Below are 57,671 nucleotides of genomic sequence, written 5' to 3' on the forward strand. Positions count from 1 at the left end.
ATGAGAGCATACTCTACAGATTGGGCGTCAGGTTGATTATCACCGGTCATAGCGCATAATTGCACTGCTAATTTCCAATTACGCTCATCAATAGCAGCTCTAAGGGCTTTGCTGACTGAGTTTTGGTCTGGCATATTGTCAGTTTGCAAGCTGCAAAGATATTCTACCATTGTCCACTCTTTTCCTTGAGCAGCTTTTTGTAATGCTTTATTCACAGAGTCTTTTGTGGGCCTGTTATCTGTTTTCATCATACATAAAGCTGCCACGGAATCTTTTTGGTTATAAAAGGCCATTTGGATGAGAGCATGCTCTACAGATTGGGCGTCAGGTTTATTATCACTGGTCATAGTGCATAATTGAACTGCTAATTTCCAATAAGACCTCTCAACAGCTTTTTTTAGGGACTTGTTTATTGCGGCCTGATTGGGTTTATTATCAGTTTGTAATTTACAAAGATATTCTATTGTACTCCACTCATCACGCCATAAATTATCCACTGCCTTTTCAAGTGCTGAGCTTACTGTAGTAGTATCTGGTCGATTGACAGTTGTTGCACATAGAACTTCTATAAATCCTACTGGTGCCCACGAAATTTGGTCGATTAATATTTTGGATAGGACTTCTTTACTTGGAGCTGTAGCGTTTACTTCTGGAATACATAAGCGCTGCGCTTCTTGCCATTTTTTTTGGGTAACGTGTTCCTGTAATAATTTATTTACCATATCTTCATTGGATAATGACATTCTAAGAAATTCCAAGGTAATGAGAACATAAATTATACACTGTGATCCGTATTTCCTCAATATAAAGTATTCCATTTAATGGATTATCTCGAATTGGTATGACCGAAATAGAACATTTTGAGCATGAACTTATATTTGTATTATCAGCAAAAGGCATCAAAGAGTTTATTGGGCAAACAAAAAAGACCTTGAAATTTGAATTTCTAAACATATTTCTTTTGATTAGTCATTGTTTTAATTAAATTTTGAAGCGTAGCGAAATGCGGAAATGTTTTTTTATTTGTCTAGTTACACTAAAATAAGGCATAATTGGCCTAAATCAATTAGGGATAAACCTGTGGTTTATATCAAACGTGACAATAAAGGCAAAATTTGTGCTCTTTATGAAGCAGGTTCAGCTGAAATGGAAGAAGTTGATATTCAGCATCCGGAGGTGCTTGAGTTTTTGGTTCGTTGCGACAGCAAAAAACAACTGGAGTGGCTGCAATCAGATCTACAACTAATTAGGGTATTAGAAGACCTCATTGATGTTCTGATAAGCAAAAATGTAATTAAGATTACAGATTTCCCTCAACCCGTAATTAATAAATTATTATCGCGCCAGAGTATTCGCGAGCGTTTGTCTGGGGCAATCGGTATGGAGTTTGATAATGAAATGTAGATGGCTAACTTTATTAGTTTCTTTGGCTAGTATGATGGCACTTCCCGCTTACAGTGCTACCTTAGACGAGTTATTACCAAATGAAAGAAATACAATTGAAATCTTTCAGAAATTCTCACCTAAAGTCGTATATGTACATCGCCTGGCAACAGTTGTTAATCATTCTTATGAGCGTATGCAAGTACCTGCTGGAGCAGGTTCGGGTATTATTTGGGATGCACAAGGACATATCGTTACCAATTTTCATGTTATCAATGGTGCAGATAATTTGTCAGTAAGTATTGGTAAGTTAACGGTGCCTGCAAAAGTGATTGGAGCTGAGCCTCGTAAGGATATCGCCGTTCTTGCTATTCGCTCTCCCAAGGCTTTGGAATTACTAAAATCATACACACCTTTTGAGTTAGCTCGTACAAATGAGCTATTAGTTGGTCAAAAAACTATTGCTATTGGCAATCCATTTGGTTTGGATCACAGTTTGACTGTTGGGGTCATTTCAGCATTGGGTCGTCAGGTACCTGGTGCAGGTGGGGTAACAATTCGCGATATGATTCAAACGGATACCTCAATTAATCCAGGTAACTCTGGTGGTCCTTTATTAGATAGCAAAGGGCGTTTAATTGGTTTAAATACCGCGATTTATTCAAACTCAGGCTCTTCCGCGGGAGTTGGCTTTGCAGTGCCTGCTGATGATATTGCACGTATCGTTCCGCAAATAATTAAAAATGGTCGAGTCGTATTATCAGGTATCGGTATTCAAGTGGTTGAGCCTCATATTGCTCAACGTCTTGGTATAAACAAGGGCCTATTAGTTGCTGAGGTTTTACCTCATACGCCTGCTGCTCAAGCAAAATTACGTGGTACTGTACGAGATAGTTGGGGCCGTGTGCACGTTGGGGATGTGATTACTGCCATCAACGGACATCCGGTAAAAAATTATGATAATTTTTATAATATTCTCGTTGATATAAAAGTTGGTGAACCAATAACATTAAGTATTTTTAGACAAGGTAAGACTCTTAATTATAAATTAAGAACAATCGATATTGCGGCCTATTAACAGAGCATGCCGGAAACAAAAGAAAAAATCATGGGTCTTGCAGCTGTTGCGAGATTCATGATGCGTGATAGTTCTCAAACAAATTCAAATTAATTATTCCCTACTATTAACCCTTCTAAAAAAGTTAAAAGATCACGCCTATTTTAAAGGTTAGTGTAATTTTATTAACCATCTCGATGAGTAATCACCACTTCGTGTCTTGGATAAATAATTTCTGTTAGAGCCACAAATTACTAACTAGAGTCAAGCCTGTTATAAAATGAGCATGTTCTTTTTTGCGAAAATAACGAAGGTAATAATATTTTATTAGCTCTATTAAAAAAGGATGATTTAAATTTAGTAGCTTCTGTTATAAGTATTAAGAATTATTCTCCAGAACTCTGGATGTCTCCTAGTAAATCTGATGAACATGCATTAGACATTGTAATGAATTCTATATCACCCTATAGAGCGAACGCGATAATCAGAACAATTATCCAAGAAAGGCTGAGCCCAATAAATCGATGTTACAATTTATTAAGCAACATCCAAATACTCAATTTTTAGATGAGGATTTAAAGCGTGCAATAGACTTACAGCTTGGGCAAATGGAAAAAAAACAAATTAAAAAAAATATCACTGAAAAATCTCAAGATCCTGTTGATAATCTTGGTAATCAGATAGTCCCGACTGTTTTTAGACGGAAGCAGTCACCCTAGATAATTTTTATTATTAATTTAAAAGAAATGCGCAAGCTATGATTCCTTAAAGATAACTCTGTTACGAGTTATAACCGTACTCACGTTGATAAGCTATTAGATGTTCAACTTTATCCAGTTGACCATCGAGCCGCAGGTAATCAATTAGGTCAAAAAGTGTAATAATAGAAAAAACGCGAATGCCCTGAGCTTCAATTTCAGCCAGTGTTGAGTCATTACCCTGCCCGCGCTCGCAGCGATCAAGCGCAATGACAACTCCTGCTAGTTGCCCCCCATGACTTGTAATCAGAGCTTGAGCTTCACGAAAAGCAGTGCCCGCAGTGATTACATCATCAACAATGACTGTTTTTCCATGTAAAGGTGCACCAATAAGTTGTCCACCTTCGCCATGGTCTTTGATTTCCTTGCGGTTAAAAGTAACTGTGACATCCATGCCTGCTTCGGCTAAGGCAATTGCTGTTGCAGTCGCTAAGGGAAGACCTTTGTAAGCTGGTCCAAAAAGATGTTGAAAATCTATTTGCTTCTCGAGAAGTGTTTGGGCATAAAATTGTCCTAATTGTCGTAAAGCATCTCCTTGATAAAATAATCCGGCATTAAAAAAATAAGGACTTTGCCGACCCGATTTCAAAGTGAAATTACCAAATTTTAATACCTGACAATCTAGAGCTAACCGAATAAATGATGCTTTAAATTGATTCATTAGAAACCTCCTATCAATGACAGTAGGGCTTATTCTACAAAAATTTTCTCATGTGTAGATCCTATTAAATGAAGAGATTAAAGGTTTTTTTAAAAAAATCGTTAACAATCAATAAAAAACTGTTATTCTAATCATATGTTGGTTCATGCTGACATGCAGGCATTCATTCGGAATGTGAAAGGATGCTATAAAATTGTTTTAATCTACTACGAAGTAGACGAGTTATAGACGAAAGGGGATAGTGAATGTCGCAAAGAGAATCAGGCCATGTTAAATGGTTCAATGAAAAAAAAGGATTTGGATTTATCGTCAATCAAGAAGGTGATGACATATTTGTGCATTACAAAGATATTCAAGGCGTCGGCTTTAAAACATTACATGAAAATGATCCGGTTACTTTTGTGCTTGATAAAGGCCCCAAAGGATATAAAGCTCAAGACGTAGTAGTTAGCGCTCAAGAAGAATAATCATATGTCTGAATAAGATAAGAGTTATGAATAATTCATGACTCTTATCTATTTGAGATGTATCTAAATATTTAACATAAGAACTAGCATATTCTTGACCAATGACTAGAAGAATCGTTATCATCCATAGCAGTGCTGATTTGTTTAAAATCAACCCAGGTCAAGTATCATTAGTCTTTCTTAAACTTATTTAGCTTATGGCGAGAAACAATAATCAAAACTCACACATCACTTCAGGGAGAGATTGGAATGGAATCTAATCAAAAAGTGGCAGTGATCACAGGAGCTGCGAGTGGAATAGGGCTTGCTTTAGCTCAGGCTTGCGTACAACGTCGAATTCATGTGGTTATGGCTGACAATGCGGTTACTACTTTATGTGATAAAGTTGAACAACTAAGTAATCAGGCACAGGTTGAAGTGTTAGGGGTGGTTTGTGATGTTACTAAACCTGAAAGCCTTCGGCATTTAGCAAAACAAACCTATGAACATTTTAATCGTGTTGATTGGTTATTCAACAATGCTGGAATTAGCGGTCACCTAGCGCCTATATGGGAGCTGACTCATGAACATATTCGCAAGGTCATAGATGTTAATTTATATGGTGTTATACATGGTGTGCAGGCCTTTTTACCATTTATGTTTAAACAAACTCATCGGTCTCACATCATTAACATGGCCAGTTTATATGGTTTATGCAGTGGTTCACAGATGTCTGCTTATGCGATGTCTAAACATGCAATCGTAGCCCTTTCTGAATCGTTATATTTTGATCTCAATCGATTAGAAAAGCCTGTAGATGTATCAGTTGTTTGTCCTTCATTTGCCAATACACAATTGCTTAGAAACTCTACTCCTCTGCACTCAGACAAATTACATCATATGGTGGCTGACCTGGTAGAGCGAAGCAGGCCTGCAGAAGATGTTGCGGCGCACATTATTCAAGAAATTGAAAAAAAGACTTTCTATATTTTACCTGATAAAGAAGTGAAAGATTATTGTGAGCAAAGAGCAAGAGCGATTATTGAGCAAACAGAGCCCTACCCACATAGTCTCGAAAAAATTATTGCTTCATTAAGCAAAAGAGCTATGGCAAGCTAGCATAGCGATATGCCAAATGAGCTAGTGAAAGGGCAGCTTTTTTTCTCCTTTGTCACAACAGAAAACTGGATAGATTAATAGAGATTTTATAGGGAGACAGGATGAGGATTTTCCTTGCTATATTGACAATGCTCTACGCAACATTTGGTTGGTCAGTCGATTTCAAAGTTTTTTGGCGATGCAGTGATACTCATTTAGAAGCAATCGATGTTTATCAAAGCAATGATAAGCAAGCTAATTTATTCCTAAATTATATTGATCAGGCAAAAAGAGCGTTGTTTTCCTCACCTATTAACGTCAAAAGCTTGGCTGAGTTGCCTTCTAATTTTGATGAGCAAACTTTCCTAATGCTGGGTAATGAAGATCATATATTTGTAAATTGTGTAGGGCAGGTGAATTTAAATCCGCATGATCTCCAAGGCAAAGTTGTTTTTGATGTTCATAGAAATGCATTCAATTGTCCTTTAATCCCTAAGGGTTGCAGTGAGTAATTGAAGATTCGCAGCAATACTGGAGTTTCGGAGCATCAGATGGGACTTTCTGCCGCCAGTTTAATGAAGGAAAGACGGTTTTTACCCCTTTTCTTAACGCAGTTTTTTGGTGCTTTTAATGACAATGCTTTTAAGTTGGCTATGCTTACCTTAATTAGCTACCACGTCAGTACCTCATTAGTGCAATCAGAAAAATACCAAGCAATAGCGGGTGCTTTATTTACTATCCCTTTTTTCCTTTTTTCAGCTACCGCGGGCCAACTTGCAGATAAATTTGATAAAGCGCGGATGTCTGTGGCGGTAAAAATATTTGAAGTTTGCCTTATGTGTATCGGGGGTTTTTCGCTTTATCTTGAAAGTATTTTATTGATGATGATAACGCTAACGGGAATGGGTATCCATTCTACTTTTTTTGGCCCCATAAAATACGCTATTCTTCCTGATCATTTGCAGCGCGATGAGTTACTCAAGGCAACCTCACTGATAGAAGCCTCCACTTTCCTGGCAATTCTTTTAGGAACAACATTGGGAGCCTTAAGCATCGGCACTTCTACGCCTCATGTAGGTTATGCAGTAATTTTAACCAATGTGGTGGCTTTATTAGGGTTAATATCAAGTCTATTTATTCCCGAGGCTCCTGCAAAAGCAGTAGAGTTGCAAGTAGATTGGCATATCTGGCGTGCTACTATGCATATGATGAAAGGCTCAATGAAAAATTATAAAGTTTTGCCAGCTATTTTTACCATTTCCTGGTTTTGGTTAATTGGTGCTGTGATGCTCACGAAATTGCCTGATTATACACATTATATCCTGCAAGCTGATGCGTCAGTTTTTGCCTTTTTTCTTGCATTATTTTCAATTGGGATTGCGTCAGGATCCATAGCGATTGGTCATTTTTTAAAGGGGAATATAACGTTGCGCTTTGTCCCGCTCAGCATGTTATTTTTATCTTTATTTGCGGCTGATTTATATATCGTTTCGCCAAATACCACATCAATCGAGCCCTTACAGGCTTTAGGTGTATTTCTTTTTAAACTGAATAACTTACGCATTACTTTAGATTTTTTTCTTTTTTCTTTTTGTGCCGGTTTGTTTATTGTTCCTTTATATACTTATATTCAGGTAGCAAGTGATGAGAGTCTGCGAGCACGCACTATTGCAACTAATAATATATTCAATGCATTATTTATGGTGATAGGCTCCGGGCTTGTTATGTTTTTACTTTACTTAAATATGAGTATTCCCATGGTCTTTCTCATTTTAGCCATATTAAATGCTTTAGCTGCGATGGGATTGTGGCTAGCTTTGCTTAAAGTAGGTGATTTGCAAGTTAGTTAAGGAGCAATTTTGACTGATATCGCCATTGTATTGAATAAAAAAGCAAAAAATGCTGAACAAATTAAGAACTACCTTGATGCTTTAAAAAAAGATCATATTGATCATTATTGTTTTCAGGTTGAGCCAAAAGATTTGGAGGCTCATATTAAAGATTGTATGAGCCAATGTTCTCTCTTATTGATAGGTGGCGGTGATGGCACGATACGTTCAGCTGCGCAATGGTGCGCAAATAGTGCTGTTACGCTTGGTGTTTTACCGCTTGGCACAATGAATCATTTTGCGAAAGAATTAGATTTACCTTTAACTCCCCATGACTTAATTGCTGCTATTAAAGAATCAAAGAGGATTAAAATTGATCTTGCGGAGGTGAATGGTTCTATATTTATTAATAATTCTTCTATTGGTTTTTATCCTAAACTTGCTAAAAAGCGAGATTATTATTCAAAATATTATCCCAAATGGCTTAGTTATATCCCAAGCTTTTTGGAAACTCTTCAATATCATGAGACTTTTCCAATTGTTATACAAAGTGAAGATTTAAATTTGGCTATTCGTACCTCTTTTTTTATGATTTCTAACAATTTATATTCCTACCAGTTTCCAGCAACAATAAAACGGGATAACTTTAATCAGAAACTCCTGGGCATTTATTATTTGAAATATGGCAAGATAAGTGTCGCAAAAGTTTTTAGCCATTTTTTTAGCAAAGCCAATCATTTTGAAGTGATGAAATCAGAAGTTACAATTCAGGTTGATGTTAAAAATATGGATAAAGTTAATATTTCATTAGATGGAGACACAATGACAATGGCGACTCCTTTAATTTATCGTTCTCTACCTAATGCTCTTCAGATATTAGCTGCCCGATGAAAATTGCTCATATTTCTGATTTACATTTTGGTATGCATTTGCCAGCTGTCTTAGATGCTTTTATAGAAAGTATACATAAGATAGAGCCTGAAATAGTGATTATTTCAGGGGATGTGACGCAGCGTGCAAAAAACTATCAATTCGAACTCTTATGCTCTTTTCTGGGACAAGTGCCAGGAACTATTTTAGTCGTACCGGGTAATCATGATGTGCCATTTTATAATTTTTGGGCTCGATTAATACATCCATTTAAAACTTACAATAATTACATAGGGAAGCACTTTAAAACAGAATTTTGTAATGATGAAATCGCAATTTTAGGGGTTAATAGTGTCAATCCTTTAAAAGGTATAAAGGGTAAATTAACCAATTCAGTACTTGATAAAATCAATAGTTTTTTTGTTGAGAAAAAGAAAAATTCAAATATTTTATTTTTTCATCATAATTTTGATCATATTGAAGGGCTTCATAAGCCTTTGGAAAATGAAAGTCAATTTTTAAGTTATTTGCGACAGAGCAATATAGATGTAGTTTGTACAGGTCATCTCCATTATGCCAATGTTGGTTTGATCAGAAAAAATACTAATAGGGTTTGCTTAGTGTTGCATGCAGGCAGTTTGCTATGCAGTAGAAAAAAAGACAATATGAATAGCTATTTTTCTATCGATATCAATGCTGAGCAATGTTCTGTAGATTGGCATGTCTTTAGGAATAATCAATTTGAAATCCACAAAAATTATACGGTTAATTTTGCTGATAAAGAGTTCAAACTTAAATTTGAAGATGAGGATAGTGGAGCTCTTTAATTGAGCTTGCGAAGCCAATTGCTACGCGGAGTATCATTATTAGATCACCAGCTGATATGGGCCAGTGATCTGAGCTGGATGTTTTAATCATTTAACCAATCTTGAGCTGGTAAAAAATCGGTATAAAGTTTTGCTTCGGCACTATCTTTTTCGGGTTGCCAATTATATTTCCAATGCACCTCTGGGGGTAATGACATTAAAATAGATTCTGTTCTACCGCCTGATTGTAGGCCGAATAAGGTGCCGCGATCATAAACTAAATTAAACTCTACATAACGTCCTCGTCTGTACAGCTGAAAGGCTTTTTCTTGCGGTCCATACGGTAACTCTTTTCGCTTTCTGACGATGGGCTCATAAGCTTTTATAAAATGATCACCAATACTCCTCATTAAAGCAAAACTATTCTCAAATCCTCCCTGATTAAAATCATCAAAGAACAGTCCGCCGATTCCTCTAGCTTCTTGGCGGTGTTTGAGATAGAAATACTGATCACACCAAGCTTTAAATTTAGGGTAAATATCCGTACCAAAGGGTTGACATGCAGTAAAGGCCGTTTCATGCCAATGCTTGCAGTCTTCGCGAAATCCATAATAAGGTGTGAGATCAAAACCACCGCCAAACCACCAAACTGGATGGCTGTTTTCCTTTTCTGCTAAGAAAAAGCGAACATTGGCATGGGAAGTAGGGACATAGGGATTATCCGGATGGATAACTAATGATACCCCTAAAGCATGAAACCGACGGCCTGCTAATTCAGTTCTATGAGCCGTCGCTGATGGTGGCAGCTCTTCCCCTGAGACATGAGAAAAATTGACGCCAGCTTTCGCAAACACTTTTCCTTCATTCAAAACGCGCGTAATTCCTCCACCACCTTGAGGTCTCACCCAACTATCCACTATAAATTGATTTTTACCATCCAGCGTTTCCAATGTGTTACAAATATTGTTTTGAAGCTGCAACAAATAAGATTTGATTAAATCGATAGCATTAGAGGGTAATTCATTAATTTGGTTCATCGTTTGCTCCTAATACACGTTTAGGACATCAGCAACATTAGAGAGAGTTTGCTATTAGGCGATTGCAAACCTTGCTCATTCTACCTTGTTAATCAATCCAAAGCCAACGCATTAGACTTTTTTCGAAATCAAATAAGGTAGTAAGTTAATTATTGGCATGCCATTTGCTTCACTGCTACTAATAGCTTAAAGGGAGTTTAATCAATGGTCTTGGATTTAGACAATTATTTGGGAATTCATGCAAAGGCGTTGATGGTTCGCGATCAACGTGCTTCACAGCTTGCTATGAACTTGGCAAACGTGAATACACCTAACTACAAAGCGAAGGATATCGATTTTAAAAATGTATTGAATCAAGCAATGACAGCATCCTCTTCGCAAGAAATGGCAGTAGATAAGCCTAATCATATTGTTGGCCAAAGCGACTTTGAAGGTCAATTTAAATATCGCACACCCAGTCATATCACTTTAGATGGGAATACTGTGGATAAAAATTTGGAAGCAACAGAATTTGCGCGAAATGCAATGGCTTACCAGGCTAGTCTAACATTTCTTGATGGTAAAATTAAATCCATGCTCACTGCGTTGAAAGGGGAATAAGAATGTCTTCCTTAAATAATATATTTGATATAGCAGGTTCAGCTCTTGTTGCCGAAACTGCCCGGTTAACAACAAGCACTAGTAACATGAGTAATGCTAACGTTGTTACTAGCAATCCTGATGATACCTACAAGGCTCAGTATCCTGTTTTTAAAACGATTCAGGATGAAGCACAAATGTGGATGGATAATCAGGTTAAGACCGGCGTTGAGGTAAGTGCTATTTATGAAAGTGAAGCTGAAGCTCTTAAGCAGTATGAGCCAAATAATCCTCTGGCTGATGCTGATGGATTTGTTTATGCACCAAATATTAATTATGTTGCCGAAATAGCGAATATAATCTCAGCATCGAAAGCCTACCAAATGAATTTAGAGGTACTTAATACCTCTAAACAACTTATTCAAAGAACTTTACAACTTGGACAGTAAGGGGGAATTAAGTAATGACAATGAATTCAGTCAATGGAGCAACTAACCCTCTAATGGGACAAGGAGCGCCAGTTTCTCCAAAGAGTTTGGGCCAAAGTGATTTTTTAAGACTTATGGTCGCTCAAGTGCAGCACCAGGATCCTTTAGAACCACAAACAAATGGGGATTTCCTTTCTCAATTAGCGCAATTTAGCACGAATGATGGAATTACTAAAATGCAAGAATCAATTCAAAATCTGGCTTCATCCTTGCAATCTAATCAAGCTCTTCAAGCCTCTGCATTAGTGGGACGCAAGGTTTTAGTAAACAGCAATGTAATGAATTTAGGACAAGAAGGTGAAGCAAAAGCTGCAGTTGATGTCCCTGCAGGAGTTGATAATCTAAATGCTGAAATTTACTCCGAGTCAGGCGAGCTAATACGAAAGATTCCTTTAGGTCAACAAAGTGCAGGGCTTTGTGAATTTAGCTGGGATGGGTTTAATCAAAAAGGTGAAAGAGTACCTGCGGGAAAATACACAGTTAAAGTAAATGGCATATACTCAGGACAAGAGGTCGCTTTAAAAACCATGACTGCCGCTAATGTTGATAGTGTAAGTCTTGGCCAAAATGGTGAGGGCGTAAAGCTTAACGTAGCGGGAGTTGGATCGGTATCATTGAATGATGTTAAACAAATCACAGGATAAGATTAATTAATACCAAAATTTATTAATCTGTCCATTATCTCAGGCAAAAGGTTTTAGTTAGGCTTGAGTATCATTTTCTGCAGGAGGCAATTATGGTATTTGGAACAGCACTTAGTGGAATTCAAGCAGCCAGCAAAGATTTGGATGTCATTGGCAATAACATCGCTAACTCACCTACTATAGGATTTAAGAGCTCGCGTGCAGAATTTGCTGATGTTTATGCTGTAGGCTCTTATGGAGGGGGGAGCAATTCAGTAGGAAGTGGTGTTCGTTTATCCCGAGTACAGCAAAATTTTGGTCAGGGGAATTTTACTTTTACTAACAATAGTCTTGATCTCGCTGTCAGTGGCTCAGGATTTTTCATTTTAAATGATCAGGGTTCAAAGGTTTATACTAGAGCAGGGGCTTTCGGTTTAGATAATCAAGGGTTTATTGTTAATAGTACCAATCAAAATCTGACCGGGTTGCTTGCTGATGCTGATGGTAATGTCACTAGTGTATCGGGAAATCTTCAAGTTAATACGTCAAATATAAATCCAAATGCTACGACCTCTGTAACGAGTGGAGTAAATTTATACGCTAAAGCGACAGCTCCGACAGTTGACTGGACTGGTGGAGCCACTCCGGCACAAGATACTTATAATAATGCAACATCAACAACTATTTATGATAGTTTGGGTAATTCGCATGTTCTATCGATGTATTTTATTCATGCTGATTCCGCTGCTGTCTTAGGTGACCCAAACGCCTCTTCCCCTCCTGGGACGCAGAATCAATGGTATGTTGCTTTTCAACTCGATAATCAAAATTTACCTGCAAACGTCGGACCTAATAATACAGATAACTTATATCGAGTGAATTTTAATAGCGATGGCTCTTTTAACAGTGCCCTAGATACTACGAATACAGCATTAACAAACAATCTAATTCCACTGTCAATGACGCTGTCGAATGGTGCAGACCCATTAAACTTTAATGTGGATTTTTCCGATAGCACGCAATTTGGTAGCCCGTTTGCTGTCCAGTCAAATACCCAGAATGGTTATACGACGGGGCGGTTGGATGGTTTGGATATTGATGAGCAAGGAATTCTATTTGGCCGTTATACGAATGGACAATCCCGAGTGATGGGGCAAATACAATTAGCAAATTTTGCAAACCCAGACGGTTTGCAATCATTAGGAAATACCAGTTGGGCTGAAACATCTGCTTCTGGACAGGGATTAATCAGCAATCCTGGCACAGCTAGTCTTGGCTTGATCCAATCAGGAGCCTTGGAGGAGTCCAATGTTGATCTAACGGGTGAATTAGTTAATTTGATTGGAGCTCAACGCGATTTTCAAGCCAATGCTCAAACCATTCGGACAGCAGATGCGGTAACGCAAACTATTATTAATATTCGCTAATAAAAAACCGTGGTGAGCCACGGTTTTTTGAATCATAAGAGGTGATTATGGAACCGGTGCTTTATAATGCAATGAGTGGGTCAAAAACTGATTTTCATAAACAAAATATTAACACGAATAATTTAGCCAATATTAATACTCCTGGATTTAAAGCAGATATCTTCCAGGCTCAATCTATGTATGTAACTGGGGCTGCAGAAACATCGGAAGCTTTTGTTGTTCAAACGGAGAATGCAACGGATTTTACGGATGGTTCATTGATAACAACTGGACGAGATTTGGATGTAGCAGTACAAGGAGATGGCTGGTTTGCAGTTCAAGATTCTCAAGGCAAGGAAGCTTACACTCGAGGAGGAGACTTTCATCTGACGGAAAATGGTATGTTAGTGACCGCCTCAAATAGGCCAGTTTTAGGTGATGGTGGGCCTATCTCAATTCCTCCAGCTCAACGCATCGAAATTGGAAATGATGGTACCATATCTGTCGTTCCTTTGGATGGGGATCCAGATACGCTCGCAGTAATTGATAGATTAAAGCTTGTTAAATTAGATCCTAAAAATATAACGAAAAATGTCGATGGGCTAATGACATTAAAACAGGGTGGAACCGCACCCAGCGATGCTTCCATCACCATAGTGAAAGGCGCTTTGGAGAATAGTAACGTTAATGCTGTTGGAGAAATGGTTGATTTAATAGCCACCGGACGAGAGTATGATTCGCAAATGAAGGTAATGCAAATTGCTGATGAAGACTCACAGAAATTGGCACAACTTTTGCAGATATGATTTTGAAAAGCCTAATAAAAATAATAACAAGGAATGGCTATGGAACCAGCATTATGGGTTAGTAAAACGGGACTTGATGCGCAAGATAAAAACATTGCTAATATTGCGAATAACCTGGCTAACGTCAATACCACCGGTTTTAAAAAGGGAAGGGCAGTATTCGAAGATTTAATTTATCAAAACTTACGCCAGGCTGGAGCACAATCAACGCAAAGCACAGAAATACCCACCGGTATTAATATGGGTACTGGTGTCCATATGGTTTCTACTCAAAAAATATTTAACCAGGGCAGTATACAAAATACTCAAAATCCTTTGGATGTTGCTATTCAGGGACGTGGTTTTTTAAAAGTATTATTACCTGATGGGACAGAAGCTTATACACGCGATGGCACATTGCAGGGTGATTCTCAAGGGCAATTAGTTACAGCGAACGGGTATGTGGTACAACCACCGATTACCATTCCTGAACAAACACTGAGTGTGACAATTGGTACTGATGGTACGGTCACAGCATTGGTTGCGGGTAATAATGTCCCAACACAAATTGGTACATTAGAGTTAACCGATTTTATCAACCCAGCAGGTTTGCAACCTATGGGGCAGAACTTGTTTCTAGAGACGGTAGCAAGCGGACCTGCACAGACTGATAATCCAGGAAATGCTGGATTAGGAACCTTGCTACAAGGATCTTTAGAGTCTTCTAACGTCAATGTTGTGGAAGAATTGGTCAATATGATTCAAGCGCAACGTAGCTACGAAATTACCGCTAAAGGTATTCAGACAGTAGATAACATGTTGCAATACTTGACTCAAACGGTGTAACAGGAAGTTAGTGATGACTATTCGGTTTTTGCTTGGGTTGGTAATGCTTTATTTATTGGCGGGCTGTGAGGCATTAAATCCTCCCTATCCCGGGACGCAGCCTGATTTTGCACCTACCTATCCAACAGGACCGGATCCAAAGCAAACTCGTCATGTTAATGGTGCTATTTATAATGCAGAGACGGCTTTGCCCTTATTTGAAACGCCAAGAGCAAGACATCCTGGCGATATTGTCACAGTGATGTTGATAGAAAAGACAGATGCTCAGAAGCGGGCAATTACCCGTCAACGTAAAAATGACAAAACTCAGATATTTAATGCTACTTTCCTTGGAAGGCCTATTGCATTAGGCGGTGGTTACAGCATGGACTTTGATTTGGACGCCAAGCGTAAATTTGAGGGTGAGGGACAATCTGTTCAAAATAATAAATTGGCAGGAAGTATTTCTGTGACAGTAGCTAAAGTTTTGGCCAATGGAAGTATGGTTGTGCAAGGCGAAAAATGGATTCACATTAACCAAGGTAGTGAATTTGTAAGATTGTCAGGAATTATTAGACCACAAGATATTCGACCTGATAATACAATTACCTCAGATAGAATTGCTAACGCAAGAATTGCTTATGGTGGCACAGGTCAAATTAATAATACCAATGCACAGGGTTGGTTTTCGCGGTTTATTTGGGGGCCTCTCTTTCCTGTATGATGTTGTTAGTGTACTGCTATCATCCTTTATTGTGAGGGGGGAATAAACGCTATAAGTTAGACCTTGAGTTTGACTCTAGGCTTATAAAGCTATGAGATTATTGATTTTAAGATAACAGGACGAATCAATGCGTAAATGGCATATTGCATTCTTATTAATTTTTTTGAATATATTAGGCTCTTATGTCTATGCTGAGCGCATTAAAGATATTGCTACTTTAGCGGGTGTTCGTACTAACCAATTGGTTGGTTATGGTCTTGTTGTAGGTCTTGATGGGACTGGCGATCGTGCAGGTACTCGATTTACCGAGCAAAGTTTTGCAAATATGCTGATACAGCTAGGTATTAATATCCCTCCCGGAACAAAACTTAATTCAAAAAATATTGCGGCAGTGATGATTACAGCCAATCTCAGTACCTTTATGAAGAAAGGGCAGACATTGGATGTGAATGTCTCTTCCATTGGTGATTCCAAAAGTTTACGTGGAGGTACCTTGCTAATGACTCCGCTTAAAGGAGCGGATGGTCGTGTGTATGCAATGGCACAAGGTAATATAACTGTTGTCGCATTAGCTGTAAGTGGTGATGATGGCTCCAGTGTCACAGTCAACGTGCCCAGCGGAGGACGAATTGCAAATGGTGCTACTGTAGAAGTTGATATTCCAAATCCTTTCTATTTTTCAAGAACACTCACTTACAATTTACATCGTCCCGACTTTACCTCGGCAAAGCGGATGAGTGATGCAATCAATCAACTCATGGGGCCTGGTACAGCTCACCCGATTGACGCAGCCTCAGTGGAGGTCACTGCACCAAGGTCAGCTGCTCATCGCGTCGATTATGTTTCTGTATTGGAAAATATTGAATTTATACCGGGCGAAGCCGAAGCGAAAATAATTATTAATCCACGAACAGGTACTGTGGTTATCGGTCAAGGAGTACTTGTGAAGCCGTCTGCAGTTTCACATGGCAATTTGATCGTAACGGTTAGTGAAAATCCCATTGTCAGCCAACCTAATCCCTTCGCCACAGGTCGTACGGTGGTGGTTCCTGATACGCAAATTAATGTAGAGCAAAAAAATAGCCGTACCTTCTTATTTGCTCCAGGAGCATCTTTAAAAGATATTGTCAAAGCAATTAATGCGGTTGGCGCAACCCCTGCGGATTTGGTGGCTATTCTTGAAGCATTGCAACAGGTTGGTGCGTTAAATGCAACAATAATCATTATTTAACTTGGATGGTTAATTATGGCAATTGATGGAATCGCTGTAAGTGATTTTAAAAATTTGCAAAATTTAAAACAGCAAGCTCAAACTGATGGACAAAAGGCTTTACCAGAGGTTTCAAAACAATTTGAAGCTATTTTTTTACAATCAATGCTAAAAAGTATGCGCATGGGAGGACAGTATTTTCTTGATGAATCAAGTCCTTTTAAAAGCGACACTGCTTCAACATTCCAAGATATGCTAGATGGGCAATATGCAAATAATATAGCTCATGGTCAGGGTATTGGTTTGGCTACTGTTTTAGCAAAGCAACTAGGACAATCTACAGAAAATAATACTAATAATAATCCGTTGCTGAACCAATCGTTATTACCATCCCGTATGGCTCCATTGCAGCCCTCAGTTCCAAAGGAAAATAGTCATGTTGAAGCTACAACAATTGATGAATTTGTAAAATCAATTTGGCCCTATGCTCGCCAAGCCGCTAATCTTTTAGGACTTGACCCTAAAATATTAATGGCACAAGCGGCTCTAGAAACAGGGTGGGGGCAGCATGTTACTAAAGGTGAGGACGGTAATAGTAGTAATAATTTATTTAATATTAAAGCAGCCCCTCAGGCACAGGATTCGGTCAAAATTAAAACAACGGAATATATTGCCGATACTCCTATTAAGGTCAATGCGTCTTTTCGCAAATATCCTTCAATAGAGCATAGTTTTAATGATTATGTAGCGTTAATTAAAGGGAGTGGTCGTTATGAAGCGGCTTTGGCAAATACTAAAGACCCTGAACGTTATGTTGGTGAATTACATCGAGCTGGCTATGCGACTGATCCTTGTTATGCTTCCAAGATATTGGCTATTTATCATGGAGATGAATTACAGCAGGCCTTGGAGCGAAATGGTTTTTCGTTGGAGTAGTAATTGACCTAGGGACAAAGAATTTACAGGAGTAATAGCATGTCAGGTATTCTAAATATTGCAGCATCAAGTCTTAATGCATTTCAACGAGCCCTTGAAGTCGTGGGTAATAATATAGCCAACGCCCATAATTCTGGTTACTCAAGACAAACAACGCAATTTACTCCCATGCCTTCCCATCGATATGCCGGCTCATTTATTGGTACCGGCGTTACTGTATCGGATATCAAGCGCAACAATGATCGTTTTGCCACGCAACAGGTGCGTGAAACTTTAACAAGTAAAACAGAATTTGATACGTTTTATCAACAGGCACTCCAGATTGATAAGCTACTTTCCCAAGAAGGGACAAGTGTTTCAGCAAGCTTACAAAAATTTTTTAATGCCTTATCTCAGCTAAACGAGGCTCCTGATAGCCTTGCTTCACGAGGGGTAGCTTTAAAGCAAACTGAATTATTAGTGGACCAGTTTAATTCAATGCAGCTTCGGTTGGATGAATATCAGCAAAATAATACCCTGCAAATTAAAGAAGCCATTGACCATATTAATCAAATTGCCACAAGCATTGCTGAAGTGAACCAACAATTAAGTGGAATGCGTAATGCTCCTGAGTTGCTTGACAAGCGTGATGAGTTGTTGCGTGAGCTTTCTCAATATGCGGAGGTTACGGTTATTGAGCAAGGTGATACTGGAGTAAGTGTTGCAATCGGTAGTGGTGAAATGTTGGTGATGGGGTCTGAACATCGTGATTTAGAAATTCAACCTAATACAGCAGGACAATATGGCACAAGAATTACCATTGATAATGGCGCGGGACAAACTGAGGTAACTAATAATTTACGTTCTGGCATGTTAGGGGGCTTGTTGAGTTTTGAAGAGGAGATTATTGGACACGCTAGTCAATTATTAGGGCAAATGGCAATGGGGCTTGCGACAACATTTAATGCCCAGCACCGTTTAGGTATCGATATGAACAGCCAAATCGGGAAAGATTTTTTTACTGACTTTAATACCATGGCTCTGCAATTGGCGCGTTCAGTCCCCTCGACTAATAATACAGGCTCTGGGGTTTTGTCAGTCGAAATTTCTGATATCGGTCAAACTAAACTAAGCGATTATGAGCTTATAGTTACTGATACGGGCACTAATGAAATAAGATTAATTCGTAAATCCGATGGTCAAGCGACCATATTAAACTGGACAAACAGTCCCCCAACGCCTCCTGCAGGGCAAATTGTAATAGATGGCATGACAATTACTGTGGATGACGTTTCCAACTTAAATAATGATGATCGCTTTACTCTAAGTCCAACACGAGGAGCCGCCAGAGATTTAAAATTGGCTTTAACTGATGCTCGAGAAATAGCATTTGCCTCACCAGTTCGTACACAAGCGTCACTGGCCAATACTGGCAATGGTCATATTGCTCTTGGTGATATATTTAATACTACTAATGTGAATAAAGAGTTTCGTATCGATTTTATTTCAGATACTCAATATAACTTGGTTAATGTGACAGATAGTATAACAACAGGACCGCTGACCTTTACCCCTAATACGGACAATACAGTATTGATCCCTGACTCTGTAACGCCTTCTTATTCCATCGTACTTTCAGGGATCCCCAAAACAGGGGACAGTTTCACTGCTTCATTCAATAGTGGTGGTATTGGGGATAACCGTAATGGTCTAAAACTTAATGGATTACAACAAAATAAAGTATTTGAGGGGGGATCTGAAAGTTTATTCGATAGATATTCCAATTTAATTGCCCAGGTGGGAGGCAAAACTTATCAAGCTAAACTTCGCAGTGATGCTGCCGATATATTACATGGGCAGGCAGTGGAGTTTCGTGACAGTAAAAGTGGTGTCAATCTGGATGAAGAGGGAATCAATTTAGTGCGTTTTGAGCAAGCTTATCAAGCAGCAAGCAAGGTGATGGCAGTTTCTGGTCAAATAATGGATATATTATTCGCTGCAATGAGGTGATTATGCGAATTTCTACCAATCAAATTTTTATGCGAGGGCTCCATAATATGTTAGCCCAGCAAGTTGAGACGTTAAAACTACAGCAACAGTTATCGTCCCAAAAAAAATTACAATCCCCCTCTGATGACCCTATTTCTGCTGCAAAAATAGACCTAATGAAACAACGTATTAATGGAACCGATCGCCTACAACAGAATCGCGAAGCAGCTTTAGGAGCTTTAAGCTTTGAGGAAAGCACTTTAAGTAACATTATTAATGTGATTCAACGGGTTCGTGAGATACAAGTTCAGGCTGGAAATAGTTCTCTTTCTGAGGCTGATAGAAAAGCTTTGGGTGAAGAGGCGAAAAGTTTACTAGGTCAATTGCAAGGATTGGCAAACACTCAAGATAGCAATGGATATTATTTGTTTAGTGGAGGCAAAACTGCTACTCAGGCTATAACCAGAGATATCAATGGACAGTTTATCTACAATGGTGATGAAACACAAAGATTCCAAGCAATCAGTAGTGGATTAGATGTTGCAGTCAATGACAATGGTTCTGACTTGTTTATGCGTATTTTAAATGGAAATGGCTATTTTACTGTGGGTCCTACTGCGATCCCTAATACAGGGAGTGCTGCTGTCAACTCAGGTTCAGTTGTTGATGTTGCGGCCTATGTTCCCGATGACTATACCATGCAATTCGTTTTAAACTCTCAAAATGAGTTGGTTGTCATGGTAACTGGATTAAGTAGTGGCTCTGTACTTCCTACGACAGGGAATCCTGATGATGCTCCCTTGTATCAAGAAGGAACGACAGTGACCTTTAATGGAATTCAAGTGACTGTAACTGGTATGCCTGCAGTGGGGGATGCGTTTACCATTAAGCCATCAGAAAATGAATCTATTTTTTCAACAGTTGACCGCATGGTTACTAATTTGAATAGATCTTTTTTAACTACAACTGATAAGGCAGTGGTGGAAACTGAAAATAACCAGTTACTTGATCAATTAGATGCGGCTCTTGATAACATTCTTGCTTATCAGGCGCAAGTTGGGGCCCGTTTAAATCAATTAGATGTAGCTGACCAAGTCAACGGGGATCTTATTCAAACAAGCCAAGAAACCTTATCTTCACTAGAGGATGTTAACCTTCCAGAGGTCGCTGTAAAACTGGAATTGCAACGAATTTATCTGGAAGCCGCACAACAAAGTTTTGCAAGAATCCAAGGCTTAACTATATTTAATTACCTTAATTAAAAGCGTTCTCAAATCAGCTTATTTTCTTGAGTTGAGTTGTCTATTTTTGCGTTTGTAGCAGTTTCCTCTTTAGGTACAGCTGGCTTATTAAAAAGCCCATTCCCAAATGTCTTTAATTGAATTTGGTCCGAGAGTGTTTCTATTTGCCTTAATAGAGCAGCTGGCCTTGGTAATTTTGATAGATCAGGCTCCTGTACTAAAAGTAGGTCAAAAATCGGTTTGATTGTCGAGTCTTGCTTTAACGGATAGCAACGCTCCTGGCTGAATTTGTCTAAGTTCACAAATGCTTGGTGCAAAAATGCAATCTTCTCTTTAGCCATTGGCTCATCTGGTTTAATTTCTTCTAAGTTTTTAGCGATACGGAGCATGGTTGTATAGACTTGCTTCGACACGGATAGTTTGTAGCAGTCTTCAATCCCTGTAACTTTAAGAGTACGATTGTTGCTCATTTGAAACATAAACTCTTTGGTGTTCTTAATGTGAGCATCAACTTTACGTATATACTCTAGAGACCCTTGAGGATTAAGTTCGATTTCTGATTTACCGTAGGCTAGAACACCTTGATTTGCATCTTTTGTTTGCAAAAAATCGCGAATGTAAAAATCAAGAATAGTTCTAGGTTTAATGGCCACCGAATTGTAGGCAATATTGAGGTGAATAGCATGAGCGACATTTGCAAGTTGCGAGAGATAGATTTTTTGTCCATCTATATTTACATAATTCTCAGGATCTTCTTCTTTATCCATCATTAATGTTTGATTCAAAAGATCCTCAAAAACTGTGCTAGGATCAATTTGAAATCTTTGCTTAACAAAAAGTCTAATTTTATTTTTAACTTCTGTCGAGACTTCGTAATTAGTAGGGTCACACAAGCCTGCTAATTGCCTTAATAATAAGGTTCGGTAAATCAAGAATGGAGGCGAAATAACTAGGGGTTGTTCTAAAGGATTAATCGCTGAGCCAGGCTTAATTCTAGCGTTGAGAGTAAAAAGAAATTCATAGGAATTATTTAAATAATCATCGATGTTTTCAAGGGTCAGACTTGATGATTTTAGATCTTCTTGATGACCAGGAATACCCAGCATTTCGCGAAGTTCTCCATCCCCTTTAAACCATTTTTTACCTGAAAAAAGAGGTTCTTTATCTTTAAAAATACTTTTAGCAGCATGGCATAAGTTAGAATAGGCTTTCTCTTTTTCTTCTTTGGGGGCAAGAAGGGGGGCAACATTATTTACAGCAGTCAGATCAGATTCAAAACCACCGAGACCTCCCTCACTGATGGGAAGTTTATAAAAATCAATAAGCGCAGCAGGAACAACTGCGACCGAAGCCGCAATATGAATAACTTGCTCTTTAATTTTGGGAATCAGTTGGAATTCTTCTATTGTTTTTTGGTTTTCATCCTTTTTTAAATATTCTTCCGTATCTTTAATAAATTTGTTTAAATTTCCATCTTTACCTTGATTAATATCTGTTATTAATTCTTGTGTTTGCTTTTCACTTTCGTTGATTAATTCGATATATTGGTCACCTAAATCAATCTCAATGGCTTTACTATGACGATAACGAGCAGCATAGTCTCGTAACCAGCCCTCCATAGTGCCGCGAGCGACCATTTTGTCTTTAAGGCCCAAAATGCTGTGATTAACTCTATCAAAATCTTTGGCTTCTTTGAGATTGAGTCCAGAGGTTTCTTTACGTTCAATAATTTCTTTATTTAAGCGCAGAAACTCATCATCAACCTGGTCAGCAGTATATTGTATTTCCTCGCGGTTTGCTGAAGAACGCTTATAGTGAAGTGGGTCAAGATGAGTTACGCTTAAGTGGATTGTTAAGACTGCAACTGCAAATGCAACTAAAGCTATGGCTGCAATCCCCCATGTAACTGGACCACCAAGTGCTAATGCGAGAGTGCCTAACACTAAAGAGCCAACTAAAAGTCCGCCGATTGTTGCCGTAATTTTGGGATATTTAGCAAAAAAAGTAGGCTCATTTTTCTCACTAATTAGATAATCACGACAAAGCTCCATAAATTGGAGTTGAATTTGTTGAGTAGAACTTTGTCTAACCTCAGTTGAGTCAAAGAACTGATGAAACCATTTTTTAAAAACGGAATCTTTTTCTACATTAATTTCTTGTGCATGAGTCTCATAAAGTTCTTTGAAGCTTGTATTAAATATTTTATTTAACTCACGTAAAAAATAGGCTTCAATGGCTGTATTGATAGCAGTTTCACTTTTATTCTGAAGATTTGCTCTTTTTATAAATTCTTCACGAGCATTAATTTCACGGACATTATCGCTAATTTTACCTAATAAAAGCATTTCACGAAAATGGAAGAGTTTGACCATTTCTGCAGAAAGCCTTTCTGATTTATCACGAATAATTTTTGAAAAGCCGTCTTGCTTACTAAACTCCTCTTTGAATTTTTCAATAGCATCTGATTTATCACCCTTATAGTGACTAATAAACGTATCGTAGAGAATTTTGGTCGTTAAGGCGCTTAAAGCTACAGAAAAAACACCGCTAGCGGTTTGTTCGACAAGTGAACGAGAGTCGCCACTCCCCAAACCAAACAGAGCTTTAATCCATCCTAATGGTCCAGTATTTAATGCTTTTAATCCCAAAAATACAGCAGAGCCTAAACCGCCGCCAGCTAAGGCAGCCAAGGCGCCACTGCCAATTTTTTCAGTGATGTTAGGAGAGTCAACCACATGTGATAAGTAATTTTCTTCGAGGAGCCTCACCTGAGCGATTACATCTAACCATCCGGCAATTTCTAAAGGGTCGACACCTGTGTCAACTTTAGTTCCTAGGTGAGTGACCATTCTTATTTGCAGTAATTTTTTGTGATTATTTTGAATCGCTTCAATAATTTTTTTTTGTTTGCGAGAGAGTTCAGTCATAACAATTCAAAGAAAGCAGATGATGTTATAATTTTACATGTTGATTATTAACTAAACATTAGGCAAATAAAAGAACAATTTTGTGGGTAGTTTAAATGTTTACAAATAGGTCTAGTTTAATTGAATCAAACTCGCGAAATAAGGCAATACAAGTTATTTCTAAACCATTGTGCTAGAAAATATTCCTAATTTTTCCTTAAGTATAAAGAAATATAATTAGGTTATTTAAATGAGGCAAATATTATGCGTTCAAAATCAGAAATTGGTGAAGATAATGAAATTAGCCAGGAAGAGCTCTTTCGGTTGACGAAAACAGGTTTAGGTTCAATACCAAGTCCCTACGATGTTCCGTGGAGCTTCCTTATTCATTCTAATTACCGTGCAGATATAAACAGAGATAATGTCGTAGCTAAATTACAAGAAGATAAAGCGTTGCAAGGAATAGTTTTTCGACCAAGCTCTTCGCGCGGCTGTACAACAATTAGTATTCTAACTACTACAAATGGGGCCACTAACTTGGTAATGTCTAATTGCGAGCTTAACAAATTAGAGAATAGTTACCACTATTACGGGTTAAATTTACCAAGTTCTATTTTGGAAATTATCAAGGCATGCCCTTCAAACTCCATAAAAAATATTAGCGGTGAATTTATAGCGAGTGAGTTACAAAAGAAATTAGAAGTCGCGAAATACGAATTTGAGCGCCCTCAGCGAGAATTAGCTGAACGTTTTAAAATGGATAGCTACTAATGTGATGGCGTCCTGCAAATTTTGCTATTTTTTAGTGGCATCAACCCTGAAGCGCAGTTTCATTTAATTTTGTAATTGGGACTGCCTAGCTACTTAAAAATTTACTTTTCCTGAATTTCCCCAAACAAAGGTTCTAAGTGTGGGGGATTATTATCTTGCAGAATCCTGGCAGGATTTCCAGCAACAACGTGTGCAGGCTTTATATCACGGATTATATTACTGCCTATACCTACACAGGCTTGGTTACCAATTTTAATGAGTTCCTTCAAACTGGAATTTGGACCTAACCAAACCTGGTCTCCTATATTGACAAATCCACTGATAACAACATGAGCGCATACTATACAATTTTTCCCAATGGTAACTTCTGGGATATGTGGCAATGCGCGATTTAGTGCCTCTCCCTATAACAGTATCACCAGTAAATCATCGGCTGATATTAGTGCCTGCTTGTATTCTGTACCTAAAGTACAATTTTCATGAATAATTACATTTTTTCCAATAATGACATGGTTGGGAATGCTAACACTGGGATGAATAAAGCTTTTTTCAGATCGATATCCATTAATTCTATTTTGAGCAAATATAATTTTTTCTGCTCGAGATTTTAAATTTTTCATAATGGCGAGTTTCTCCTTCAAAAAGTGAAATACCATCATCACTTAGATGATCATAAAATGTTTGAAGAGCTACATATGAAGCCCCAAACTTTTTAAGAAGCCGAGACTATTTCTTATGGATTTGAATCAATCTTATACGATAAACCGTGAAGGGACTAGGAGAATTGATTTGTAACCGATAAATGCAACCCTTCATTTTTATCTTCATCAGGTTGATTTGCTTCTGAGGGTAGGGTTGTTTCAGAATGCGGTAGGAGGGATACAGGATTGGATGTTGTAAGTTCCTCGTTAAAAAACCTATCCAGGAAATTATCTATTTCATTTTTTTCATCTTGACTCAATGCCACCGGAGGAGTCATAGACATAGCTTTCTTGAATATATATGACTGAACATTTTCTGGAAGTCTAATCCAAATATGATTTGAGATAGTTATGCCGTTATTTAATAAGAAAGACTGTACACTTTCTGGAATCTTATTCCAAAAATAACTTGATGATTTGTTAACAAAAGCCAGCATTTACTCTCCTTAAAAATTGAATTTTTGTATTGTATTTTTTCAATGTTAATAACTTTAAAGCATTTAAGTCAAGAAATAACTTTAATAGGCAGATATTGTTGAGAAATAAAAGAACGTTTTCGCTTTATTTGAATTATTACAGCCTCTCAACGCATCAAGTCCCAAGCTGGTCATTCCTTAAAAGATTCCTCTAAATCCAGCGATTGATTCTTAAAAATAATCCTAAATATTCCCCGTATTAAGATGAGAAATAATTGGAAGTTTTCCATGTATTAAATTTGCTCAATTGTACATTGGATGCAACTTGATCTTTCATTCTTTATCTTTGATAATCATTGGCATTATTTCTTGACTGATGAGAGGGGCTATCTTGGAATCAACATTAGACAAATGGATTTCAGTAGAAGGTGTTGCTGAATACCTGGATGTTTCATCGGTAACCATCTATCGCTGGCTGGAAAAGGGAAAAATTCCAGCGCATAGAGTAGGTAAACAATGGCGCTTTAAATCCAGTGAAATTGATGCATGGGTCATTTCTGGAAATGCAGCAGAACAATCTACCGAAACAGAATAGAGATTTTTATGTTAGAAGATATCAAAAAAAAGCTATGGTCTACTGCTGACAAGCTGCGTGCCAATATGGATGCAGCCGAATATAAGCATATAGTGCTTGGGTTAATCTTTTTAAAGTACATCTCTGATGCGTTTGAAATGCGCCGTCAAGAGTTAAACAAGCGCTTCATGGACTCAAGCGATGAGTATTTTCTTCCTGATGCTGATGCAGAAATGCTTGCTGAAGAATTAGAAGACCGTGACTATTACAAAGTGGTCAATGCCTTCTGGGTTCCAGCAGCCGCTCGTTGGGAAAGTATTCGTGCACGGGCTAAACAGGCCGATATTGGCAAGTTAATTGATGATGCGCTGTCATTGATAGAGGCAGATAATCCCAAGCTTAAAGGAATACTGGATAAACGCTATGCCCGTGCGCAATTACCCGATGGCAAGTTAGGGGAATTAGTTGATGTCATCTCTTCCATCGGCTTTGGCGCAGCCAACCAAAATGCAAAGGATTTACTGGGGCAAGTGTACGAATATTTCCTTGGCCAATTTGCTAGTGCGGAAGGTAAAAAAGGTGGGCAATTCTACACTCCTGCAAGCATAGTACGTACACTGGTTGCTGTCTTAGCACCCCACGAAGGCAAAGTATATGACCCATGCTGTGGTTCGGGTGGTATGTTTGTTCAGTCTGAAAAATTCATTGAAGCTCACGGTGGCAAAATAGGCGATGTCTCTATTTATGGGCAAGAATCAAACCCAACTACTTGGCGTCTAGCTGCAATGAACCTTGCCATTCGCGGCATCGATTTTAACTTTGGCAAAGAGCCTGGTGATTCCTTTACTAAAAACCAACACCCAGATTTACGTGCGGACTTTGTCTTAGCTAACCCACCATTTAATATTTCCGATTGGTGGCATGGTAGTTTAGAGAGTGACCCGCGCTGGGTATATGGTACACCCCCACAAGGTAACGCAAACTATGCTTGGCTACAACATATGCTATATCACCTGAAACCTAATGGTCGAGCCGGTATCGTATTAGCAAATGGTTCCATGAGCTCAAGCCAGAACAGCGAAGGTGATATTCGCCGCAAAATGGTAGAAGCAGACGTGGTGGAATGCATGATTGCTTTACCAGGCCAGCTATTCTTTAACACCCAAATTCCTGCCTGTTTATGGTTTCTTACCAAACAGAAATCAATCCGTAAAGGCGAGGTATTATTTATCGATGCTCGTAAACTGGGAACGATGATTAGTCGCTCACAACTTGAACTCACTGATACTGACATCCAGAAAATTGCAGATGTTGTGCATGCCTGGCGAGCGGATGGCGAAACCACAGCTGTGTATGCTGATGTTCCAGGTTTTTGCCGAAGTGTTACATTGGCTGAAATTGCAGAACATGGGCATGTATTAACACCTGGCCGTTATGTAGGGGCTGAAGCGGTTGAAGATGATGACGAAAGCTTCACGGAAAAAATGCAGCATCTAACAGAAAAATTAGGCGAGCAAATGGCAAAGGGAGCCGAATTAGACGTTATTATTCGTAACAATTTAGCCATGCTTGGATTTGAGATTTAAATCATGAATGCACAGAAGAATATAGCTCATAATGTTGAGTACAAAAAATGGGTCATTGATTTAAGAGCTAAGCTCAAGCAAGCGCAGCTTAAAGCCGCTGTTACTGTTAATCAGCAGCTATTAATGTTCTATTGGGAACTTGGAACAGATATCATCGAAAAACAGAAAATTACGGCTTGGGGTGAAGGGCTTCTTAAGCAATTAAGCCAAGATTTGATGAGCGAATTCCCCGATATGAAAGGATTTTCAGAGCGAAATCTTAGACTTATTCGTCAATGGGTGCAGTTCTGGATTGAGAGTTCTACAAATTGGCAACAAGCTGTTGCCGAATTAACCCAAATCCCTTGGGGCCATAATCAAGTCATTATTAATAAATGCAAAAACTCTGAGGAAGGGCTTTATTACATTAGAAACACAATTGAGTATGGCTGGAGCCGAAGTGTTCTAACGCATCAAATTGAAAGCAATCTTTGGCAACGTGAAGGCAAGGCACTATCTAACTTCACTAAAGCGCTCCCATCCCCTCAGTCTGATTTAGCGCATCAAACCTTGAAAGACCCTTACGTCTTTGATTTCTTACGTCTAACCAAAGACTATGATGAAAGAGATTTAGAGCAAGGATTGATTGAGCACATTACCCAATTTCTTTTAGAGCTCGGTGCAGGCTTCGCCTACATTGGCCGACAAGTACCTCTCCAGGTTGGTGAACGTGAGTTTTTTATTGATTTATTGTTCTATCACACCCGGCTTCACTGTTATCTAGTCGTCGAATTAAAAAATGTAGACTTTGAGCCTGAGCATGTGGGCAAGTTGAATTTTTATATCAAAGCGGTAGATGCCCAATTACGGCGCCAAGGTGATGAGCCCACGATTGGCCTTCTGCTCTGTAAAAGTCATGATAAATTGGTCGTAGAATATGCCCTCAGTGATGTTAATAAGCCTATAGGAGTATCTGAGTACCAGATTACTCAATCGTTGCCTGAAGAGCTTAAATCTAGCTTGCCTACAGTGGAAGAGATTGAGGCTGAATTTGGTGGGGATGTCAATGATCTTTAGAATCATAAGTGGCGGTAGATGATGAATTTTGAATGGAAACCTTTTACAGAGTTATTATTAACAATTGTTGATAATAGAGGAAAAACATGTCCTATTAGTGATAATGGATTGCCCCTTATAGCCACTAACTGTATCAATGGGGTTGATTTATATCCTTCATATGACACTAATCGATATGTTTGTGAAGAAACGTATAAAAATTGGTTTCGTGGGCATCCAGAACCTGGTGATATATTGTTTGTTTGTAAAGGAAGCGCAGGTAGAACAAACTGGGTCCCAGATCCCGTTGATTTTTGCATTGCACAAGATATGGTGGCGGTGCGCCCTGATGCAACAAAAATTTACCCTAGATATCTTTTTGCTGTGCTTAGATCTTCAATTGTGCAATCTCAGATTAATAATATGCATGTTGGGACTATGATTCCTCACTTCAAAAAAGGGGATTTTGATAAGCTAAAAATTCCAATCCTACCAAAATCCGATCAAATTTATATAGGAGATTGTTATTTTACACTTTCTTAGCGTATTGCTTTACTTCGTGAGACTAACGTAACCCTAGAATCCATCGCCCAAGCCCTTTTCAAATCATGGTTTATCGATTTCGACCCCGTACACGCAAAAGCAGAAGGCCGTGAACCTGAAAGAATGGATGCAGAAACAGCAGCACTTTTTCCTGATGGTTTTGAGGCGTCGAGTTTAGGATTGATACCCAAGGGCTGGCATGTAACAAATTTAGATAATGCTTATCAGATCAATCCAATTAGAAAATTAAAAAAAGGTGAATTAGCGCCCTATTTAGATATGGCAAATGTACCGATAAGGGGGCATCATGCAGACAAGATTACCATGCGTGAAATGGGGTCTGGTACAAAGTTTATTAATGGAGATACTCTTCTCGCGCGTATTACACCTTGTTTAGAAAATGGTAAAACTGCTTTTGTTGATTTTTTAGATGATAATCAGGTTGGCTGGGGTTCAACTGAGTTTGTAGTGTTGCGACCTAAGGAGCCTATTCCGCTATATCATGGATATTTACTGGCTCGTCATAGTGCATTTCGAGAATTTGCAATTCAAAACATGTCGGGTACTAGTGGACGACAACGAATACAAAATAATGTTCTTGGCCGTTATTCAATAGTAGTTCCAGATTATCGTGTTTTAGAACTTTTTGGATCTATTGTGTCTTCAATCCAGCAAAAAATCTCATCAAATTCTAGGCAGGCAAAGTTTCTTGCCTCTCAGCGTAATATATTATTGCCTCAGTTAATTTCGGGACAAGTATCCTTAGCTAAAGAAGAAATGAAGGTGTATGAAGCATGAGCAAAACTAGGGATCGTAAAGTTAGCTCAATTAAATCAGAGCTTGTAAAAAAATCGAGAGAGGCTGTACTAGCAGCTGTACAGATATTCAACAACCCTAATATTAGTTTTAAATCTGAATCGTATATCATTTTAATGATTATAGGTTGGACATATCTTTTGCATGCATATTATAGAGGTAAAGGCATTGAATATCGCTATCATAAAGAGTCAGGTAAAAGACGACAGTTTGAAAAAACAAAGCATGGTGCTGATAAATATTGGGAACTCGAATGTTGTCTTAATGAAAAATATTCTCCTGTAGATAAAGATACCACTAATAACCTTAAATTTCTGATCGGTCTTCGCCATGAAATAGAGCATCGCATGACATCGCGCATAGACGACTTGCTTAGTGCCAGGCTTCAAGCTTGTTGTCTTAATTATAATAAGTATCTGAAACAATTCTTTGGAGATAAATTAGGAATAGAGCATCATCTTTCATTTAGTCTTCAATTCTCCTCTATTGGTCAAGAACATATAGATTTGCTTAAAGAGCAAAGAAGCTTACCAAAACATATTCTTTCTTATATTGCTAACTTTGATGAGTTGCTTTCATTGGAAGAATTTTCTAGTCAACAATACGCATACAGGATTATCTTTGTTACTAAGCTGGTCAATAGAAAGGGACAGGCCGATCGTTTAATAGAGTTTGTCAAAAGTGATTCCTCTTTGGCTAAAAACGTTAATAAAGAATATGCAGCCATCAAAGAAACCGAAAAAACAAAGTACTTACCGGCTCAAATTGTAGCATTAATGAAAAATGAAGGTTACTCGAAATTCAAAATTAATAATCATACTGATTTGTGGAAGAAATTTGATGCTAAGAACCCAGCAAAAGGATTTGGGACAATGGTGGCAAATAAGCAATGGCACTATTACGATGCATGGGTCGATATAGTTAGGAAGCATTGCAAAGATCTGGGGAGTAAATACAAGTGATGACTGAAGACAAGCTCGAACAAGAGATGCTAACCTGGCTAACTGAAATCGGCTATAATTATGTTTATGGCCCTACCATTGCTTGTGATGGCGAGGCACCAGAACGCAGCAACTATCAAGATATATTGCTAATAGAGCGCTTGCGAAGGGCTATCAACCAACTCAATCCTGAAATTCCCTCGTCAGCTCGAGAAGATGCCTTACAACAAGTGCGTGATTTAAACACGCCCATTCTATTATCAGCCAATCGTCGCTTCCATCATTTTTTAGTAAATGGTGTTCCAGTACAGTATCAGAAGGACGGTGAAACTCGAGGGGATTTTGTTCGTTTAATTGATTTTGAAACACCATCAAATAACGAGTGGTTAGCTGTTAATCAATTCTCTATCAAAGGTGAAAAACACACTCGGCGTCCAGATATCCTTTTGTTCATTAATGGGTTGCCGTTAGTGTTAGTCGAATTAAAAAATTCGGCTGATTTAAACGCGGACATAGGAAAGGCGTTTAATCAAATCCAAACCTACAAAGAACAAATTCCAGACATCTTTCAATACAATGAGATTTTAATTATTTCAGATGGCAGTGAAGCACGTATGGGCTCACTCTCTGCCAATATGGAGCGTTTTATGTCATGGCGCACTATTGACGGAGTGACCCTTGACCCGCTAGGCCAATTTGGTGAGCTTGAAACGTTAACAAGAGGTATACTTGCTCCAGCTTATTTTTTAGATTACTTGCGATTCTTCATTCTGTTTGAAGATGATGGTGAGCTTGTCAAAAAAATTGCAGGATACCATCAATTCCATGCGGTACGTGCTGCTATCCAACAAGTGATTACTGCCTCTCGACCAGATGGCAATAAAAAAGGTGGGGTTGTTTGGCATACTCAAGGAAGTGGTAAAAGTATTACCATGACTTGCTTCGCAGCACGAGTGATGCGCGAAGTGGCGATGGAAAATCCTACTATTGTTGTTATTACTGATCGCAATGATTTAGATGGTCAGTTATTCGGCGTATTTTCTCTTGGTCAAGACTTGCTGCGTGAACAGCCTGTTCAAGCTGAATCACGGCAGGATTTGAGAGCAAAATTAAGCAATCGCCCATCGGGTGGAATTGTGTTTGCCACTATTCAAAAATTCATGCTGGGTGAAGATGAAGATGTTTTTCCTGTCTTATCGGATAGACGTAATATTGTTGTCATCGCTGATGAGGCACATCGGACTCAATATGGTTTTACAGCAGAGCTTAAAGGTAAATCTGGTCAAGAGAAGTATAATGTGGGATACGCCCAGCATTTACGCGATGCTTTGCCCAATGCCACCTTTGTTGCTTTTACCGGAACCCCTGTTTCAAGCGAAGATCGCGATACTCGAGCGGTGTTTGGTGATTACATCCATATCTATGACATGCAGCAAGCTAAAGAGGATGGGGCAACAGTTGCTATTTATTATGAATCACGGCTTGCCAAGCTATCTTTAAATTCAGATCAAATCCCAAGACTCGATGATGATATTGATGAGTTAGCAGAGGATGAAGAGGATAGCGAGCAAGCCAAACTGAAATCACGTTGGGCTGCTCTAGAAAAGGTGGTCGGTGCTGAGCCTCGGATTAAACAAGTAGCTGCTGATTTAATTAATCACTTCGAAGAGCGGAACAAAGCACAAAATGGCAAAGCCATGATTGTGGGTATGAGCAGAGATATTTGTGTTCACCTTTATAATGAGATTATTGCGCTACGCCCAGAATGGCATAGCGACGATCCAGCTAAAGGAGTAGTAAAAGTCGTTATGACAGGTACTCCTAGCGATAAAGCTTTATTGCGTCCTCATGTTTATTCTAAACAAGTACGCAAAGACCTGGAGAAACGCTTTAAGAAGCCAGATGATGAGCTACGCTTGGTCATTGTCCGCGATATGTGGCTAACTGGTTTTGATGTGCCTTGCGCCCATACCTTATACATTGATAAACCAATGAAAGGCCACAACCTTATGCAAGCCATTGCCCGGGTGAATCGTGTGTTTGGAGACAAGCAAGGCGGTTTGGTAGTTGATTATATCGGCATCGCAAATGATCTGAAAAAAGCCCTGAAAGATTATACAGCGAGCAATGGTCACGGCAGACCAACTGTTGACGCTTATGAAGCCTATGCCTTATTAGAGGAAAAATTGGATGTACTGCGTTCAATACTACACGGATTTAATTACAGTAGTTTTCTAACCAGTGGTCATAGCCTCCTTGCAAAAGCTGCTAACCATGTGTTGGGTGTGGATGATGGTAAAAAACGCTTTGCCGATACAGCACTGGCTATGTCGAAAGCCTTTAGCCTCTGCTGCACCTTGGATGAAGCGCGAGCTGTTCGTGAAGAAGTAGCCTTTATGCAGGCTGTAAAAGTAATTCTGACTAAACGTGATTTTACAGCTAAAAAACGTACCAATGAAGAACGAGAACTAGCTATCCGGCAAATAATAAGTTCTGCTGTGGTCTCTGATGAGGTGGTCGATATCTTTGATGCTGTGGGTTTGGATAAGCCGAATATAGGTATTCTTGATGAAGAGTTTCTTGCTGAAGTGCGAGAATTGCCCGAGAGAAACTTGGCAGTTGAGCTGCTGGAGCGATTGCTTGAAGGTGAAATTAGAACACGTTTTGCAACGAACGTTATACAGGAGAAAAAATTCTCAGACTTATTGGTTAATACCATAAAACGCTATCAAAACCGTGCTATTGAAACAGCTCAGGTGATGGAAGAACTATGTGATATGGCCAAAAAATTCAAAGAGGCAGTTAATCGTGGTGAAGAATTAGGTCTTAATGAGGACGAGTTGGCTTTTTACGATGCCTTGGCTAATAATGAAACATCAGTAAAAGAGCTAGGCGATGAAACACTTAAGAAAATAGCGCATGAACTCACAGAAAATCTGCGTCGGAATGTGAGTGTGGACTGGTCTGTACGGGAGAGCGTGAGAGCTAAATTGCGTTTGATGGTTAAACGTATTTTGCGTAAGTATAAATATCCCCCTGATAAACAGGAAGAAGCCGTTGAATTGGTTTTAAGGCAGGCTGAATCATTGAGTATGGCATGGAGCTAATAGATGGCAATGATGGATACAATAATTCAGTTTATACCAGGTATGTTTGGGGGCGTTGACAAGCTATTTGCTATCCATCCTAGCGATCAAGAGAGAGCAATTCACTGCTTAAATTTAGCGTTCTACAACTCTGTTACCTTAGAGCAATTCACTAAGCTATGCACCGATTATCTTTGTAATTCAGGATGCAATAAAGCTCATATCGACCAGCAAGTGGATAGGCTAAAAAAAGCAAACTTTAATCCCTACAATAAAACTTCATGCCATACTTGCTGGCTTATTTCTTATGAAAAATGCGTTGACATATCAGTTTTCAGTGGAGAAAGAAGTCTGAATTTGAAAGAAGTGATTAACATCGTCGATGGTAGAAAAGGCACGAATGCAATTAAAGATCACATAAATTTCTACGTTTCAGCAGTATATTTTGATGTGAATCAACAGATCTCTTTTCAACAAAGAAATAGTGAGTTTACAAGGGATAATTTTGCCAAACCATATAAAAAACCATACGCTGATTTAATTGTGTTTGAATTGAATGAGTTTTATATTGTTGCTAGAAAGGTTCGGCATTTAAAGTACGTTGATTCAAAAAAGGTTGAGTTTCATGAAGTGGCATATGACTCAATAAATCGAATTAATAAATTGCATGGGATATGTATCTAATGCAACAAGTTGAAAAAGGTAAATTGCTATTTTCCCCTTCAGATCTAATCACGTTTTTAGGCTGCCACCATGCAACATACCTTGATTTGAAATGGCTGAGTGGCGAGATTAAACCAGCAGAAGACAGTGCCTCAAATAAGCTACTACAAGACAAGGGATATGAGCACGAAAAGAATTACCTTCAATCGCTGAAAGATAATGCTAAAGTCATCTTTGAAATCTCTAAAGATCAGCCTTCAGAAGTCCGCACACGCAAAACTACTGATGCATTACAATCGGGGCCTGAGATTATTTATCAAGCAAGGCTTACTGATGCCCCATGGTATGGTGATGCTGATTTTTTAATTAAGACTAATACACCATCTAAATTAGGCGCGTTTAGCTATGAAGTACTGGACACAAAATTAAGCAGGTCGCCCGAGCCAAAACACATCATGCAGTTATGTGTCTACAGTGACCTTCTTGAAAAAGTACAAGGATTACGCCCTAAACTAATGCATTTGGTTCTTGGCGATGGTTCGCATGTTGAATTCAAAGTGGATGATTTTTTTCATTATTACAAGAAGGCAAAGCAACGATTCGAAGCTTATGCAAATAATCCACCTGCCAGCTCTTATCCAGAGTCTTGCGCTCATTGCCTTTTATGTCATTGGCGTGATCGTTGCACGAAGCTTTGGCAAAATGATGATCATTTAAATTTGATTGCAAATATTCAGCGGTCTCAAATTGATAAGCTATTAAAAGCCAGTATTAACACTGTAGCTGATTTAGCAGTCTTGCCAGTAGACAGTAAGATTGAAGAATTAAATCAAGACGTTTTCTTGAGGCTTCGCTCTCAGGCTATATTGCAGACCTATAAGCGCAATATGAATCAAAACAAGTTAGAAATCCTTGGGTCTCTGCCTGGTAAAGGATTTAAACGTTTACCGCTTCCAGACACGGGCGATCTATTTTTTGATATGGAAGGCGATCCTCTTTATCAAGGTGGGCTTGAATACCTGTTTGGAATATATTACCTCAAGGATGGAAAAGAAACCTTTCTTCCATTTTGGGCGCATAACCATCAAGAGGAACAACTGGCTTTTGAGCTATTCATGGCATTTCTTACGCAACATTTAAGTCATTATCCAGATGCTCACATTTACCATTACAATCATTATGAAACCACTGCTTTAAAGCGCTTGGCTTGCCAATATGGGGTTTGTACTGAGCAGGTAGACAACTTACTGCGTCAGAAGAAGTTTGTCGATTTATACAAGGTTGTGCGCGAAAGTATCCGTACCTCTGAGCCTGGTTACTCCATCAAAAACCTTGAAACTTTTTATATGGAGAAAAGAGACAATGCCGTTGCCACTGCTATGGATAGTATTGTGGTTTATAACCAATGGCGTGAGTCCGGTGATGATGCGCTTCTTCAAGAAATAGCTGATTATAATGAGGTAGATTGTATCTCAACTGCACGTTTACGAGATTGGCTTATCACATTAAGACCAGAAGGGCTTGAATGGTTTAAAAATCAAACTCAAGAAGATACGGCAGTACCATCAGCACGTAAAGATTGGGAAATTGAATATGAAAAATATCATGCTCTTTTGAATGTGGACACAGATGATGGTAATACCCCTTTACGACAGCGGATATTGGATTTATTAGAGTTTCATAATCGTGAAGCTAAACCGCAATATTGGGCAATGTTTGAACGTCAGGATAAATTTGAAGATGAGTTAATTGATGACACAGATTGTATTGGCGGATTGATTCGATTTGGAGAACCTGAGGAAGAAAAAAGTTCATTTGTTTACAGTTATCATTTTCCTGCTCAAGAATACAAAGTAAAAGTAGGAGATGGGGTAATTGACACCTCAACCTTGGATTCGGTTGGAACTGTCTTTGCTATTGATGAAGATGAAGGAGTCGTTAAGCTTAAGAGAGGTAAAAAACAAGCACCACCGCCAGATCGTTTTTCAATTGGTCCTGGAAGACCTATTGATGCTAAAACCATGCGAGCTGCCATTTACAATGTCGCTGATAATATTATTGAAGGAAACACTCATTGCTATCAGGCAATTAAAGATATATTAAATAAATCATTACCTCGTATTCGTGGAAAAATTGCTGGTTCACCTTTAATCACCTCAACTGATCTCCAGAACGAAACGCTGGATATAATAAATAATTTGGATAATAGTTATCTGTTCATCCAAGGCCCACCTGGAGCTGGAAAAACGTATACCAGTAGCCATATTATCGTTGAGCTTATGCGACGTGGTAAAAAGATAGGTGTTGCAGCCAATGCCCACAAAGCCATTCATAATTTATTGGATAAAATTGAAGCTGTTGCTTCAGCGCAGGGATTTCAATTTGAAGGAGCAAAAAAGGCAAGCAAAGGAAGTGTGGAATCTTACTATGAAGGACGATGTATAAAAAGCATCGAGAAAACAGAAGCACTCACTCTTAATGAAAATCTTGTTGCTGGTACAGCATGGTTTTTATCAAATGACTATTTGAAAGGGCAACTTGATTACTTGTTTATCGATGAAGCAGGTCAGGTTGCCGTAGCTAATGTGGTTGCGATGGGAATAGCTGCCAAGAATATTATATTAATCGGCGATCAAATGCAGCTTGGGCAACCTATACAAGGAACTCATCCTGGTGAAGCAGGTCTTTCGATTCTTGATTTTCTTCTAGGCGATCATGCGACTATTCCACCAGAGCAAGGTGTATTTTTAGATAATACTCGAAGAATGCGTCCAAGCGTTTGCCAGTTCATTTCAGACGCTTTCTATGAAGGTAGACTTCACGCGCATGAATCAACATCTAATCGAGCTTTACTATTTAATGGGATTGCTTTACCTGAAGAAGGAATCCATGTGATTGATGCTAACCATGAAGGATGCTCTCAAAAAAGTATTGAAGAAGGGATAATCATTAAACATCTTTATCAGGAGCTACTTAAACAGGAGTTTAAAGAAGATGGTAAAGAGCCACGTACAATAACCTACAAAGATATCCTCGTTGTGACTCCCTATAACGTGCAGGTCAATTATTTACGCTCTATTTTGCCAGAAGGTGCACAAGTAGGTACGGTGGATAAGTTTCAAGGGCAAGAAGCACCTATTGTCTTGGTTTCCATGGTTACTTCAAGTGCTGAGGATTTACCGCGCAATATTGAGTTTCTCTATAGTAAAAATCGGTTGAATGTAGCCATCTCGCGCGCTCAGTGCCTATCAGTGGTTGTGGTAAATCCAAACTTAATGGAAGTACCCTGTAAAACAGTGCAGCAAATGAAGTTGGTGAATACCTTTTGTTGGCTTACCGGAATGAGTAGCAATTGATTTGGCTATACCTGTGGCTATACCCGACGTGAAAAATCAAACTAAAAATTCAAATTTAAAATCGTAACCTATTGATTTTATTGGCGTCCCGGAGAGGATTTGAACCTCCGACCTGCCCCTTAGGAGGGGGCTGCGCTATCCAGCTGTGCCACCGGGACTTCTCGTAGGCAAGTCTAGCGTTATCATCAAGAAATGACAATAAACATTTTGGATGACAACTCATGGTCACCTATTCAGCCCTAGAGCAAAGAATGTGCGCTTCTTATTCAGTGAAAATTAATTAGGTAAATAAATTTTTCTAATCAACAAGTTATTACTAGCTGAAATTTAATTTTGCGGATAATCTATTGCGGTTAATTAATTTTAATTTCTACTCTTAATTACTCAAGGTTCAAGGATGCCGATGATAAAGCGATATATTGGATTGGTTGCAGTAAGTTTTGCCTGTTACAGTATGGGGGGAACGACGGCTTACTCTCATGCATTGCAAACTAGTCTGTATGGGGGGATTAGTCGTACTCATATAGACCCAGGCCCTCTACACATCTCGGAAAGCGAAACTGATATTTTGCATTCTGATAATGACAGCGAAGGTACGATTGGCATTGGTTTGGGTTGGCAGTTTAATTTACTTAATCAAAATAATACCCATGGCCTGTTAGGTGGTTTTATTGCAGGGCTAAATTATTTTCATTTTAGTGCTGAGCCTGGCGGTGAGGTTTGGCTTTATGGAATGCCGCAGTTTGTCAATTATGACTATCAATTCTCTTTGGATACGGATCGTTTATTGGTCAATGGCCAAATGGAGCTGTTTCCTGCTCTGCAAGTCATCCAACCCTATGTAGAAGCAGGGGTAGGGTATGCTCATATTCGCAGTCAATATTGTGAATTGCCAACGTTGGGGTCTGGAGCTACTGATGGCAATTTAATCTTTCCACGCCGTAGTGACAATCAGTGGGTGTATACTTTGGGCGCTGGGGTTAAAACACAACTTTCACCTCAATGGACGTTATCACTTGCTTACAATTTTACTGATTTCGGCACTATCCATGCGGGACCGTATGATAGTGACGTAGTCATTCAGCAACCCCTGGATATTGCAATGAAATTACATACAGCATTGCTTGGTATTACTTATCAATGGGCTTAATAGGAATTAAAAGCATGAAATTCTTTGTCACCCTTATTAGCGTGGTTGTTAGTCTTTTCTCTTCAAATACTTGGGCACAACCTGGGCCCTCTTTGTTTATTGCGACTTATCCACAAAAGTTGACGGTTAGCTATGGGGCTAATCATCAACCTGTGCAGTTACAATATACTATCGTTAGTAATCTTCCTGGCAAATCCCAAACCCTTAGTAAATTCGAATTTGCCTCCAGGACACCAAATAGTCGTATTATTGTCAGTAGCATCACCAATACTTGTCAAAGTGTTTTACAACCGCAAGGCCCAAAGGGGGTGTGTACTGTGAATGTTAATGTACAGGTATCCGGGATCCAATATCCGAGCCATAGTGCGCTACCTATAGCACCGTATCACTTGCAATTTACTTATGGCAGTGGTCGCGGTACAACTATGGTTAGTAAACCCATTAATTTTCAGTTTGCTACAGGCGCAAGTATTCCTACTGCGGCAAGGACATTTACCTTTAAAAATTATTGCAACTATGCTGTGTGGTTGGGTATTTCAGGGGGAGCTACAAATAGCATTAAGCCGGTTATTGCCAAGGATTTGCAAAGTTGCAAGGATACTGTTCGTTCTTCAGATTGCTACCCAGGCTCGACTTGTGTCCCAGTTGGTAGTGGAGTAAATCATTGTTTTTGGAAAAATCCAGTTCCTACGGGCGGTAATTACCAATTGGCTAAAAATGGCAGTGCTACGGTGAGTTTCCCTGTCTATGATAATGGGATTGACGCTCAATGGAGCGGGGGGGTTGCAGGTCGTACCAATTGCACCAGTACTGGGTGTGATACTGGAGATTGTAATGGTGGTGCAGCTAGTGGGCATAATGGGGCTTGCAAAGTAGCCACGGGTTTTAATGCTCCTGTTTCGACAGCAGAATTTACATTATTGGGTGCATTACCACTTGTTTACAGTAATACAGCTCAAGGTAATACTGATGTGGATACTTATGATGTCACTGTGATTAATGGGGTGACAACGCCAATTAGTATGAAGCCTGCAAATGGTGTATGGGGAGGGAGAGCAAAACCGTATCGTTGCGGAGTACCAGGTGCCTCAACGAATACACAATCATCTGCCGCTTGTGAGTGGAGTAGTTTTAATCCTCCCAACAGTAAAGCCTATCTTTGGGTCAAATTTCAAAGCAGTGCAATCGAAAATGAATGCCTTAATACCAATTGCACACAAGGCAAAAGCTGTGGTGCTTCTTTTAATCCCGGAAGCGGGGGCAAAGTGGTAAAAAACGTTTGTGGCCAAGCATTAGGATTTTGGACTGCTGATGCTTTTTGTGCAAAGGATGCTACGTTTCAGGATAGCCGCATTGGTGTTAACTGTAGCGCACGTTTAGCGTCCCCAGATAGTCAATACACCCAGGCACAGTTATATGGTTGTTCAACAGGGATTTTCAAAAATTCTTGTTACACGACGGGTGCGGTTTCAGGTTCATGTTGCGGATGTGTTGATTGGAATACCTTGGGCATTAATGTACCAGCGCCTCCCATTACACAATCTTGTAATGGGATCAAAACCGAGAATTGGGTTACTGTCTCTCAGCCTAAGCTTGAGTGGCTAAAAGATGCTTGCTCAAATGCTTATGTCTATCCTTATGATGATGCAAGCAGCACTTTTACTTGTCAGAAATTAAATAGTCAGGATATTAATCAAGTTAATTATGTGATTAGTTTTTGTCCTCAAACCTAGCACTTGAGAACTCGCGACAGACTGCTCTGGTTCTCGTGTTTCATACTGACACGAGTTCCATGAGGATATAATAGTACAAACTTTCTGCGAGTAAAAAACCATATTTACCGTCTAGGCTCCGTGACATAGAGGATTAAAATACTCACTAATAAAGGAATATTTTTAACAATTGGTCCAAAAGGATCTAGCCAAAAATAAGGAAGCTTAAAAGAAATAATTAGGGTATAGAGGAGGATTAAAATTATCTGAATAATACAATTTATTTTAGTTTTGTAATTTATCAATAAGCTTAGGCCGATTGCCCCATCTAGGATAGAGGCACCGTAAAGAAATACAGGTTGCAACAATGCGGGAATGCCAACTGTATTCAGTAAGAAATAAGAGGCTTTGTGAGGATAAAGCGCAAGACTGGTAAGCCCCGTAAATAGCCACATCAATGCCAGAGTAATTCTAAGCAAGGGTCTAAGAAAAAATAATCTGGCATGCCAATAATCTTGTATGCTGCAAGGGGAGCTTTGCATGCCTTCTCTGAAATTTTTAGGTACCAAATTCACTTTTTCTTGGAATTGTTTCGTGTTGTCTGAAGTGGCTACATTTCCTTGCTCAAGCATATTAATTGCAGGGGTATTGATAGTACGGTAAAAAAATAAACTTCCTAATCGACCAAGAATTCGTATTAGGCGCATAGGAATATAAACAAAAGAGGGGGGTTTAAGACCTAGCCATTGGCGTATGGTTGCAAACATGTTTTTTAAACTAATGGTCTCAGAAGAAACTGCCGCTAAAATCATTGAGTCAGAAAAATCTTCCTCAATGATATGTTTGATAGCGTTTGCTAAGTCTGTTGTGTGGATTGGTTGAAATAGTTGTTCTCCATGGCCTGGTAAAGGGATGAGGGGTAAGGCTGAGAGGCTTTTCATTAGCGCCATGCTTCCCCGAGCGTTAGCTCCATAAATTAGCGAGGGCCTCAATATAATATGCTGAATTTTTAAGGATGTTAAAAATTTTTCAGCGGCCATTTTGCTTTTAGCATATTCTGTATTGTAATGTTCAATCCCTAAGGCGGAGAGCTGAATAATTTTTTTTACCTTAGATTTTTTAGCGGCTTCAAATAAAACCTTAGGTGTTTCATAATGAACCTGCCAGATAACATTTTTGTTGCGGTGATAAAAAATGCCGACACAGTTAATGACTACATCAATTCCCTTGAGGCGAGGAAGCCAAATATCAATAGAAGTATCTTCCAGGAAATTGCAATAAATAACTTTAACTTGTGGCAAACGCTGTGTTAAGGTCTTGGTATCTCTAGCACCACAATAAATATCATGGTTATTACCATTTCCAAGTATTGTGGCAACTTGGGAACCTACCAATCCCGAGGCACCTAGAATTAGAATTTTTTGAGTATCACCCATAATTTAACCGTTATTGTAGGGCATACAGAGGGCCGTCGATGTTCTAAAAAATAGGATATCAAACTCTCTATATCTTTAGGAGTTTGATATTCTATTTTGCGAGATAGTTTTTGGCTATAAACCACCTCTTGTTAAAAGTAGAATAATTAAAATTAGCAAAATCAAACCAACAGCCCCACTAGGATAGTAGCCCCAACCCCTGCTATAAGGCCATCTTGGTAGAAGAGCGAGTAGAATGATAATTAATAAAAGTAATCCAAGTAAGCTCATGATAATTCCCTTAAAATAATAAAAATTCCATTTATAGGACGAGTGATTTTTTTATTTATATTATTAGTAGTAGTATGGCATAAATAATTAAAGTATTTTTTTAGGTATCTTTAAATAATCATAATTAGACGAAATTTAAGAAATTTTATCTGAGTTAGATTGGTTATTAGCTATACTTTTATAATAAGAGTATTTTTATAAATATTCAGATCGAAACGGCAAAGTTATGAGGACAATAAGTGAAAGGAGTGAGAAATGAGTATTTATACCTTTATAAAGAAAGACCACAGAAATGTGGAAGAGCTTTTAGCAAAAATAGAAAAATTAGAATACGATCAAATCGAGTTACGTAATGATCTTTTTAATAAGTTACAAGCTAAAATTCTTGTTCATAGCAAAGCTGAAGAAAAAATATTTTATTCTCCATTGCAGCGTTTCTCTTTAACGGAAGAAGAAATTAAACACGCTAAAGAAGAGCATGCAAAAGTTGAACATATGCTTGAAAGACTCTCTGACAGTAGCCTTAATGGGGCTGGATGGTTTCATCTTTTTACAACTATGGCTGCTACCATAAGGCATCATATAAGAGAAGAGGAGAGCCAAATTTTTGAGGATGCTGAAGTTGAGTTATCATCAGAAAAAGCGCAAGAAATGGAAATTGCTATGAAAAATGAGGAACGAAAAATTGAGCATAATATACATCCACATATGCGATAATTTTTTGATAATTTGCTAAGTCTCTATTTTTTTCTGACTTGGCCTTTTTGGACATCTAATAATACAAAGGCTAAATCAATAAAATAAGCAATAATGTTCATATTTTTTGATTTAATTATTTTGCTTCGTGATAGTTTATTTAAAATAATTTGCAAAATTTTTATTCTTAGATAGTTAAAAAGTAACCTGTAAATCATCACCGTTCCTTTCTTTAAAAATACATAAGCAGTATAGAACATTTCTATGGATATTTTTTAGAGTTATCTGATAAAAAATTTGGAAAATGAAATAAAACTTCGATAGCGAAAAAAATAATGAATTACAGTTGGTGGATAAACTTCAGAAGGGAGTATTCACTCCCCTCTGCAAGTAATATGCTTAGGAATGGGTAAGTTCTTTTTGTACAGCTTGAGCTTGTGCAAGATGTTCCTGAACATGAACGCGAGTTATTATTAATTGCTTTTTCACCATGGGATTTGTAGCTTGAGGTATTAACTTCTGATTTAATAATGCTAATGCTGCAGCGTGGTCTTTAATCATAGCAGCGATATAAGCCTTCTCAAAAGCCAAACCTTGCAGTCTATTTAAGGTGGCCATCTCTTGCTTCCCTTTGCTTTGCAGCATCATAGCAACACTGCCATTTTCTGGCATTACACCAATTCTTCTGCTTATATTTTGGGTCTCTTGCAAGTTTTGGCTATGCGTCTTATTCATCAACGCAGCATAATTTTTTACAGCTGGATTCGTTGCTTTTCTTTGAGCTTCAGTTGCTGCAGCAATTTCATTCCTATTGAGAACAACTAACCCACCTAAAATTTTAGCATCAACCTTTGCTTGAGCCGGAGTAACAACTACATTAGCTGGAAGATCGTTGTAAGCATCATTGGAGTTTGTTGAGCATCCAGAAGCTAAAAGGATGGCGCTTAATGTTAATGGAAAAAGAAATTGTGATTTCATAAATGTCCTTATTTAGAGTTGAGAGCCTTAAGAAGCATTAGAGTACAACATAAGTAAGTAAAAAAATATAGAAAAAATAAAAACATTTTAAGTCTTCTTCTATCATTATCCTCAAAACAAACAGTATTTTTGGTAACGATTAAAATTTGAATTTTCTGCTCTAATAATAAATTTTTTGCAAAAATCATGAAGAAAAAAATTTTTTAATTCATAAAGTTAAATAGAATCTTAATTTTTCAGGGTTGATGTACTTGTGATTTTGTCCTATTCCTTTGAAAGAAGACTTAATTAAGGAGGAAATATGCCACAAGGAGATAAGTCAAAATATACTGATAAACAAAAGCGTCAAGCCCATCATATCGAAGAAAAATATCGTAAAGAAGGTATTTCTAAAAGTGAGGCAGAGGAGCGTGCTTGGCGAACCGTTAATAAACAAGATAAAGTAGGGAAAAAATAATTCTTCAGAAAATGAGGGAGCTGCTAGAAGAATACTAATACAGCTCCATACTCTTAGTTTTGAATTTATTCACATTCCAACATAATTAGGTCCACCGCCTCCTTCAGGGGCTTGCCAGATAATATTTTGACGAGGATCTTTAATATCACAGGTTTTGCAATGGATGCAGTTCTGAGCATTGATCTGTAGTTTCGGTTTACCCTCTACCTCGACTATTTCATAAACTGCAGCAGGGCAGTAACGTGTCTCAGGGGATGCATATTGCTCATAATTAACCTCTATTGCAAGTTTAGCATTGCGAAGTTTTAGGTGGCTGGGTTGATTTTCTTCGTGATAGGTATTTGATAAATAAACGGAAGATAATCTATCAAAAGTTAACACGCCATCTGGCTTAGGGTAGTCAATTTTCTTAGCCTTCGCAGCAGGGGTAAGGGTGGTATGGTCGGCATGATGCTTCATTGTCCAGGGTGATTTGCCGCGAGTAATATAAGTTTCAAAAGCGGCATTCGCCAAACCTATCCAAAGACCATGTTTGAAGCCGGGACGAATATTTCTTACTTTATATAGTTCCTCTGTCAACCAGGATTGCTTCATTTTTTCAGGATAAGTCTTTAACTCGACTTGTGATTCACTTTCTTCGCGATTGAAAGTCTCAAAACAAGCTTCTGCTGCAAGCATTCCGGACTTCATGGCAGCATGAATACCTTTGATTTTAGGGACATTGAGAAAACCAGCTGCATCACCAATAAGAACGCCGCCTGGGAAAGTTAGCTTTGGAATGGATTGCCACCCACCTTCATTAAGAGCTCGAGCCCCATAACTTAGACGCTCTCCTTGCATTAACAATTCACTTACCATTGGGTGAGTTTTAAAGCGTTGTAACTCAGCAAAAGGGTTTAGCCAGGGATTTTTGTAATCCAACCCGATCACGAAACCAAGAGCCACGCGATTTTTTGATAGATGATAAATAAATGAGCCTCCATAAGTGGCGTTGTCTAGTGGCCAGCCAACGGTATGTATGACTCTACCGAGTTGATGTTTTTCGGGGGTAACTTGCCAAACTTCTTTAATTCCAATCCCATATGTTTGAGGCTGCACATTATCACGTAAGTGAAAGCGTCGCATCAAATTTTGACTGAGCTGACCTCGACAGCCTTCGGCAAAAAGCGTTTGTTTGGCATGCAAATGCATTCCAGGTTGATAATGTGCTGTTTTCTCGCCAGTTTTATCAATACCTACATCACCTGTGCCAACGCCAATGACTTGGCCATGAGTATTATAAAGAATCTCTGTTGCCGCAAATCCTGGGTATATTTCACAACCCAAATTTTCAGCCTGAGTTGCTAGAAACTGGCAAAGCTCTCCTAGGCTAATAATGTAATTACCGTGATTTTGCATTGGTTTTGGAGTAGGGAGGCGAAAAGCACGTTTATTAGTTAAGAAATAAAAATCATCTTGTGTTACTGGAGTATCGAGTGGTGCTTCTTGCCAATTTTCGGGTAATAGTTCTTGTAGACTTCTTGGTTCAAGTACAGCCCCAGATAAGATGTGAGCACCTATTTGAGCGCCTTTTTCAAGGATGCAAACACTTAATTCTTTATTGTCTTTTGCAGCTAATTGTTTGAGCTTTATAGCAGCAGATAATCCTGCAGGTCCTCCGCCGACAATGACTACATCATATTCCATTGTTTCGTGTTGCACACCAACTCCTTTACAATCAAAAAGGAAAATGATCGCTTTTCTTGGGCTTAAGATCAAGGTTTGTCCGCTGACACAAAGAGAGATTGTAAGGAAGATGATATTTATCTTTCTTCTTGTATAATGTTAATTCGAGTTGCTTTCTGATTATCTTAAAATGTATTTGCGAAAAATTCTTACAGCAGTTTTTTATCGTAAGCCCAATGGCATTGAACCAGTTAGGGCCTGGCTAAAACTATTAAGTAAGTCTGATAAAAAAATTATTGGAGAGGACATACGCGAAGTTGAATATCATTGGCCTATTGGCATGCCTAAAGTGAAATATTTAGACAAAAAATTATGGGAAGTTCGCTCTGATGTCACTGAAAATAAAACAGCAAGAATTTTTTTTACAACTGATAAAAATAATATGATTTTATTACACGGTTTATTTAAGAAGAGTCGTAAGACCCCGCCGAAGGATTTGGAGATAGCACATGAGCGTAAAGATAATGCTTTAAAAAGCGGGGGAGGATAATATGAATGATTATATTGGCAGTTCGTTCGATGAGTTTCTAGAGGAAGAAAATTTATGGGTAGAAATGGAAGTGCTAGCCATAAAACGACCTCTTATTAAACAAATTGCGGAATATCTTAAAGAAAATAAGTTATCAAAAACAGACTTTGCCAAACAAATGAAGATAAATGTTTCACAGCTTAACAGGTTTCTAGATTCAAAAAATGCAAACTTAAACTTAAAAAATCTTGTTGCGCTTGCAAAGGCCTTAGGAAAGCAAGTTGAAGTTAACTTTGTTGATTGATATAGGATAAATTCATAAGATATAGGTAGTTGATATTTATCCTTCAACCCATAAGTTATGCTGTTTATGCCATTCTTCAATTGACAGCGGCGGATATTGTTTATAATGAATCTCTTGTTTTCCTTGAGGGATCTCACACCAATTAGCTGCATAAGCTAACATCATGTGAATTGTTTCCGGAGGTTTGGGTAAAGGGGTATCAATGGCCGAGGCAAATGGATGAATAAGCTCAGGCCAATGCGGATCAAATAACCATAAAAAACTGCCACAATGTTTGCAAAAATGCCGTTGTCCTGAGCTGACTTCTGAATTGCTTTTCTTACTTGGAGTAAGACGCGCTTGATAAATAGAGATAAACTCTTCCCCCTCAATTTTCAAACTGTCTGCTACGGCCATTATATTAATTGCATACCCACCACCTCCCGCAGTTTTACGACAAATCGAACAATAGCAACGCATGTAAGGGTAGGGGGAGTGTGTTTTGCAGTTAAAACGAACTGATTGACAATGACAAGAGCCTTGTAGTTCCATAGGATTGCTTCTTTGATGATAAAGTCTATGTCAACGATGCTGACATAGACTGATTTAAAATACTAGCGGCCACTACCTCCCACGCCACCTGTTCCTGCATAGCCTCCAACACCGCCGCCTCCGTAATCTTCTTCTGATGCTGGTTTGTTTTGGGTTTCAGAACAAGCACTGAGGAAAGTTGAAAGACCAAGCAGGGTTAACAAAATAATTACTACAGCTATCCTTGTCTTTCTCATATCAACTCCAATAGGGTGAGGATTCTTATATTATTTGATGATTAATTTTTTAGTCTACGCTACTTGGTTATAGAAATCATTATCTAATTTGTTTTTATATAACATTTCAAAAATTATCCGGTAGATGAGTAGTGGTAACTCGCCTTATAGTCTGGATTTAACAAAATTTCTGTCCTAAGTTAATAAAAGATAAATAATATTTAAGGACAAGGCTATGGGAACTACAGTTCGCTGTGTTGTTACTGCAAAAGGGGTAGATGGCAAATCCTTTATTGCAAAGGATCAACAGATTGCAATGGGGCCGTTAGGAATTTTTGATTTTTGGGCAACTGATCAAATGCCTGCCTCAATCGAAGGCCATAACATCCTTGATGGCAAGCCTACTCGTTTAGAACCGTCAACTAATGGAACTCTATTTCGTTTTTTTGAAATTCCCCCAGTACAAACCAATCTATCTACTGAAGAGGCCAATCAAAAAGCAGCAGACGCTTTTGCTGCGGCAGGAGCGACACACTGTCGAGTAGATACAAACCGTAATCCTATGATGCATACCACTAAAAGCATTGATTATGTGGTTGTTCTTAAAGGAGAGGTAACACTTTTATTAGATAAAGACGAAGTCAATCTAAAGCCTTTCGATGCCATTGTGCAACGCGGAACGAACCATTATTGGATAAATAAAGGTAAAGAGCCTGCATTGCTGATGGGGGTCTTAGTCGATGCAAAAGAAATCTAAAATCACAAGGAGTAGCCCATAAACTCAAAATATGGTTGTAAGTAAGTCACAATCGTTTATGGTGCAGTTAGGTACCTTTTTAGCAGTTGAATTGTATTCTGAATTGAGAGTTTATACCTAATAATTTGGTGAGTAACATGACAAAAAAAATAATTGCCATATTTGATTTTGATGGAACATTAACGACAGGGGCATCGAGTAGGTTAATGTTTTTCCGTCAGTTGGCTGGTTTACCGAAGTTATTGAGTGGTTTATTCATAGAATATTGTCATCATGGCTTGAGCAAATTGCAATTTACTCAGGATTTGCCACGAGGTGCTTACTTGGACAGTCTCTTATTGACAGGGCTTACTCGCGAAGAATTGCAAACTCAAGCGCAACATTTTATTTCACATATTCTGGCTAGATATCTTCGACATGAGGCTATTAAACGCTTGAATTTTCATCAAGATAATGGACACAACTGTATGATTATTAGTGGTGCGCTAGATATTTATTTGAAGCCTTGGGCCAAACAGTACAATGTAGAGCAGGTGATTTGTACAGAGCTGGAGTTTGACTCTGAGACTGGCGAAAGCACAGGGCGAATGCGGAATACTTATTGTCTTGGGCAAAGGAAAGTTGAGCAATTTGAAAAAATATACGCAAATCGTGATGATTATATTATTTATGCCTATGGTGATAGTACCCATGATCTGGAGTTATTAAATTATGCTGATCATGCATTCTATAGAACATTTACTCATGATTGATGCTATTCAAAATAGTTAAATAGTCAAAAATTTATAAACTTAGTAAAATTGCTTGATCCTCTGGAAAAAACTTCACAAATACCGTATAAATTGAATGTCTCGTAGTATCAATTTTTATTTGTGTAATTAATCAATAAAGGTGAGCGCATGACGTATAGCACGCGAACAATCGCGCTGGGGTGTGTTCTATCATTTAATGCCTTGGCAGGAACTTACTTACCGGCAGTATCACTTGAGGAAACCCACGGTAATCGTTGGTCTATCCTTGCAAGTTTGGGCTACGGGCAATATCAACATATATACAGTGATGATGGTCAGACACCTTTAGGACGATTGGCAGTTGCTGCCGAATTACTAACTACTAGCCAAACTGCTTTTGGGCTGGAAGTTGGTGTGCAAAATGGTAACCGTATGCGAGTAGCTCTACCAGTGCATACCTTGGATGTCTTGAGTGGTGGTATAGTAAGAACCACCGTAAAACCCATGCTCGATCTGTTGCTTACAGCAAACACCACCCCGATCAATGAAAGTTTGCTTTTCACGCAAATCAAAGGAGGCCTTGCCTATCGCCAGTGGCAAATGGAAACTGATTTGATAGGCAATAAGACAGAATTAGCTGGTGAAGTACAAGCAGGTTTTGGTTACCCACTGACAGAAATTACTAGTTTGAATCTTTTATATCAAGGTGTTTTTGGGGGTAGTCCAAAACTTCGTCAAGGCAGTTTGGGTGAGAGTTGGCATTTTTCAAATATCCCTGTACAACACGGGATATTATTTGGATTTTCTGTCATAGCCTAGTACAGATGTCACTAAGGCTGATGTCATGGACTCCGCGGTTTTTATCGCGGAGATTCTACAAAGCAATATGCCCATTGTGTCTTACTATTCGTCGAAGTGCCATTATGAAGCCATGCCCTTTGTGTGATAGAGTATTGCTCATTTTTAAAAATATTTTTAATTATGTCGCTAACAACCGATGACCTCGTTGTAGAAAATCCCGTACTTCCTAAAAAGCTTGGCGCATTTTTTTTGTATTTTATCAAAAAGCAACCGATTGCTTTTGCTATCTTTTTTTTAGCACCTATCTCTATTGTTCTGGAAACTACGATTATTCCCTATGCGCTTAAGATGATTGTTGATGGGGTCAGTAGTCAACAGGACAATCGTGCCTCAGCATTTGCAGCTGTAGCGCCTGCCTTATGGTTAGGAGGAGCGGCTTGGTTTGGACTGGTATTAATTATTCGCCTGCAAAATTGGTGGCAGGGTTATGTGATTCCCAAATTCCAAGCTCAAATTCGTTTGTCGGTATTTGAATATTTATCAAGACATTCCTATCATTATTTTTCGAACCAAATGGCAGGAAGTCTTGCTAATAAAGTCAATGACTTACCGCGGGCACTCGAAGCAATTCGCATGATCATTAGTTGGAATGGCATTTCAACCTGTAGTGCAATTCTTGTTTCTTTGATCATTTTAACCACCATTAATGGTTGGTTTGCCATATTACTTCTTAGTTGGATTATTGTGCAGTTGGGCATTAGTCTTTATTTTGCTCGTAACATAAATCGCTACTCGGAAGAAAATGCAGAAGATAAAAGTGAATTAAGCGGAAGAATTGTTGACACCCTTGGTAATATTGGAGCAGTGAAATTATTTGCTCGTGGGAATGATGAGTTGACTTACATTGGTAAAAGTCAAAAACAAGAGGCAATTAGTAATAAAAAACTCATTATTTACATGAATATTTTTCGTCTGTTTTTGGATATCCCTGTAACAATCATGTTGGGAGTAATGGTTTATTTACTCATTTCTTTCTGGCAGCGTAATCTAATTACTACTGGCGATCTGGTCTTTATCTTTAGCTCCTTTTTTTCCATCATGACGCAAATGTGGTATTTGAGCCATGCTATGGCCGATCTTTTTCGTGAGATTGGAGTAGCCAGACAAGCTTTATCTTTGATTGTAAGCCCCATTGAAGTTACTGATGCTGAGAATGCAAAACAATTAGAAGTCACTGAAGGACAGATTATCTTTGAAAATGTCAGTTTCCATTATGAAAAAGGGAATAAAGTTTTCCAGAACAAATCTGTCATCATTAATCCAAAAGAGCGCGTTGGTTTAGTAGGTTATTCCGGCAGTGGTAAAACTACTTTTATTAATTTGATTCTACGTTTTTTTGATGTAGAAAAGGGGAGAATTTTAATTGATGGACAAGATATTAGTTTGGCTACTCAAGACTCTTTGCGGGAATCCATTAGCATGATTCCTCAAGATCCAACGCTATTTCATCGCAGTTTGTTCGAAAATATTTCTTTTGGCAAACTGCAAGCTTTGGAGTCTCAAGTAATTGATGCTGCTAAACAAGCGCATTGTCATGATTTCATCATGAATTTACCTCACGGTTATGAGACATTGGTGGGGGAACGAGGTGTCAAATTATCGGGAGGGCAAAGGCAAAGAATAGCAATCGCTCGCGCCATTTTAAAAAATGCCAGGATTCTTATCTTGGATGAGGCGACCTCACAATTAGATTCTTTAACAGAAGAGTCAATCCAAGCTTCTTTATTTGCATTAATGCAGGATAAAACAACATTAGTCATAGCTCACCGTTTATCGACATTGTTGCATATGGACAGGATTTTAGTTTTTGATCGAGGTGTTATTGTCGAAGACGGTACTCATGATGATTTAATTTCAAAATCAGGGCTATATAAGGCAATGTGGGATGCGCAAGTGGGTGGATTTTTGCCGGAAAAAAGAAATGACTGCTCTTTGAAAAGTGATTAATAACTTTAAATTCAAGGATTAAGAAATTGGGGAGTAATGCTTATGAAAGCAGGTGAATTTTATGCTGGAGGCTTAGATCTACAATTTTTTCACAGCAATGATTTTGAGGTGATGGATGAGGGAAATCCTTCTCGACATGCCGCGATCATTGCTAGAAATGCGCTGCGAATTTTGATGATGGGTTGGCGCGAGGATTGGCAGAAAATTATCTCTGTTAAAGTTCTTAAAGCTGTATTTATTCAGCGTGATAGGGAATTAATGCGAGGCATGCGCTTGGCATTCCAGGAGGGATTTCAGTCTGTCTATGAGCAATTAAAAAAGCATACTCCTCTAACTCCCGAACAACATCGCCAAGCACTGCTCTATATTAGCAACTGCTTAACCTTGCTTCCATTTAGCGACATTAATCCCTATGAGTCTATAGCAGTACCACAATGGGTTAATGGCGAATGGCGGTTAGTGGATTACAAAGTTGTTCCTATTGAATTAACACCTACTAACGGTTTAAAGAAATTATTTATTAACGATAAAGATAGGGTATTTGCCTATGGCTTAGAACCTATTACCGATGATAAGGCCGAGCCACACTTATTGTTTATGGGGACGACCTATCCGGCAGGACAAGGTTTTGTAACGCAAATCAATACGGACCTGGAGGGGTTTGAGACTGTAGGTAACAAACTCTATCAAAGTGGACGTCAGAGGCTTTTTCATTGGCTCGATAAACAAACTAAAAAAGTACATGTTTGTGGTACTAGTTTAGGAGGTTCTTTATCATTGCTTTTAGCAATTGATCGTGGCGATAAGTTATCTCGAGTCGATGCTCTTAATCCAGCTGGTCTTTATGATTTTTGGTTTAAAGATCATTTTGATAATTGGGAAAAGCTCAATATCAAGCCACAAGTAATTATACAAAAACAAGGTAATGATCCTGTTTCGCAGTTTGGTGTTTGGAAAGAGGATTGGGATGTTGTTCATGTAATACCGCCACGCCATAAGCAAGGACCGAATCAATTTATCGACCATGCGCTCAATTACGCAGGTTTTGCTGAAACGCAATTTATTGGTGTTGATACCGTAATGGATAACGAAGAGCATCGGCAGCGTAATTTTTGGCTTTATACTTTGGGTAGGGGGCTAGTTTACTACCTGGGTTTGGTACCTTATCACTATTTTATTCGTCCTTGCTTACATTATGTTGCTACTCATAAAACTCAGATGACACTTACTTGTGCATTCATCGTTTTATTTAGTTTATTACCAATGTTTATACCTCTGGTTATTACTCCTGCTTTAAGTTTAGCCGCTATTATTCTAAATGCAGTAATATCGGGGGTAGTTACAAGTTTTCTTATTGATAGAACTCTTTGGTTTTTAATCGATTATTATAAAGGTGACAATTCTTCAGAGGTTTCAAAGCTTTTAAACTGGTTAAGGACGCAATCGCTATCTCCGGCAACAATGATAGGTATAGGGACTGTTGGTGTGGGAGCGGTGGTGACTCTTTTATTAGTAGGTACAATTTTAATGCCAGCTCTTCTGTTTACTGTTGCAAGTTTAACTACAGCCATTTATGCAACTTACAAGAGCAATGAGGCATTTAATATTGTCTTTGGTAGCGAGAAAATACCCCCAGCGGCTTGTCATGAGCCGCGAGTGCCTAAGAATGCCTCTCTGGATATCTATGCCAACGAAAAGGAGGAAGTTTTTAGCTTAAAAGAGTTAGGTGAATATTATTATGCTAAACGCGTGGTGCTGAAAGACAAATCATTTATACCTGAAAATGATAAAGGGCGGACTAGGTTTGGAGGGAGGTCGAAAAAAGAATTGCTAATGGGGCTTGAGACCGAGCCTCCAAACACGCTTATAACGGTGACAGCAACAAAAGCTAAATTCTATGAGATAAAACACACTGTAAGATTGATAAATCAAATAGGTTTGCATTCTTCAAAAGATAAGCAAAAGGAATTTTTGCAAGAAAACCTGGCCGATTATTATAGGGAAAAGCATGCTTTCCGCAAAAGTTAAATCAGATGAGCATGCAGCAATGTAGTTCTTTTTGCCTCAATAATTCATACTAAAGAAAAGAAGGGCTTAAGAAGCCTATTGTCTGGATGTTTCAAGATAAGCTTTAAAGGTGGTAAGGTCCTTGATGACTTCCAGACATTGTTGTCCTTTACACACATAAGCGCAACATTTTCCCTCAGGTTTTTTAAGCACAAGAGCTTCTGGCAATGCTGTTGCTTTGCTTGGAATAGCAAATACATAATTATTTACTGTCTTCGCACAAGCTCGCCAAATTTTTACTTCGGCTTGTTCTCCGCGAATAATAATAATTTCAGGTGGATTTAAATAGTCGTTTAATCCCAATAACAACGAACAATGTTCAGCTGGATAGCGAATTAACATTGTCCATGCAGCTTTTAGCGTTTGTTCTGCCGCTTCTGTGTAACGAATTTCATCTAACAAATGACCCAAAATAAACAGAGAGTGCACTAGCACACCATTCCCAGAGGGTATAGCATCATCCATCATTGGTTTGGGGCGATATAATAATTTTTCGTGGTTTTCTCCTGTAAAAAAGAATCCACCCGATGTTTCGTCAGTAAAGTTAGTCAAAATTGTTTCTGCTATTTCAATGGCAAATAATAAATGATCGGTATTCCATGATACTTCCAAGGCAGTGATTAATGCGTCTAATAAGAAAGCATAATCATCAAGGTATGCTAAAAGATAAGCATTACCGTTTTTGTAACTGGCTGATAAATGTTGGCCACTCCAAAGTTTTGTTTGGATGAAGTTAAGAGCCTGTTGTGCAGAAGCGATATATTTTTCGTTATTAAGATGATTTCCCGCTAGTAACATACCTTTAATCATTAGGGCATTCCAGGATGTTAAAATTTTTTCATCGCGAAAAGGTTGAGGCCTGTGGTTGCGTGCAGAAAGGAGTTTCTTCTTTGCTGAAGTAATTAAAGTATTGATCTCAGCTAAGGGAACATTTAAAAGTTTACTCAGTTTTTTGGGTGAATGAGCTCTATAAAAATGCCAATGCCCCTCAAAATTAGGAGGTTTATCCAAACCGTAATAGAGGGTAATCACTGTATACTCCTCTTTGGTTAACAATGTTTGTACCTCATTCTTATGCCAGCGATAGAACTTACCTTCCTCTCCTTCAGAATCAGCATCTAAACTCGAAAAATAGCCCCCTTCGATGGATTGCATGTCTGTTATGAGCCAATCTGCGGTCTCTGCGATAATGGTATTAAATGAAGGCCGTTTATATTGCTTGCTCGCAAGCGAATAAAGCGAAAGTAATTGGCCATTGTCGTAAAGCATTTTTTCAAAATGGGGGATATGCCATTTTTGATCGACAGTATAACGATAAAAACCGCCTGCCAGGTGGTCGTAAATCCCACCATTAATCATATGTTTTAGTGTGTCCAAGGCTAGGGGGGAATTGTTTCTTAATAGGTATTCTAATTTAGCCGCTTGTGGAAATTTAGGAGCACCACCAAATCCCCCGTATTGTTCGTCATAGTTTTGCTTCAGAACATCCAGAGCTAGCTGTAATGGTTGAGCATTTAGAGATAAGCTGAATGTTTTATTTTGGTGTTGCAAGATTCTTTTTAATTCTTGCCCCTGTTTTTGAATATCCTCTTGCTGGTTCTGGTATAAGTTGGCAATTACATGCAGAATCTTTCTAAAACTGGGCATTTGGTAGCGTTCTTCCGGTGGAAAATAAGTGCCACTAAAAAAAGGAGTCAAATCGGGCGTTAAAAAAATAGTCAGTGGCCAACCGCCACCTTGTTGGCTCAAGTAATAATGTGAGGTTTGGTAAATTTTGTCTAAATCAGGACGTTCTTCTTTGTCTACCTTGATGTTAACAAACAATTGATTCATTAGTGATGCAGTGTCTACATCTTCAAAAGATTCATGCGCCATTACATGACACCAATGACAGGCAGCATAACCTATCGAAAGAAGAATAGGTTTATTCTCTTTTTGTGCCTTATCAAAAGCTTCCTTTCCCCAGGGATACCATTCCACTGGATTATGTGCATGTTGCTGAAGATAAGGGCTATTCTCATGAATCAAATGATTTACTTGCACCATAGATTAATACTTTGTTAAAAATTAAATTGATTATCTTAAATATAGCAAAACTCTTAGTAGCAAATCGCTTCATTTGCAGTAAAAAATAGATAATAATTTCAAAAGCCTTTGAAGGCTAAAGCCAAAGTAACTTTAACCTTCAAGGAAAGGATTACTGACTGCTGGTGCTGGTAGCAGGCGTTGCGGTGGGTAATAAATATTTTTTGGCGAAGTCAGTACCAATGCATTCCCCAATTTTATGTCCCCAAGTATTCGCGCTATCCGAATTAAGAGTTGTTGGCAGATTGGAATATAATTCATTTTGGCATTTTTCAAAGCTTGCCGGAATTAAGTTAACGCATTTTGTATTATCAATACTACGATCTTCAAGTTTTTTCTTAAGAGATGGATCACCGAAGAATCCCTGACAAATCATGGCTGGAGCAAGTGTTTTGAGTTGAGCTAGCCATTGATCTCTAGAGATATCTGTAGATTGACTATCTGAACTGGTAGCTGGGGTACTTGAACTTATAGGTGAGCTTGGGCTTGTCGATGGAGTACTTGGGCTTGTCGATGGAGTACTTGGGCTTGTCGATGGAGTACTTGGGCTCGTAGATGATGGAGTACTTGAACTTGTCGTTTGATCACTAGAGCTGGATGTACTAGCTTGAGGATTGCTCACAAGATATTTAGTTGCAAAATCAGTACCGATACATTCGCCAATGGTGTGTCCCCATTTTGCCGCACTATCTTTATTCATGGTCGCTGGTAAACCAGAGTAGTATTGGGTTTGACATTTATCAAAACTCGCAGGAATCAAAGAAATACATTTGTCATTGTCTATTTTTAATTCTTCCATGCGTTTTTTTAAGGATGCGTCTTCAAAAAAGCCCTGACAGATAACACTAGGGGCAACAGCTTTTAACTTGCCTAGCCAGTCATCTTTGGTCATTTCTGTGGGAGCTGCAGCGGCTAGACCTTGTAGAGGCAATATTATTATTCCAAGGCCTACTAAGAATTCTAATTTTGATTTTGTTAACATTTTGTTTATTCCCTTAATCATCATGTACCTTTACAAGAATAGACAAAAAACTTCATTTTTACTAAATATAAATTTGAGAACCCCAAAGATTTACGTTTTATTGATTTAAAATTACTCAAAATGGAATTCAGATATCTTTCTTCACCTTGATTAAGTCGTATAATTATTGATTAA

General features: G+C 38.5%; 55 protein-coding genes and 1 tRNA gene. 41 read left to right on the plus strand and 15 right to left on the minus strand.

What is annotated here, in order from left to right:
* Positions 1-743 (minus strand): hypothetical protein (locus tag Lbru_RS11260; RefSeq protein WP_058442235.1); only part of this gene is annotated, 743 nt, incomplete at its 3' end.
* 337 nt (positions 744-1,080) lie between these two features.
* Between Lbru_RS11260 and Lbru_RS11265 the strand changes: the two genes are divergently transcribed.
* From Lbru_RS11265 to Lbru_RS11275, 3 genes are all read left to right on the plus strand, one after another.
* Entirely contained in the window at positions 1,081-1,404 is a 324-nt protein-coding gene (locus tag Lbru_RS11265; RefSeq protein WP_058442236.1) for a hypothetical protein, read from the plus strand.
* Positions 1,405-1,438: 34 nt separating this feature from the next.
* A complete protein-coding gene (locus tag Lbru_RS11270) occupies positions 1,439-2,461 on the plus strand; it encodes a S1C family serine protease (protein WP_420795333.1) in 1,023 nt (340 codons plus the stop codon).
* A gap of 503 nt (positions 2,462-2,964) precedes the next feature.
* Positions 2,965-3,159 (plus strand): hypothetical protein, encoded by a 195-nt coding sequence (locus Lbru_RS11275; protein ID WP_058442238.1) that lies wholly within the window; start codon positions 2,965-2,967, stop codon positions 3,157-3,159.
* A gap of 61 nt (positions 3,160-3,220) precedes the next feature.
* Here Lbru_RS11275 and pyrE read toward each other — a convergent pair whose 3' ends face one another.
* Positions 3,221-3,859, minus strand: coding sequence for an orotate phosphoribosyltransferase (gene pyrE / locus Lbru_RS11280; RefSeq protein WP_058442239.1), 639 nt, complete (start codon positions 3,857-3,859; stop codon positions 3,221-3,223).
* 245 nt (positions 3,860-4,104) lie between these two features.
* Here pyrE and Lbru_RS11285 point away from each other — a divergent pair, with 245 nt between their 5' ends.
* The 6 genes from Lbru_RS11285 (at position 4,105) to Lbru_RS11310 (ending at position 8,929) form a co-directional block, all read left to right on the plus strand.
* Positions 4,105-4,326, plus strand: a complete 222-nt coding sequence (locus tag Lbru_RS11285; RefSeq protein ID WP_058442240.1) for a cold-shock protein — start codon at positions 4,105-4,107, stop codon at positions 4,324-4,326.
* A 249-nt stretch (positions 4,327-4,575) separates the two neighbouring features.
* Positions 4,576-5,424 (plus strand): SDR family NAD(P)-dependent oxidoreductase, encoded by an 849-nt coding sequence (locus Lbru_RS11290; RefSeq protein WP_058442241.1) that lies wholly within the window; start codon positions 4,576-4,578, stop codon positions 5,422-5,424.
* Between the two features lie 101 nt (positions 5,425-5,525).
* Positions 5,526-5,915, plus strand: a complete 390-nt coding sequence (locus Lbru_RS11295; RefSeq protein ID WP_058442242.1) for a hypothetical protein — start codon at positions 5,526-5,528, stop codon at positions 5,913-5,915.
* A gap of 39 nt (positions 5,916-5,954) precedes the next feature.
* Complete coding sequence (locus tag Lbru_RS11300; RefSeq protein WP_058442243.1) at positions 5,955-7,253, plus strand: MFS transporter; 1,299 nt, start codon at positions 5,955-5,957, stop codon at positions 7,251-7,253.
* A 9-nt stretch (positions 7,254-7,262) separates the two neighbouring features.
* Positions 7,263-8,123: a diacylglycerol/lipid kinase family protein gene (locus tag Lbru_RS11305; protein ID WP_058442244.1), complete on the plus strand. Its 861-nt coding sequence runs from the start codon at positions 7,263-7,265 to the stop codon at positions 8,121-8,123.
* The gene (locus Lbru_RS11310) at positions 8,120-8,929 is read left to right on the plus strand and encodes a metallophosphoesterase family protein (RefSeq protein ID WP_058442245.1); all 810 of its coding nucleotides are present in this window, start codon (positions 8,120-8,122) and stop codon (positions 8,927-8,929) included. Before Lbru_RS11305 ends, Lbru_RS11310 begins: the two co-directional genes overlap by 4 nt.
* 83 nt (positions 8,930-9,012) lie before the next feature.
* On the opposite strand, the gene hemF is transcribed toward Lbru_RS11310, so the two are convergent.
* On the minus strand, positions 9,013-9,945 hold the full coding sequence (gene hemF / locus Lbru_RS11315) for an oxygen-dependent coproporphyrinogen oxidase (RefSeq protein WP_058442246.1): 933 nt from the start codon (positions 9,943-9,945) through the stop codon (positions 9,013-9,015).
* 204 nt (positions 9,946-10,149) lie between these two features.
* Between hemF and flgB the strand changes: the two genes are divergently transcribed.
* The 11 genes from flgB (at position 10,150) to flgL (ending at position 20,751) form a co-directional block, all read left to right on the plus strand.
* On the plus strand, positions 10,150-10,545 hold the full coding sequence (gene flgB / locus Lbru_RS11320) for a flagellar basal body rod protein FlgB (protein WP_058442247.1): 396 nt from the start codon (positions 10,150-10,152) through the stop codon (positions 10,543-10,545).
* A gap of 2 nt (positions 10,546-10,547) precedes the next feature.
* Positions 10,548-10,973, plus strand: coding sequence for a flagellar basal body rod protein FlgC (gene flgC, locus Lbru_RS11325; protein WP_058442248.1), 426 nt, complete (start codon positions 10,548-10,550; stop codon positions 10,971-10,973).
* A 14-nt stretch (positions 10,974-10,987) separates the two neighbouring features.
* Positions 10,988-11,656, plus strand: coding sequence for a flagellar hook assembly protein FlgD (locus Lbru_RS11330; RefSeq protein ID WP_058442249.1), 669 nt, complete (start codon positions 10,988-10,990; stop codon positions 11,654-11,656).
* Positions 11,657-11,748: 92 nt separating this feature from the next.
* Positions 11,749-13,062 carry a flagellar hook protein FlgE gene (gene flgE / locus Lbru_RS11335; RefSeq protein ID WP_058442250.1) on the plus strand — a complete coding sequence of 438 codons (1,314 nt, stop codon included), beginning with the start codon at positions 11,749-11,751 and terminating at the stop codon, positions 13,060-13,062.
* A gap of 47 nt (positions 13,063-13,109) precedes the next feature.
* Positions 13,110-13,847, plus strand: coding sequence for a flagellar basal-body rod protein FlgF (flgF, locus tag Lbru_RS11340; protein ID WP_058442251.1), 738 nt, complete (start codon positions 13,110-13,112; stop codon positions 13,845-13,847).
* A gap of 39 nt (positions 13,848-13,886) precedes the next feature.
* Complete coding sequence (gene flgG, locus Lbru_RS11345; protein ID WP_058442252.1) at positions 13,887-14,672, plus strand: flagellar basal-body rod protein FlgG; 786 nt, start codon at positions 13,887-13,889, stop codon at positions 14,670-14,672.
* A gap of 13 nt (positions 14,673-14,685) precedes the next feature.
* Entirely contained in the window at positions 14,686-15,375 is a 690-nt protein-coding gene (locus Lbru_RS11350; RefSeq protein ID WP_058442253.1) for a flagellar basal body L-ring protein FlgH, read from the plus strand.
* 127 nt (positions 15,376-15,502) lie between these two features.
* The gene (locus Lbru_RS11355) at positions 15,503-16,606 is read left to right on the plus strand and encodes a flagellar basal body P-ring protein FlgI (RefSeq protein ID WP_058442254.1); all 1,104 of its coding nucleotides are present in this window, start codon (positions 15,503-15,505) and stop codon (positions 16,604-16,606) included.
* Between the two features lie 15 nt (positions 16,607-16,621).
* Positions 16,622-17,521 (plus strand): flagellar assembly peptidoglycan hydrolase FlgJ, encoded by a 900-nt coding sequence (gene flgJ, locus Lbru_RS11360; protein ID WP_058442255.1) that lies wholly within the window; start codon positions 16,622-16,624, stop codon positions 17,519-17,521.
* 39 nt (positions 17,522-17,560) lie between these two features.
* A complete protein-coding gene (flgK, locus tag Lbru_RS11365; RefSeq protein ID WP_058442256.1) occupies positions 17,561-19,510 on the plus strand; it encodes a flagellar hook-associated protein FlgK in 1,950 nt (649 codons plus the stop codon).
* A 2-nt stretch (positions 19,511-19,512) separates the two neighbouring features.
* Complete coding sequence (gene flgL / locus Lbru_RS11370; protein ID WP_058442257.1) at positions 19,513-20,751, plus strand: flagellar hook-associated protein FlgL; 1,239 nt, start codon at positions 19,513-19,515, stop codon at positions 20,749-20,751.
* 8 nt (positions 20,752-20,759) lie between these two features.
* Here flgL and Lbru_RS11375 read toward each other — a convergent pair whose 3' ends face one another.
* Complete coding sequence (locus Lbru_RS11375) at positions 20,760-23,657, minus strand: hypothetical protein (protein WP_058442258.1); 2,898 nt, start codon at positions 23,655-23,657, stop codon at positions 20,760-20,762.
* A 243-nt stretch (positions 23,658-23,900) separates the two neighbouring features.
* Here Lbru_RS11375 and Lbru_RS11380 point away from each other — a divergent pair, with 243 nt between their 5' ends.
* Positions 23,901-24,407, plus strand: a complete 507-nt coding sequence (locus Lbru_RS11380; protein WP_058442259.1) for a hypothetical protein — start codon at positions 23,901-23,903, stop codon at positions 24,405-24,407.
* Between the two features lie 404 nt (positions 24,408-24,811).
* On the opposite strand, the gene Lbru_RS11390 is transcribed toward Lbru_RS11380, so the two are convergent.
* Positions 24,812-25,027, minus strand: coding sequence for a hypothetical protein (locus tag Lbru_RS11390; RefSeq protein WP_058442261.1), 216 nt, complete (start codon positions 25,025-25,027; stop codon positions 24,812-24,814).
* Positions 25,028-25,182: 155 nt separating this feature from the next.
* Positions 25,183-25,545: a hypothetical protein gene (locus Lbru_RS11395; protein ID WP_058442262.1), complete on the minus strand. Its 363-nt coding sequence runs from the start codon at positions 25,543-25,545 to the stop codon at positions 25,183-25,185.
* Between the two features lie 370 nt (positions 25,546-25,915).
* On the opposite strand from Lbru_RS11395, the gene Lbru_RS11400 reads away from it, so the two are divergent.
* The 9 genes from Lbru_RS11400 (at position 25,916) to Lbru_RS11440 (ending at position 38,124) form a co-directional block, all read left to right on the plus strand.
* Positions 25,916-26,119 (plus strand): helix-turn-helix domain-containing protein, encoded by a 204-nt coding sequence (locus tag Lbru_RS11400; RefSeq protein WP_338011173.1) that lies wholly within the window; start codon positions 25,916-25,918, stop codon positions 26,117-26,119.
* Positions 26,120-26,127: 8 nt separating this feature from the next.
* The gene (locus Lbru_RS11405) at positions 26,128-27,684 is read left to right on the plus strand and encodes a class I SAM-dependent DNA methyltransferase (protein WP_058442264.1); all 1,557 of its coding nucleotides are present in this window, start codon (positions 26,128-26,130) and stop codon (positions 27,682-27,684) included.
* Positions 27,685-27,687: 3 nt separating this feature from the next.
* Complete coding sequence (locus Lbru_RS11410; RefSeq protein ID WP_058442265.1) at positions 27,688-28,740, plus strand: PDDEXK nuclease domain-containing protein; 1,053 nt, start codon at positions 27,688-27,690, stop codon at positions 28,738-28,740.
* Positions 28,741-28,758: 18 nt separating this feature from the next.
* A complete protein-coding gene (locus Lbru_RS11415) occupies positions 28,759-29,262 on the plus strand; it encodes a restriction endonuclease subunit S (RefSeq protein ID WP_083500905.1) in 504 nt (167 codons plus the stop codon).
* Positions 29,263-29,385: 123 nt separating this feature from the next.
* The gene (locus Lbru_RS11420; protein ID WP_058442267.1) at positions 29,386-30,060 is read left to right on the plus strand and encodes a restriction endonuclease subunit S; all 675 of its coding nucleotides are present in this window, start codon (positions 29,386-29,388) and stop codon (positions 30,058-30,060) included.
* Positions 30,057-31,040 carry a DUF3644 domain-containing protein gene (locus Lbru_RS11425; RefSeq protein WP_058442268.1) on the plus strand — a complete coding sequence of 328 codons (984 nt, stop codon included), beginning with the start codon at positions 30,057-30,059 and terminating at the stop codon, positions 31,038-31,040. Before Lbru_RS11420 ends, Lbru_RS11425 begins: the two co-directional genes overlap by 4 nt.
* Positions 31,040-34,126: a type I restriction endonuclease subunit R gene (locus tag Lbru_RS11430; protein WP_058442269.1), complete on the plus strand. Its 3,087-nt coding sequence runs from the start codon at positions 31,040-31,042 to the stop codon at positions 34,124-34,126. Before Lbru_RS11425 ends, Lbru_RS11430 begins: the two co-directional genes overlap by 1 nt.
* Before the next feature lie 3 nt (positions 34,127-34,129).
* Positions 34,130-34,789, plus strand: a complete 660-nt coding sequence (locus Lbru_RS11435) for a hypothetical protein (RefSeq protein WP_058442270.1) — start codon at positions 34,130-34,132, stop codon at positions 34,787-34,789.
* Positions 34,789-38,124: a TM0106 family RecB-like putative nuclease gene (locus Lbru_RS11440; protein ID WP_058442271.1), complete on the plus strand. Its 3,336-nt coding sequence runs from the start codon at positions 34,789-34,791 to the stop codon at positions 38,122-38,124. The genes Lbru_RS11435 and Lbru_RS11440 overlap by 1 nt, the downstream gene beginning before the upstream one ends.
* An 81-nt stretch (positions 38,125-38,205) precedes the next feature.
* Here the strand turns inward: Lbru_RS11440 and Lbru_RS11445 are convergent.
* Positions 38,206-38,282, minus strand: a tRNA-Arg gene (locus Lbru_RS11445).
* A gap of 245 nt (positions 38,283-38,527) precedes the next feature.
* On the opposite strand from Lbru_RS11445, the gene Lbru_RS11450 reads away from it, so the two are divergent.
* Together Lbru_RS11450 and Lbru_RS11455 are read left to right on the plus strand one after the other, a co-directional pair.
* Complete coding sequence (locus tag Lbru_RS11450; RefSeq protein ID WP_058442272.1) at positions 38,528-39,274, plus strand: outer membrane protein; 747 nt, start codon at positions 38,528-38,530, stop codon at positions 39,272-39,274.
* Between the two features lie 14 nt (positions 39,275-39,288).
* A complete protein-coding gene (locus Lbru_RS11455) occupies positions 39,289-41,007 on the plus strand; it encodes a thaumatin family protein (protein WP_058442273.1) in 1,719 nt (572 codons plus the stop codon).
* A 104-nt stretch (positions 41,008-41,111) separates the two neighbouring features.
* Here Lbru_RS11455 and Lbru_RS11460 read toward each other — a convergent pair whose 3' ends face one another.
* The gene (locus Lbru_RS11460; RefSeq protein ID WP_058442274.1) at positions 41,112-42,422 is read right to left on the minus strand and encodes an SDR family oxidoreductase; all 1,311 of its coding nucleotides are present in this window, start codon (positions 42,420-42,422) and stop codon (positions 41,112-41,114) included.
* Between the two features lie 114 nt (positions 42,423-42,536).
* Positions 42,537-42,692 carry a DUF3309 family protein gene (locus Lbru_RS16920; protein ID WP_083500908.1) on the minus strand — a complete coding sequence of 52 codons (156 nt, stop codon included), beginning with the start codon at positions 42,690-42,692 and terminating at the stop codon, positions 42,537-42,539.
* A 255-nt stretch (positions 42,693-42,947) separates the two neighbouring features.
* On the opposite strand from Lbru_RS16920, the gene Lbru_RS11465 reads away from it, so the two are divergent.
* Positions 42,948-43,409, plus strand: coding sequence for a hemerythrin domain-containing protein (locus tag Lbru_RS11465; protein ID WP_058442275.1), 462 nt, complete (start codon positions 42,948-42,950; stop codon positions 43,407-43,409).
* 378 nt (positions 43,410-43,787) lie between these two features.
* Here the strand turns inward: Lbru_RS11465 and Lbru_RS11470 are convergent, their stop codons facing one another.
* The gene (locus tag Lbru_RS11470) at positions 43,788-44,366 is read right to left on the minus strand and encodes a DUF4142 domain-containing protein (RefSeq protein ID WP_058442276.1); all 579 of its coding nucleotides are present in this window, start codon (positions 44,364-44,366) and stop codon (positions 43,788-43,790) included.
* Positions 44,367-44,667: 301 nt separating this feature from the next.
* Between Lbru_RS11470 and Lbru_RS17505 the strand changes: the two genes are divergently transcribed.
* A complete protein-coding gene (locus tag Lbru_RS17505; protein WP_058442278.1) occupies positions 44,668-44,823 on the plus strand; it encodes a hypothetical protein in 156 nt (51 codons plus the stop codon).
* A 69-nt stretch (positions 44,824-44,892) separates the two neighbouring features.
* Here the strand turns inward: Lbru_RS17505 and Lbru_RS11485 are convergent, their stop codons facing one another.
* The gene (locus tag Lbru_RS11485) at positions 44,893-46,524 is read right to left on the minus strand and encodes an electron transfer flavoprotein-ubiquinone oxidoreductase (RefSeq protein WP_058442279.1); all 1,632 of its coding nucleotides are present in this window, start codon (positions 46,522-46,524) and stop codon (positions 44,893-44,895) included.
* Between the two features lie 154 nt (positions 46,525-46,678).
* On the opposite strand from Lbru_RS11485, the gene Lbru_RS11490 reads away from it, so the two are divergent.
* Together Lbru_RS11490 and Lbru_RS11495 are read left to right on the plus strand one after the other, a co-directional pair.
* Positions 46,679-47,038, plus strand: coding sequence for a type II toxin-antitoxin system RelE/ParE family toxin (locus Lbru_RS11490; protein ID WP_058442280.1), 360 nt, complete (start codon positions 46,679-46,681; stop codon positions 47,036-47,038).
* Between the two features lies 1 nt (position 47,039).
* Positions 47,040-47,321: a helix-turn-helix domain-containing protein gene (locus tag Lbru_RS11495; protein ID WP_058442281.1), complete on the plus strand. Its 282-nt coding sequence runs from the start codon at positions 47,040-47,042 to the stop codon at positions 47,319-47,321.
* 36 nt (positions 47,322-47,357) lie between these two features.
* Here the strand turns inward: Lbru_RS11495 and Lbru_RS11500 are convergent, their stop codons facing one another.
* Positions 47,358-47,852, minus strand: coding sequence for a GFA family protein (locus Lbru_RS11500; RefSeq protein WP_058442282.1), 495 nt, complete (start codon positions 47,850-47,852; stop codon positions 47,358-47,360).
* 62 nt (positions 47,853-47,914) lie between these two features.
* Positions 47,915-48,088 carry a hypothetical protein gene (locus tag Lbru_RS17235; RefSeq protein WP_157061513.1) on the minus strand — a complete coding sequence of 58 codons (174 nt, stop codon included), beginning with the start codon at positions 48,086-48,088 and terminating at the stop codon, positions 47,915-47,917.
* Positions 48,089-48,302: 214 nt separating this feature from the next.
* Here Lbru_RS17235 and Lbru_RS11505 point away from each other — a divergent pair, with 214 nt between their 5' ends.
* The 5 genes from Lbru_RS11505 to Lbru_RS11525 all read left to right on the plus strand — a co-directional run bounded on the left by Lbru_RS11505 (position 48,303) and on the right by Lbru_RS11525 (position 54,391).
* Positions 48,303-48,824 (plus strand): cupin domain-containing protein, encoded by a 522-nt coding sequence (locus Lbru_RS11505; RefSeq protein WP_058442283.1) that lies wholly within the window; start codon positions 48,303-48,305, stop codon positions 48,822-48,824.
* A 137-nt stretch (positions 48,825-48,961) separates the two neighbouring features.
* Positions 48,962-49,576 (plus strand): HAD-IB family hydrolase, encoded by a 615-nt coding sequence (locus tag Lbru_RS11510; protein WP_058442284.1) that lies wholly within the window; start codon positions 48,962-48,964, stop codon positions 49,574-49,576.
* A gap of 147 nt (positions 49,577-49,723) precedes the next feature.
* Positions 49,724-50,374 (plus strand): hypothetical protein, encoded by a 651-nt coding sequence (locus Lbru_RS11515; protein ID WP_058442285.1) that lies wholly within the window; start codon positions 49,724-49,726, stop codon positions 50,372-50,374.
* Positions 50,375-50,536: 162 nt separating this feature from the next.
* Positions 50,537-52,363: an ABC transporter ATP-binding protein gene (locus Lbru_RS11520; RefSeq protein WP_058442286.1), complete on the plus strand. Its 1,827-nt coding sequence runs from the start codon at positions 50,537-50,539 to the stop codon at positions 52,361-52,363.
* 42 nt (positions 52,364-52,405) lie between these two features.
* The gene (locus Lbru_RS11525; RefSeq protein WP_131793585.1) at positions 52,406-54,391 is read left to right on the plus strand and encodes a hypothetical protein; all 1,986 of its coding nucleotides are present in this window, start codon (positions 52,406-52,408) and stop codon (positions 54,389-54,391) included.
* Between the two features lie 75 nt (positions 54,392-54,466).
* Here the strand turns inward: Lbru_RS11525 and Lbru_RS11530 are convergent, their stop codons facing one another.
* Positions 54,467-56,476 carry a thioredoxin domain-containing protein gene (locus tag Lbru_RS11530; RefSeq protein ID WP_058442288.1) on the minus strand — a complete coding sequence of 670 codons (2,010 nt, stop codon included), beginning with the start codon at positions 56,474-56,476 and terminating at the stop codon, positions 54,467-54,469.
* Positions 56,477-56,627: 151 nt separating this feature from the next.
* Complete coding sequence (locus Lbru_RS16925) at positions 56,628-57,497, minus strand: hypothetical protein (protein WP_058442289.1); 870 nt, start codon at positions 57,495-57,497, stop codon at positions 56,628-56,630.
* Positions 57,498-57,671: the final 174 nt, after the last annotated feature.

The sequence above is a fragment of the Legionella brunensis genome (genome assembly GCF_001467025.1).
In the GTDB taxonomy this organism is placed as follows: Bacteria; Pseudomonadota; Gammaproteobacteria; order Legionellales; family Legionellaceae; genus Tatlockia; species Tatlockia brunensis.

What these genes read in the sequence shown, in the direction of transcription:
- hemF (WP_058442246.1), bottom strand. Translation starts at nt 9,945, where the DNA reads ATGAACCAAATTAATGAATTACCCTCTAATGCTATCGATTTAATCAAA.
- Lbru_RS11505 (WP_058442283.1), top strand. Translation starts at nt 48,303, where the DNA reads ATGGGAACTACAGTTCGCTGTGTTGTTACTGCAAAAGGGGTAGATGGC.
- Lbru_RS11490 (WP_058442280.1), top strand. Translation starts at nt 46,679, where the DNA reads ATGTATTTGCGAAAAATTCTTACAGCAGTTTTTTATCGTAAGCCCAAT.
- Lbru_RS11395 (WP_058442262.1), bottom strand. Translation starts at nt 25,545, where the DNA reads ATGCTGGCTTTTGTTAACAAATCATCAAGTTATTTTTGGAATAAGATT.
- Lbru_RS11470 (WP_058442276.1), bottom strand. Translation starts at nt 44,366, where the DNA reads ATGAAATCACAATTTCTTTTTCCATTAACATTAAGCGCCATCCTTTTA.
- flgK (WP_058442256.1), top strand. Translation starts at nt 17,561, where the DNA reads ATGTCAGGTATTCTAAATATTGCAGCATCAAGTCTTAATGCATTTCAA.
- Lbru_RS11440 (WP_058442271.1), top strand. Translation starts at nt 34,789, where the DNA reads ATGCAACAAGTTGAAAAAGGTAAATTGCTATTTTCCCCTTCAGATCTA.
- Lbru_RS11270 (WP_420795333.1), top strand. Translation starts at nt 1,439, where the DNA reads ATGGCACTTCCCGCTTACAGTGCTACCTTAGACGAGTTATTACCAAAT.
- flgC (WP_058442248.1), top strand. Translation starts at nt 10,548, where the DNA reads ATGTCTTCCTTAAATAATATATTTGATATAGCAGGTTCAGCTCTTGTT.
- Lbru_RS11290 (WP_058442241.1), top strand. Translation starts at nt 4,576, where the DNA reads ATGGAATCTAATCAAAAAGTGGCAGTGATCACAGGAGCTGCGAGTGGA.
- Lbru_RS11330 (WP_058442249.1), top strand. Translation starts at nt 10,988, where the DNA reads ATGACAATGAATTCAGTCAATGGAGCAACTAACCCTCTAATGGGACAA.
- Lbru_RS11510 (WP_058442284.1), top strand. Translation starts at nt 48,962, where the DNA reads ATGACAAAAAAAATAATTGCCATATTTGATTTTGATGGAACATTAACG.
- Lbru_RS11530 (WP_058442288.1), bottom strand. Translation starts at nt 56,476, where the DNA reads ATGGTGCAAGTAAATCATTTGATTCATGAGAATAGCCCTTATCTTCAG.
- pyrE (WP_058442239.1), bottom strand. Translation starts at nt 3,859, where the DNA reads ATGAATCAATTTAAAGCATCATTTATTCGGTTAGCTCTAGATTGTCAG.
- Lbru_RS11450 (WP_058442272.1), top strand. Translation starts at nt 38,528, where the DNA reads ATGATAAAGCGATATATTGGATTGGTTGCAGTAAGTTTTGCCTGTTAC.
- Lbru_RS11435 (WP_058442270.1), top strand. Translation starts at nt 34,130, where the DNA reads ATGGCAATGATGGATACAATAATTCAGTTTATACCAGGTATGTTTGGG.
- Lbru_RS11415 (WP_083500905.1), top strand. Translation starts at nt 28,759, where the DNA reads ATGATGAATTTTGAATGGAAACCTTTTACAGAGTTATTATTAACAATT.
- Lbru_RS11515 (WP_058442285.1), top strand. Translation starts at nt 49,724, where the DNA reads ATGACGTATAGCACGCGAACAATCGCGCTGGGGTGTGTTCTATCATTT.
- Lbru_RS17505 (WP_058442278.1), top strand. Translation starts at nt 44,668, where the DNA reads ATGCCACAAGGAGATAAGTCAAAATATACTGATAAACAAAAGCGTCAA.
- Lbru_RS17235 (WP_157061513.1), bottom strand. Translation starts at nt 48,088, where the DNA reads ATGAGAAAGACAAGGATAGCTGTAGTAATTATTTTGTTAACCCTGCTT.
- Lbru_RS11275 (WP_058442238.1), top strand. Translation starts at nt 2,965, where the DNA reads ATGTTACAATTTATTAAGCAACATCCAAATACTCAATTTTTAGATGAG.
- Lbru_RS11300 (WP_058442243.1), top strand. Translation starts at nt 5,955, where the DNA reads ATGGGACTTTCTGCCGCCAGTTTAATGAAGGAAAGACGGTTTTTACCC.
- Lbru_RS11500 (WP_058442282.1), bottom strand. Translation starts at nt 47,852, where the DNA reads ATGGAACTACAAGGCTCTTGTCATTGTCAATCAGTTCGTTTTAACTGC.
- Lbru_RS11355 (WP_058442254.1), top strand. Translation starts at nt 15,503, where the DNA reads ATGCGTAAATGGCATATTGCATTCTTATTAATTTTTTTGAATATATTA.
- flgJ (WP_058442255.1), top strand. Translation starts at nt 16,622, where the DNA reads ATGGCAATTGATGGAATCGCTGTAAGTGATTTTAAAAATTTGCAAAAT.
- Lbru_RS11380 (WP_058442259.1), top strand. Translation starts at nt 23,901, where the DNA reads ATGCGTTCAAAATCAGAAATTGGTGAAGATAATGAAATTAGCCAGGAA.
- Lbru_RS11285 (WP_058442240.1), top strand. Translation starts at nt 4,105, where the DNA reads ATGTCGCAAAGAGAATCAGGCCATGTTAAATGGTTCAATGAAAAAAAA.
- Lbru_RS11430 (WP_058442269.1), top strand. Translation starts at nt 31,040, where the DNA reads ATGACTGAAGACAAGCTCGAACAAGAGATGCTAACCTGGCTAACTGAA.
- Lbru_RS11390 (WP_058442261.1), bottom strand. Translation starts at nt 25,027, where the DNA reads ATGAAAAATTTAAAATCTCGAGCAGAAAAAATTATATTTGCTCAAAAT.
- Lbru_RS11310 (WP_058442245.1), top strand. Translation starts at nt 8,120, where the DNA reads ATGAAAATTGCTCATATTTCTGATTTACATTTTGGTATGCATTTGCCA.
- Lbru_RS11460 (WP_058442274.1), bottom strand. Translation starts at nt 42,422, where the DNA reads ATGGGTGATACTCAAAAAATTCTAATTCTAGGTGCCTCGGGATTGGTA.
- Lbru_RS11375 (WP_058442258.1), bottom strand. Translation starts at nt 23,657, where the DNA reads ATGACTGAACTCTCTCGCAAACAAAAAAAAATTATTGAAGCGATTCAA.
- Lbru_RS11520 (WP_058442286.1), top strand. Translation starts at nt 50,537, where the DNA reads ATGTCGCTAACAACCGATGACCTCGTTGTAGAAAATCCCGTACTTCCT.
- Lbru_RS11410 (WP_058442265.1), top strand. Translation starts at nt 27,688, where the DNA reads ATGAATGCACAGAAGAATATAGCTCATAATGTTGAGTACAAAAAATGG.
- flgF (WP_058442251.1), top strand. Translation starts at nt 13,110, where the DNA reads ATGGAACCGGTGCTTTATAATGCAATGAGTGGGTCAAAAACTGATTTT.
- flgE (WP_058442250.1), top strand. Translation starts at nt 11,749, where the DNA reads ATGGTATTTGGAACAGCACTTAGTGGAATTCAAGCAGCCAGCAAAGAT.
- Lbru_RS16920 (WP_083500908.1), bottom strand. Translation starts at nt 42,692, where the DNA reads ATGAGCTTACTTGGATTACTTTTATTAATTATCATTCTACTCGCTCTT.
- flgL (WP_058442257.1), top strand. Translation starts at nt 19,513, where the DNA reads ATGCGAATTTCTACCAATCAAATTTTTATGCGAGGGCTCCATAATATG.
- flgB (WP_058442247.1), top strand. Translation starts at nt 10,150, where the DNA reads ATGGTCTTGGATTTAGACAATTATTTGGGAATTCATGCAAAGGCGTTG.
- Lbru_RS11495 (WP_058442281.1), top strand. Translation starts at nt 47,040, where the DNA reads ATGAATGATTATATTGGCAGTTCGTTCGATGAGTTTCTAGAGGAAGAA.
- Lbru_RS11425 (WP_058442268.1), top strand. Translation starts at nt 30,057, where the DNA reads ATGAGCAAAACTAGGGATCGTAAAGTTAGCTCAATTAAATCAGAGCTT.
- Lbru_RS11350 (WP_058442253.1), top strand. Translation starts at nt 14,686, where the DNA reads ATGACTATTCGGTTTTTGCTTGGGTTGGTAATGCTTTATTTATTGGCG.
- Lbru_RS11420 (WP_058442267.1), top strand. Translation starts at nt 29,386, where the DNA reads ATGGATGCAGAAACAGCAGCACTTTTTCCTGATGGTTTTGAGGCGTCG.
- Lbru_RS11405 (WP_058442264.1), top strand. Translation starts at nt 26,128, where the DNA reads ATGTTAGAAGATATCAAAAAAAAGCTATGGTCTACTGCTGACAAGCTG.
- Lbru_RS11295 (WP_058442242.1), top strand. Translation starts at nt 5,526, where the DNA reads ATGAGGATTTTCCTTGCTATATTGACAATGCTCTACGCAACATTTGGT.
- flgG (WP_058442252.1), top strand. Translation starts at nt 13,887, where the DNA reads ATGGAACCAGCATTATGGGTTAGTAAAACGGGACTTGATGCGCAAGAT.
- Lbru_RS11525 (WP_131793585.1), top strand. Translation starts at nt 52,406, where the DNA reads ATGAAAGCAGGTGAATTTTATGCTGGAGGCTTAGATCTACAATTTTTT.
- Lbru_RS11465 (WP_058442275.1), top strand. Translation starts at nt 42,948, where the DNA reads ATGAGTATTTATACCTTTATAAAGAAAGACCACAGAAATGTGGAAGAG.
- Lbru_RS16925 (WP_058442289.1), bottom strand. Translation starts at nt 57,497, where the DNA reads ATGTTAACAAAATCAAAATTAGAATTCTTAGTAGGCCTTGGAATAATA.
- Lbru_RS11455 (WP_058442273.1), top strand. Translation starts at nt 39,289, where the DNA reads ATGAAATTCTTTGTCACCCTTATTAGCGTGGTTGTTAGTCTTTTCTCT.